The organism is Streptococcus sp. A11 (assembly GCF_043674225.1).
In the GTDB taxonomy this organism is placed as follows: domain Bacteria; phylum Bacillota; class Bacilli; order Lactobacillales; family Streptococcaceae; genus Streptococcus; species Streptococcus suis_V.
Genome location: NZ_JBIMJS010000005.1, coordinates 1 through 53,327 on the forward strand (window position 1 = coordinate 1; position 53,327 = coordinate 53,327).

Below are 53,327 nucleotides of genomic sequence, written 5' to 3' on the forward strand. Positions count from 1 at the left end.
TGATAGTCACTCCCCTGACTAAATGAACCGAACTGCGTTCGTTCTATTTCCAACCTCCGAAAGTCACTCCCCTGACTTTCGGAGCCATCCAACATCACCTCAGGAAAGTCTGAAAAGAGACTTTGTCTACAAACTGAGTTTGTTTTACTTTATGGAGAATCCTTTGGTTCTGAACTGAAGGATTCTTTCATCATTAAGGAGAATAGGATAGTATGAGAAGAACCTTTTATAGCTGGTTGATGACCCAGCGAAATCCCAAGTCCAACGAGCCTGTGGCTATTTTGGCTGATTTTGCCTTTGAAGAGTATGATTTCCCAAAGCAATCAACGGATTTTGATGAGGTCAGTCGCTTTTTGGAGGAGTCGGCCAGTTTTGCTTTTTCAATGTCTGATTTTGACGCCATTTGGGAGGACTATATGGCCCATTAGCCTGCACTGCATATAGGATTATTTCATATAATCATACCAATATAAAAGCAAAAATGTAAAAATATACATAAAAATAAAGTTCATTTAGTTGCAATTTATCACTAAATAGGATTATAATACAAGTGTAAGAATAATTTCTTACGAAAATCGTGGAGATCTACTTATTCCTTTATAACCTAATCCCTTTATATAATAAACACGGTCTCCATAGGAGCAGAGAGGTGATCTTCTCTGTTCTTTTTGTTTTCACAAGGCCAGTTTGAGAGATTTTTGGTATAATAATAGAAAAGCACAGGTAAAGGAGCAAGTCTTTGCAAGAACATTCTATTGATATTCAACTCAGCCATCCGGACGATAGTTTTAGTCTTTTTGGGTCCAATGAGCGCCATTTGCGTCTGATGGAGCAGGAGCTGGGCGTAGTCATTCATGCTCGGACAGAAAAGGTCCAGGTCATTGGTCAAGCTGACCATGTTGAGCAGGCCCGTCTGGTCATCCAGTCCCTCTTGGTCTTGGTCAATCGCGGGCTAACTGTGTCAACGCCAGATGTGGTGACGGCTATTTCCATGGCCAAAAATGATGAAATCGAAAAATTTGTCGCCCTCTATGAGGAAGAAATCATCAAGGACAATTCTGGCAAGCCCATTCGTGTCAAGACCTTGGGACAGAAGGTTTATGTGGATGCTGTTAAGCGACATGATATTGTCTTTGGTATCGGTCCAGCAGGGACGGGAAAAACCTTCCTGGCTGTGACCTTGGCTGTCACCGCCCTCAAGCGTGGTCAGGTCAAGCGGATTGTCCTGACTCGTCCTGCGGTTGAGGCTGGTGAAAGTCTGGGCTTTTTGCCGGGGGATTTGAAGGAGAAGGTTGATCCTTATCTGCGTCCCGTTTACGATGCCCTCTATCAGATTTTGGGTAAGGAGCAGACCACTCGTCTCATGGAGCGGGAGATTATCGAAATTGCACCTTTGGCTTATATGAGGGGGCGGACGCTGGAAGATGCCTTTGTCATTCTGGATGAGGCGCAAAACACTACTATCATGCAGATGAAGATGTTTTTGACCCGTCTCGGTTTTAATTCCAAGATGATTGTCAACGGGGATATTAGTCAGATTGACCTACCTCGTAAGGTCAAGTCTGGTTTAATTGATGCTACGGAAAAATTGAAAAATATTTCGCAGATTGATTTTGTCTATTTTTCTGCCAAGGACGTGGTCCGTCATCCGGTTGTTGCCCAGATCATCAATGCTTACGAACAAGATGCATTAGCAGCAGATAGCCGAGCAAGTTTTGAGGTGATTGGGGAGCCTAGTGGGAACGAAGAGGATGAAGATTAGTCAATTTTCAAATTATTATCAAGTCCGAAAGCTAACTGAAGCTGACTTAGAGCAGGTTTTGGTTCTTTACCAGACCAATCCCCTCTATTTTGAACATCATCCGCCTAGTCCGAGTTTGGAAGGTTTGCGGCAAGATTTAGTCGATTGTCCGCCTGGGAAGGACCTGTCAGATAAGTATTTTGTCGGTTACTGGTGGGACAATCAGTTGGTGGCAGTGCTGGATTTGATTGCCGGCTATCCTGATGAACAGATAGCTTACATTGGTCTCTTTATGGTGGACGGTAGCTGGGCTGGTCAGGGGATAGGCTCCAAAATCATGGCAGAGCTAGAAAGTCAGTTAGGACAGTATTTCCAAAAAGTCAGACTAGGCTATGTGGCGGCCAATCCACAGGCCAGTCGATTTTGGCAAAAGCAGGGCTTTGAAAGAGTTGCTGAGAAAACTGTAGAATCTATTCAGATATGTATAGCGGAAAAGAGTCTTTTATAGGCTTTTTTTCTTTCAAAAAATATTGACAAATTTCCAGAGTATGATATACTGATAAGGTACTGCTGGTTTAGCTCAGTCGGTAGAGCGCATCCATGGTAAGGATGAGGTCGCCGGTTCAATCCCGGCAACTAGCATAAAATAACGTTAAAAACCCTTGAAACACAAGGGTTTTTGTTATGTCTGCCCCAAATCTGCCCCAAATTTTTCAAATATCTTTCTGACCTTATCGTTGCTTTTTTCTTTTAATGATTCAAGCTGGTGGGCATAGACTTTGAGTGTGATGTTTAAATTTTCATGTCCCAATAATTGGGAGATGGAAATCAATTCAACACCTTGGGTAATCAAGTATGAAGCATAAGTATGTCGTAGTGAGTGTATGTGGACATTTCGCCCAACAATTTTCTTAATAGTCTTATTGGCTGCTGCATTCGATACGGAAGCAAAAATTCTATTTTGATCATTCTCGATCCAATACTTTTCTTTGTACGCGATCAGCAAATTGATAGTCTGGTCATCAATAGGGACTTTTCTCATCGAGCTGCTATTTTTTGTTGGCGCAAAATCAAAAGTAGTATTGTAATTATACGTTTTATTGATGTCAATCAATCCATTTTCAAAATCTATATCATCCCAGGTTAATCCGACAGCTTCAGCAAAACGCATACCTGTGACAGCGATTAAGTAGATAATAGCATACGAATGATATTCTATCTTTTCTCTTGTCTGTCGGATTAGGTCGGTATACTCTTGCATTTCCAAAAACTTGGTTTCTTTTGCGAATGATTCTACCGATGAGCGTATAATAGCAAAATCGCAGAAGTTCCGCTCAATGATGCCTTCGTGCACAGCCATCTTAACCGCTGCCTTGACTTGATAATGAAATTTTTCAACCGTTTCTTGGGTGTGTGTGCTGGCGAATTGATTTAGTACCTGCTGATACATGCTATTTGTAATTTCGGTTAACTTTGTATCTTTAAAGTACAACTTGACTTTGCTTTCTGTATGCTGATATTTCTTCCAAGTCACAGGCGTGACATTTGGCTTCTTATGGATCTCGGCCCAGTTGTGATAATAGTCCAGAAATGTTTGTTTGTCATCAATAAATACATTATTGGTAAGCAATCTCTCCGCCTTGCTTGCAGCAGTTTGAGCCAATTTTTTTGTTGCAAACCCACCTTTTGATTTCTGCTTAAATGAGCCGTCTGGGGCTTTGTAGGAGATACGGTATTCCCATCCGTTATCTCTTTTTCTAAAATATGCCATTGCTTTACCCTTTCTATTTTGATAAAATGGGTATAAGAAAACTGCCCATTTAATGGCGGTTTCTTATACGGAATTACCCTACACTCAAGCTTTGGTCGGCGGAGAGTGTGGGGATTTTTGTTTAAGGTAATTTTCCTGCTTCTTTGATAAGATTTTTGTTTTGTTGTTTTACTTTGCGTTCTAACTTTTTCAAGTCTTCTGCTGGAGGGAGTTCTTCTGGTTTGATACCGCGTTGTCCAAGCATGTTTCGGATAGTTGTATTATTCAAAACGTGTTCATCTGTGATGGATTTTTCGCCATGGAGGTCGTTTTCTTCAACATTGTAATTTGTCATCTCGGTCGCTAGATTTTTTGCTGCGATGGTCAGAGTTGGTAAGAAGTCAGCTAGTGGACGGTTGCTTTTGACACCAAGACGTTCTTTCATTTCCTGCGTGCTATGTCCTCCAAATAGTGCCTTGTCACCCTTTGACCGAATACGTCCAAATCCTTTGTCGTCAACACCTCTTTCATAGATGTTTTGTGATAGGCGTTTTTCAGATTCTTTGAGTTTGCCTCGAGCTTCTGTTCGTTCAATATAGCGGAGTCGTTCCTCAATCAATTCTTGCTTTCTGGTTTGGACTGCAAAATAGGATTGAGCAAAGGCAATCTCTTCTTTGTTAGTGTCTCCGTTTATGGCAATAAGGTAACAAGCGTAACGAGTAAGCATATAGTCTTTAACGGGGCGTTCAGAACCACTGCCTAAAGGAACCATTTTCGTGACCTCACGAAAATGGTCTGACACCTTGGTGTCACTGGTTTCTACGGAGTTCATCGCTCTTTGGATAGCTTTATGAAAATTCTCCCAACGTTCGTAACCAAGTAGGGGCATAAGGTCACGGGCATACCAGTAATCAATGAATTCATTTTCGGTTTGATTGACTATGCTATCGAATTTTTCTTTGGTTCTATAAATTTTTGATTGTTCCATGTTTCCTCCTATCCCCTATACACCTCCACGACTTTACGATGATAGTGAAATGGCCGGGCGGTAGTGCGCTTTTTGTCTTAACCAATATGATGCGTATGTTTAGTAATCCATTGGTCAAGTTTGATATTTAACCAGAATGAGTAGATACCTAATGTAACGATGGTTAACAAAAGCCATTTAATCCAGTTTCCGAATAACTGCATTGCAGTTCCGTCAAAGTAGAGTCTTCGGCCATCGATTACTGTATGCTTAGTTTTCCAACTAATCATGATGCAAATTCCCCAAGGAGCGCAAATACCAAAGGTGCAGATAGTAATTAGTGCAGCAAGTAAACTGTGTCCAATATAACTTAATAATCCGCCGTCAAAATAACTCTCGTTTTGTGTGTATACATTTACTGTGACGTTATTTTCCATATAATTCTCCTGCCCGTTTTTCGTGCGGTGGGCGTACACGTATTTTTTAATTGAATAAGTTATTAAACTCCTCAATCACCATGGCCTCATTGACTGTGGTTTTTAAGTCGTATTTTTCCATAAAGCGAACGTAGTTAAAATCGCTAGTATCTTCCAGTAGAGCTATTTCTTCTTTGACCAGGTAGTGGATCATATTTCTATCTGCTTGTAGCTCATACTGTTCGCGTCTGCGGTCGTATTGGGATGGGTCGTGGTCTTCGTGGCCCATTTCGTGGTAGATGACTTTCTTTCTCTCGATATCGTCCAAGTAGACATCAACGGCAATCATGTTTGCTCGCTTGTTGTAAATGCCTTTCTTGTCCGTATCTCTACCGTCAAAATAGACCAAATCAATGCCACGCTCGGCGCAGACTGATTCTGGTGTCATCATAGGCAATTATTCCTTATTTCTACTCTTCATCCGTGTTTCTAGGATGGATGCGATGAGGTCGATATCCTCGTCATTGAGGGGCATACCGTCGTAAGACATGGACTCGGCTGCCATTTCCTTGAAGTCGATGGTAGGGGTTGGTTGGTTTGTGGGGGAGTTTTTGATTTCTCTTTCTCTCGGAACGTCATATCCCATAAGCCAAGTTTCGCTGACATCTAATGTTTTAGACAATAAAGAAAGTTTCTTATCATCAGGTTTAGATTTGCCAGTTACGTATTGAGAAAGCGCACTTCGCCCCATCTTTACGCCTAGTTCTCTCTGATAAGGTTTTGATTTTTCCAAGATATCAACTTGACGCAAATTTCTTTCAAGCATAATTTGCTTTAATCTCTGCGAGGTAGAACTCCGTTGCATAAGATGTACGTTCCTTTCAGTTTATACCTTATTATACTCCGTCTTGAACAAAAGTTCAAGAAATAAATTCAAAAAACTTGAATTTTTCTATTGACAAAGTTCAAGCAAAATTATACAATGTATTTGTTCAAGAAACTTGAGCAAGAAAATCAGGAAAGGAGAAATGAATGTCAAAAGACTTTTCAAAATTGTCTGGTCGTATTGTAGAAAAATTCGGGACACAGTATAACTTCGCAACTGCAATAGGCTTGTCAGAACGCTCTTTATCCCTAAAACTCAACGGTAAAGTAGGTTGGAAGGATGAGGAGATGGAAAAAGCATTTGAGTTGCTAGATTTAGATATCGCTGAAATACCGACATATTTTTTTACATACAATGTTCAAGAAATTTGAATTTCTGAAACCACCAAAACCGAACTAGGAAGGAGGAGCAAAAATGCAACTAGCAACATTTATTTTACTAATTGTACACATGATTATGAATATTACAATTCTAATCCGACTTAACAAAATGGACTGAAAAAATTTTAGTTTTTGACCATCTGTGGATTGGACGATCGGCAGTGACTTTTATCTTCATTTCTGGAGAAAACGGATAGAGGTAATACTTGAAAGAAGTGTCTGCGTTGGCCGGGATGATTTCTTCTCTGTCGAATGGGCTGTTTTGGTGGAACGGGTCGTAGTGGAGTGCTGCAGATAGAGGATTATTTCCAAAAGGGGATTTGTATTCATATTCCTTTAGGACGCTTGCAGGAGTGCCGTTGAGGTTTAGTAGCTCCACATTTGTCAGTCTAACTGCTGTAGATGAATTATTGAAAATTGTGAATCCTATGAAAAAGGGGTTTCCTTCTGGTGTTTCATACCAAGTATCAATGATTTCAAGAGTTGTCTTATCTCGTTGTCTGGTATACCAAATGCTGTAAAAGGCTGCCAGTAGAGCTAGAACAGCAATGACGAAGTTCCAGAAATCAAGTGTTTGCCAGAATGGAGTGGTTTCAATTTGCGGTGTCATGACAGTACCTCACGTTTTTATTTTTATTATATCAAACTTACCAACAAACTAGAAAGGAAGACAATGATGTCAGGAATTGAACTCATAAGAAAACGCAATAAAACAACAAATTCTCTGAAAGAGAAAGGTTATCTAACAGTCTACGACTGCAACGAAAAAAGAACGCTCATCTTAAAAGAAGTGATGCGGTTTCCTAGAGTTAACCCACGATGTGGTTATGCAAACAGCCATACAGTAGTCGGTTACTTGGACAAACAAGGTAATGCGGTGTTTACTGCGTAGAAAGGAGAAGGGGATGGATTACGAAAAGTTATTTTCGGTTCGTACAGTCATGAATGATGAGTTGCAATAACTGATTCAACAAAAACTGCCTTTCACAAAAAATATGACAAAAGACCAGCGGATAAAATTTGTTGTAGATTATTTGTATTTTTCAAACATGAATCTTGATAAGCGCATCGTACTTAGTGTTTTAAAAGATATTGAACGAGTAGCCTACAGCTAAGAAGCTCTGCTATTTACAGAAAGGAGAATGACATGAGACCAAAACGGTATCCGTATAGCGGACAAATGAAAAAGCAACCCCATGATGAGATTGCTAAGTTGAGATGTGAGGTTGCAGTTAATAAAAGCACAATAAATTATTTAGAGCATACAATGATGCAACAGAGAACGGACTATGATTATCGAATTTCCAAAATTGAGCCAGACTCAGTCAGAGTAACCAGCAGAATATAGTGGTTTTGAAGATGTGGGAGAAAATCGAAGAACTCGCTAATATCCGAGGAATGACTATCTACGCTTTAGCAAAGAAAGCGGGTATCAATTATACGATGTTGGCAGAACTAAAATCTGGGAAGAAGAAGGATATGATGTTTAGTAATGTTGTTAAAATCGCTGACGCTTTGGATGTCAGCCTGGATGAATTTAGAAAGGGATGAGGGTTTATGAAAATTGCTGAAAAAGTGGTCCGTATCGAATCGGACGCGTATGAATATGTTGTTGATTTCGCCAATGAGCATGACTTGAAAATTGGCGAGGCTGTGAGCATCTTGATTCGCTACTGTGCTTCTAAAGATTTGATAGTCAAGCAGGCCCATGTAGAGGTTGTGGAAGTGCAGAATGTGGTGGAAGAAGATGACTAGTAAGCTGATCCAGAACTGGCAAAAGAAAAACTACCAGCTCAGTCAACTGATAGTTGATAGCCTTGAGGGGCTAGATGTGTGGGAGACTGTGTTGGCACTTGGAGAGATAAGGAGGGGAATGACATGACAGCATCAAGGGAAATGAATGACTTGGAAACCAAAGTTCTCAATGCTATCAAAAACAATGCCAGCTACGACTTGCCAATCCAAGCCAGTGAGTTACGGCTAACATTCAACATTTCAAAGCGTAGCTTGGAAGAAGTGGTTGAAAGTTTGCGGGTTAATTTCAATCACCCGATAGTAGCAAAGAAGACTAAGCCAAATGGATATTACCTGCCGAAGTCAGAACAGGAAAGATTGGACGGGTTGGCGCCGTATAGGCGACAGATTGAAACAGAGAAGAAAAACCTAGCAGCAATCTTGTCGGTTAACTTGGAAACCTACTGGAATACAACACAAAAAGCCTGACGGCAATCAGGCTCAAATCTAAAGATACAAGAGGATTATATCATGAAATCAAATGAAATATCAAATGAAATATTAATAACAACAGACTATGGCATTTTTAGTAAATTGAGTAATCGAAAAATCACAGAGAATAGTAAGTTAGAGGATGAACTTCTTTCACAGGGACAACGTCAACCAATTTTGGTAAATGAAAAGTTACAAGTAATTGATGGCCAACATCGCTTGTATTATCTCAAAAAACATCGTAAGCCAGTTCGCTACATCATTGATCCGACCGCAGACTTCAAGACGGTTATTTCAATGAATACCTCCGCAGTGAATTGGGGGTTACGTGATTATGTCTATTCTTACTCATTAGAGGGTGATACCGAATTCATAAAACTAATGAATTTTTTAGAAGAAAATGATTTATTGAGCGATAAGATGGTAATTACTGCGGGTGCTGGTCGTAGAGACGGAACAGGTACTCAAGTTATTACAAGATTAAAAGATGGGGACTACATTTTTTCAAATGAGAAACAGCTAAGAAGTTTTTGCAAATTTTACGAAAGGGTATTATCTGAAACAAAATTACCAAATAAACCATTTCTACAATCTGTGCTTTGGACTCTTTATACAACTTCAGTATTTTCTGAAGATAGAATGCTATCCCAACTAAAAAAATCAAATGTGAATAGTGAAACTATTGAGGGATATTCTAAAAAACGACTCTTATTACTCTTTTTAGAAACATATAACGGTCGATGGAGCGATGATCATCCTTCTGTTATTCAATATTTCATTAATCGAAAGGGTGCACTAGTGATTCCAAGTTTGCCTAAACAAGATTAGTTTGGAGGACTTTATGAATGATCTAATGATTCAAATGTTGGACCAGTTTGAAGCTGGGCTAATGGATAGAGCGTTAAAGGTCATGCACGTTGTCATGGACGAAAAACGACGATATCCAATGGAACTCAATAAGTCACAATGTTCTGAGATGCTCTTAGGAACAAAGGATACAGGAAGTTTCGATGCAAGATTTAATTGTCACAAAGATTTTCCACGGATCCAAAACGCTCGTGAGAAGTACCCTCGCGATGCTGTAATCGAATGGTACCACAATAATTGGCAAAGGACAGTGATATGACAGAAGAATTGTTACTAACAACCGAGCAGGCTCTGGCAGTCATTGCTATTTTGACCCCAAGCTTAATATGGCTGATCCGTAAGCCTATTGAGATTGAAATAGAGGTCAAAGAGCCTGTGATTGAAGAAAAGCAACCAGAGCGGAATTTGAGGTACTTACAAATCCACAGATATTACGGAGGATGATATGAAATTTTGGAACATGATGAAGAGGTTTTTGAGCATTGAGGAAGAAGACTATATCCCTCAAAGCCAACATGAACTTGAACGGGAGCTTGCATATGAAAGATACAGGTTCAAGGAATTTAAGAAGTTGACAGACCTGAAAAAAGAGGAATGTATCGGTAAAGCTAGGATAATCCAAGAGTTAAATAGACGGATTGAACATTTAGAAAAAGTTAACAGGTGCCAAGCTGAGCTGTTGGCAGGTAGAGAGGTCTAGCTATGGTTTGGATTGTGGCAAAAATAAATAAAAAGAGCCGTGGCCGGAAGTACCACTACAAGAAATGCTTTGATAGCTGGCAGGTAGCCAGGATTTATCAACAGGACCTGTGGAATAAGGGTATCAATGCTGAGATGTGGGAGGAGAGAGATGGTTCGTAGACATGCATTTCCTAAGAAGGTTTCTCGCAGAGAGCCAGACTTGAAAACGAATACTGGGATTGATTATGCTATTTGGGTTCAAAATTCTGATATCGAGGATGAGGAATTGGCTGGATTACTTGGAATTGATGCCAAGTATGTCAAGAGGATGAGAAGGTTGGATTGGATACCTGAAAAGTCTGTCAGGGATAGGATTGATAATTTGATTTTAACAAGGAGGGAATGATGGCTAGTGCAATTAAATGGATTAAGATTGTAACGGATATTTTCGACGACGAGAAAATTCTGCTGATTGAGTCATTACCTGAAGCTGACACGATTATTGTGGTATGGTTTAAGCTGCTGACACTGGCTGGCAAGCAGAATTATAGTGGTGTCTTGATGATGAATGACCGTGTGCATTATACAGATGAGATGCTATCAACCTTGTTCCGCAGGCCTTTGAATACTGTTAGGGCTGCACTTCAAACGTTTGAACAGTTTGGGATGATTGAAATCATCAATAATGCAATTACCATTCCAAACTGGGAGAAGCATCAGAGTGTCGAAAGCATGGAAAAGGCTAGGGAACAAGCTCGGAAGCGTGTTGCTAAGTATCGGGAAAAGCAAAAGCAACTAGCAAATAGTAACGTTACATGTAACGTTACAGTAACGCATGGTAACGCTCTAGATATAGATAAAGAAATAGATAAAGAAGAAGATATATATAATATATGTCCGATTCAAGAAATTATCGAATATCTAAATTCTGCAACTGGGAAGTCTTATCGGTATCAGTCAAATAGCAACAAGAAAATTATTCAGGCTAGGTGGAACGAGGGTTACAAGTTGGATGATTTTAAAAAGGTCATTGACAACATGGTAGCCAACTGGACTGGTACTGAATGGGAGAAGTACCTACAGCCGTCAACTTTGTTCAGAGAATCGAACTTTGACAAGTATCTGAATATGGTGCCAAGGGCTCCTCAATCAGCCAAGACAAATGTTCCTGTTTGGGCAAATGAAGAAGTTAGGAATGAGCACACTGTAGAAGGTCAGGCTAGATTGGCTGACTTATATGCTGAGCTGGAGGAATTGGAAAATGGTGAAACGGGTCATACTGAAACACGGTCTTAAGCAAGATAACCCTTTTGTCCGTGATGTGAGGCATTTGACAACTGGTCTGGAAATTTTCTACGGCAATGAGCGTCAGGCCTTTCGGTACGCAAATTGGCAGGTTGGTGTCGTAATGACAAAGCAGTTGTATCTGCATGGTAATTTTAAAATCATAGAGGTGGAGGATTAATGGACGGAATAGCAAAATTAGATAAACTGTTGGATTGGCAAGTAGCCAACTATCCGCTCAGGATGTCTGAAAAGGCACGGTTAATGGCTATGTCTGATGAGGATTTTGAAGTTGAGTTGGATCAAATGGCAGTTGAATATCACAGGACTCGCTATGGAGGATATTGATTCATGGGCTCAAGATGGACAGCAGAAGAGATTGAATATCTCGAAAAGAATTGTGACAGAATGCCTCTCAGGAATATTGCTAAGAAGCTGAAACGTTCAGTGTTTGCTGTTCGTTGTAAGATGCAACGGCTGGGCTTGACTGTTCAGAGCACAGAGGATTTTATCAATCTGTCGGAATTCTGTCGGGAATCTGGGATATCAAAATACCAGGTTCGCTATTGGATTCGGGCCAAGGGTTTCCCTGCCCGAAAACGTGGCAAGGAAATGAAATTAAAGATTGAAGATTTCTGGAAATGGGCCGAGCAGAACAAGAAGTACATCGACTGGAACAGGTTTCCAAGATATGCGTTTCTGCCAGAGCCAGCTTGGTTTGATACTCAGAAGAGTTTGCAAAGTAGATACCGCGAATGGACAAAAGCTGAACACGCTCGATTGGTTGAGTGTTTGCAAAAGCGGTACACATACAATGAATTAGAAAAAGAGCTCGGCAGAAGCAAGAGTGCGATTCGAAGACGAATCTATGACTTTTATCTGCCGAAACCGAGGAGGAAGAATGCGAAAAGGGAAAATGTTAATCATCGTGCTTAGTACTGTGTTGGTAACATTGTTACTAGAGGTGCACAGTCTACGAAGCACGATTAAGGATCTAAAGTCAAGGGACCCCATCATCATCTACCAGGTCGACAACGCTGGCACAGAGATGATTGGCAAGGTCACAGCCAAGGATGTCATCGACGGTCACTACTATGTCGAAGTGGGGCCGTATGGTAAGTTCCTGGTGACCAAGGAGCAGTATGATGAGATTGAAATTGGAGATGAGATGCCTGAGTATTTGAAAGGACGGGGGAGTTGAGAGAAGCTATTTTAGAAATATGTGGGGTCAAAGAGTTTTTTGAAGTTCCGCAGACACTAATGACCAAACTGTTTAGCCCTGAACAGTCTGACCTACTCGCTCGCATTGCTGCCATCTATAGCGATAAGCAACTGGACCAGTTCCGTGATTTCTTTCAGGAAGAAGGGGCTGACCGTAAAAAGTTGAAACAGGACTACACGCCTGATGGTGTGGCAGAATTACTGGCGAGGGTGTCCAGGGGTGGCAAGAGCCTAGCGGACATCTGTGCAGGGACAGGCAGTCTGACCATCCAATATCTGAACTATCATCCAGATGTGGAGTTTGTGAGGTGCGAGGAATTTTCTACTAAGGTTATCCCGTTTCTACTGATTAACTTAGCCATTCGCAAGATTGACGCTGAAGTTATCCACGGCGATAGCCTGACACGGGAATGTTTCAATGTCTATGCTATCCAAAACGGTGTTATCAGTCAGATAGATAGTCCAAGTGACAGGAAAGTTGAAGTAGTCATCTCAAATCCACCTTACTCGATGGCATGGACGCCAATCAGTGATGAGCGGTTTGACCTCTTTGGACTAGCACCCAAAACCAAGGCAGATTTTGCCTTTCTCTTGCACGGTTTCCATCAACTGGAAGACGGTGGCAGTATGTCGCTCATCCTTCCGCATGGTGTGCTCTTTCGTGCAAATAGCGAGGGCACTATTCGCCAGCAGTTGCTGGAACATGGGGCAATTGAAACGATTATCGGTCTAGCACCCAACCTGTTTCTGAATACAGGCATCCCAGTTGCGATTTTGCTCTTGAGAAAGGGGCGAAGCCAGAAAGATGTGTTCTTTGTTGATGCCAAGGATGAATTTACCAAGGGCAAGGCACAGAACAGTTTGGACCTGGAGCATATCAAGAAGGTCGCTTCGGTGGTGTCCTTGAGAATGACAACGGAGAGATTTTCTTACCTAGCTGACTGGGAGGAGATTGTCGAGAATGGTTTCAATCTGAACATTCCCCGCTATGTCGACACCTTTATCCCAGAAGAAGTCCAACCCTTAGGGGTCATCTTGAGGGAGTTGATTGAGATTGATAGGGAAATCGCTGAAACGGAGCGAGAGTTTGCCAGATTGTTTGGGCAACTGGTGGCGACAGATCCAACCGAGCAGGAAGAACTGGAAAACGACCAGCAGTTAATGTCTAAGTATGTGGACAAGCCAAGTCTTTCCGAGTTAATCAAAGAAGAAAGCGAGCAATTAACATTATGGTGATGAAATTAACCAAAATTACAGAACTAGCAAACATAGAACGGTCAAGTGGCAAGGTCTATCCAGCTGGCTGTACCTTGATACAAATTAGTGCGACCAATGGACAAGTGCTTTACCACGCTGAAGAGGAGGAAGTGCCTGCAAAATATGCAGTCGTCACTGCAAATGACAAGGTGTTACCTAAGTATCTCTATCACATGATTTCTTTCCAAGCTGATGGCTTCTTCCGCGCTATCCAGACGGGGCTGAATATCCAGATGGATGCCCTGGACGAGATGAAGCTGAAAATCCATACGGACTTGGAAAAACAGGCGGAAGTTGTAAGGTATCTGGATGTGATTGAGAAGATGGAAGCCAAGGAAGAGGCGACCATAGAATTATTAAAACAAGCAAAACAGGCACATCTGAGTAAGATGTTTGCGGGGTAGGAGGAAACAGATGAATAAGCATGAAGTAATTAAAGAATTAATGAGCAAATCTCGAGAAATAATTTTCGGAGATGATGAAAATGTGTATTTGAGCCGTAAACGAACTATTGAGCTGGTCTCCCAAATCCACGAACCGCAGAAGGTTGTGGTGCCGAAGGTTGTGGCAACGTGGATTGAATACTGCAAACAAAGTAATCTAGATTTAGATCATTCTATGAGATACACAAGGGTAAACAATGCAGAAACAGGCGTGGAAGAATGGATTTATGAGAACCAAGAAACCTTTGCTAAAGCTTGGATTCTCGGCTATGAGGTCGAGAAGGAGCGGTTATACGAAGTCATCGTGCCAGGTACCAGCAATTACAAAAACCAAAAGCAGTATTTGGTAAAACAAGGAAAAAATTGGTTCTTTTGTGGAAATGATGTCAATAGATTTAAATATCGTTTCACCAAAGGTCAAATTGAAGCAGCAGGATTTGGTTGGGTGTTTGATTGTGACGGTGTGAAGGTTGTAGAGGTGGAGTGATGAAAAAGTATCATGTTATTTTCCCAAATCCAAACGGGGAAGGGAATAGGATTTACGGACTAGTAAGAACGGAGACCATGGGTCTTAGAATGACCCGAATGGGCAGAAAAGCATACTATTTTTCGGATTTAACAAAACTCACCGAATCCGAAATCAAAGAGGATTTTGATTGGGCATGGCAGTTTAGGAAAGAAGTAGATTAAGGAGATGGACAAATGGCAACATCGCATACTTATTTTTATGTTTTTAATCAGAATAATTCTGGTGGGTACTATGTAACGGATGAAAATGTAGCGTCTGAAATCATTATTGAGGCTACAGAAGAAGTAAAAGCTGTGGCACGATTAGATGAAATTCTGAGCCAAAAACCTGAATATACGGACTTTTGTTCTTGTTGTGGTATGCGTTGGTATCCAGAATATCCCGATGTTTACACACGTTATTGGGTTAGCGATGAACAGTATGAAGATTTTGAAGAAGAAAGAGTTGGGCATGAAGCTATGTTTTACCCTTTAGAGGGAGAGCATAGATTTATACCATGGTCGAGGTACGGTATGTACAACTATCTACCTAAAAAAGAGGTGGAGTGATGGAGTGGCCGATATTAGACTTTTTATTTAATCTCATCATCCTATCTGGGCTAATAGCGTTTTTAACCTGTATTTGGTTACTTATTATCAGCATGATAGGTATGTTTTTCGAAAAATAGGAGGCAGAAAATGACGACCAACGTTGTCCAATTCATACCGAAACATGATATATGCCATGAATGCTACAAGAGAAGAGCAACAAAGTTGTGTGATTTTATACTTGGTCAGACAGGAATAACATTCTATCGAAGTTTCAATTTATTTAAAAATCAGCAACCAAGGTTTCTTACTTGCGACAAGCTACTCTGTGACAGATGTTCCAACAGATTTCACGGCATGGACTTATGCAGAAACCACAATAAAAAAATTACAGGAGGAATTAAATGAGTTTTAATGGAATTAGATTATTACCAGACTATGGATGCAAGGTTGAAATAGATGTAGTCCAGTTACTCAAGGAACGGGCAAACAAAAGAAAATGGAAAAGTAAATAGTAACGGAGGAATAAAACAATGTACGAAAATGAATATCAAGTAACAAAACGTCAGGTAGCAGTGGGTGCTACAATTATTGGACTTATTATTTTTGCAGTATTTTTTAGATTGACTGCGGTTGTAAAAATTCCAGCTAATACAGTCGGTGTCAAAGTCTCTGCTTTTAATGGTGTACAAGAAAAGACTTTACAAACTGGATACCATCTAAAAGTCCCATTTGCTGATAAGGTGTATAAATTACCGACATCAGTTCAGACCAAGACCATGGAAGCTATTACGACACAGACCAAGGATGGTCAGTGGTTGAATACCAATATTGATGTTAAATACAAGGTCAACAAGGCAGAGGCTATGACTGTATTTACCAACTACACAGATCTAGAAAACGTGAGTAACAGCGTTGTCGCTCCAGCTGTACAACGGGCCATTGAATCCGTGACAGGTGAGTATGATATTTACGAAGTACTAGGGTCTAAGCGTACAGAAGTTTATGGCAAGATTGACCAGAAGCTAAAAGAACGGTTCGCAGCTGACAACTTGGAGTTTGTGTCTTTCACTATCACTGACCAAGATGCAGGCGATGAAATAGAAAAAGCTATCAAGGATGAATCCGTTAAGCAGAAACAAGTAGATTCAGCTAAGCAGGATCAAGAGAAAGTTAAAATCGAAGCAGAAACTAAGAAAATCCAAGCTCAAGCTGATGCAGATGCTGAAGTCATTAAGGCTCAAGGGCAAGCAAAAGCCAATGCTGAATTGAATAACTCTATTTCGGATAATTTGATTCGGATGAAAGAAGCTGAAGCACGCTTGGAGCATGGGTGGGTCGAAGTTATTACCCAAGGCGATGTGATTACGAATAAGGAGTAATGTTTATGATTTTACTTGAAATTATTAAATTTTTAGCAGCAATGATTGTGATTGCATTTCTACTTGTCGTGCTAATCGCTATCATCATGGGAGCATGGGAGACTTACCAGAAACATGAACAAAAGAATCAAGAAGAAAAAAGCTAAGCAGGCACGACAGCGGGAACTGGAACAGTTAGAACAGGAACTGGCCAAATTAAGTCCCGAACAACTAGATGGTGCGATAGATTTTATCAACCAGTGTATCACAAATATGGCTGAGATAATCGCTCCAGTCATAATAAAAGCCGTGGATGAGATTAATTCTGTTTTGAGTATGATAATGGAGGAACGACTTGACAAAGAAGACAGCAATCAAGACTAGACGTGATTTTCTTGAGTTTGAACTTGAAGCCAAGTATCTTAAGATTGATAAACTTATCGGACAGCGTCGTCACGAATTAGAAAGGCTATATGCGGTTAAGAACTTAACAATACCAGACATAGACGATTCAGGAGCAAGTAGAAGTGGGACTTCATGCAATACATCCGAGAACCTAGCCATTGCTTACGCTAGTGATCCAATGATTCTAAGGCTTGAAGAATTTCAGAGAGTTATTTCAAAATTATTGGACGTGCTGGAACCTGATGATAAGAAAATATTCCACTTGAGGTGGGGAGAGCATACAGGATATGACTGGATTCAAATTTGGCACATCATGCAGAATGGAGAGACTGGTTATTTATATAGACACAGCAAGCAAATCTACAGAAGACGAGAAGTCATTCTTGACACTCTTGCGAAACTATTATTCATGTAACTTGTCAAAAAAATATATAGAATTGACAGAAACAATCTGATAGATTGATAGTGTCGCTAAGCACCGAGAAATCCTTGGTGCTTTATTTTTTTACGAAAGGAGCAAAGCGATGAATATTGTTGAACCGCTGAGAGATAAAGAAGATATCCAAGCTATGAAAGATTACCTCTTATCTTGGAATGAAAAGTATTACATGCTATTTCTTTTGGGAATCAACACTGGCTTCCGTGTTGGAGATATTCTGAAATTGAAGGTTAAAGATGTTCAAGGCTGGCATATTAAAATTAGGGAACAGAAGACTGGAAAATATAAGAGCATCAAGATGACAAGGCCACTCAAAAATGAATTAAGGGAATTCGTAAAAGATAGAGCCCTGCATGAGTATCTATTTCAAAGTCGAGTTGGTAAGAATAAAGCCCTCAGTTACAAGACAGTATATTGGTTTTTGAAAACAGCAGCTGAAGACTTAGGCATTGATAATGTCGGCACTCATACCATGCGAAAAACATTTGGCTATCATTACTACAAGAAGTACAAAAATGTTGCCGACTTGATGTCATTGTTCAATCATTCTAGCCCAGCAGTTACGCTAATTTATATCTGTGTAAGACAAGATGAACTTGACACTAAGATGAGTAATTTTAGTCTCTAATATTTTTTTGCCTTATTTCAACTATCTATAACGAGGAAGTTTCTAGTTTATTTTTAGGAGGTTGTCCAAAGCCTTGTTTTGATTGATTTTTTGGCATGAAACATAATTGGATAAAATATAAGATATAGATAGTTCAGCAAGGTTACTTTACATAATTTGAAAGGACAGACAATGATAAAAGAATATCGTGATAAATACCTTAATGAAGATGCAGTAGCACAATTAAACCTAGATATTTTAAATAACCCGTATGTGCCATTTGAAATATTAGGTTATTCTCGTGTCACTATTGATAGACCGATTGATTGCATATCTACTGGTATTCTAGTTAAGTGGGGACAGGGATTTAAGGAAAACAGTTCATCTTGTCAAAAAAACATATAGAATTGACAAAGCGAACCTGATATATTGGTAACATGAGTAAGAGGGACAGGTCGTTGACTTGTCCTTTTTGCATTGACAAGGAGGAACGTATGGCACAATATTACAAGCCAGTCAGACAATCCTTGAAGACAAAGAAGTGGGAAAAGTTTCGAGACAAGATGATGAGGAAGTCTGACTACCTGTGTCAAGAAAGTTTGAGATACGGTTTGTCGGTGCCAGCTGAAATGATTCATCACATCTTTCCTGTGTCTGAATATCCTGAGCTTGAGTTTGTAGAATGGAATTGTTTAGCGTTGACCAATCGAAAACATAATACATTTCATGATAGAGTTAATGACAGAGTTGTCGGTCAGGGAATTTATTGGCAAAAAAAGAGAAAGAAGGAATTTCAAAAATTTTATGGATACCCCCCCACTTTTTGAAATATTCTTGAGCGTCCTGGGAACCGGTGAAGGGAACTTTTTCCAAGTCGGGAGCCGTCAGACAAAAAGGGGGTAAAAACTCAGCGATTTTGTAGAAAGGGGGTTAGTTTTTGGCTAAACCAATTACAGTGAAATCAATCAAGTCAAAAGTGGTCAAGCAGATGAAAGACTTGGGCACCTATCGAAAAGAATTTGAAATGATCATTGATATATTTGCTGGAATGTTGTTTCAGTACCAGAAACTAGCTCAAGACTATGCTGATATGGGCTATCCTGTCACAGATGTCTATGTTAACAAGGCTGGTGCTGAGAATGAGAGGAAAGTTCCAATCTTGACTGCAATGGAAATACTCAGGAAAGACATCTTGAGCTATTCGAATCAACTTATGCTTAACCCAAAATCACTGGGTGAGGTGGTCGAGCAGGACAAAGGCTCACCACTCACAGAGGTTATGAAGTTCAAGAATGAATTGAAAAAGAAGCGGGTGAAAGATGGATAAAGACTTTGAAAAACGTTTTTCCGATTTTCGCCACGCTACAACCAATCTTGGAAAAGCTAAAGCCTATGTTGATTATGTCCTGAGCTATCAAGAGGAACATAACGAAGAACGGATTTTGGCTGCTGAACGCTTTTTGAGGGATTTGGAAAATCCAGCCTATGAACTTGATGAGGATATCGTGGATTTTGCTGTTCACTTCATCGAGAACTCAATTGTTCATCAGCAAGGAGATGATATGTTTGCCATGTCTATCCGTAACAAGCCTTTGATTTTGCAACCGTGGCAACATTTCACGGTTGTTAATCTCTTTGGGTTCTATCACGCTGGGACAAATGAGCGTAGGTTCAAGGAAGCGTTGATAATGCTGGCACGGAAAAACGGTAAGACCAGTTTTACTGCTGCTATTGCTCTGCTTTATCAGATTTTGGATGCTGATAGTGGTTCAAAATGCTACATTGTGGCAAATTCAGTCAAGCAGGCACTTGAAGCTTTCAACTTCATCAAGTTCAATGTGGAACGTTGGAATGATAAGTCTATCCGTATCAAGGACAACAACCAGGAACACTCTATCACAGCAAATTTTGGAGATGATGGTTCGTTTTATATACAGGCATTGGCCAATGATGAGAGCCGTTTAGACTCTCTGAATGGGAATGTTACTGTTATTGACGAAGCTCATACCATGCGAAACTCCAAAAAGTATGGTCTCATGAAGAAAACAATGTCGGCATACCGTAACAGTATGCTTTTTGTTATCTCTACGGCTGGGGATATTCCAACAGGATTCCTTGCTAACAGGCTGAAATACTGTCAGAAGGTCCTCAAGCAGTTAATCAGCGATGAATCGTTGTTCATTTTCATCTGCAAAGCTAATCAGACGACTGATGGCGATGTTGGAGACTATCTGGATGACAATGTTTTGAAGATGGCCAATCCGTCCTGGGGTGTCACGGTGTCCATGCCTGCTTTGAGAGCTGAGGCTGAACAAGCCATGAATGATCCACAGACAAGGAATGAGTTTTTCAACAAGACTTTGAATGTCTTTACTAACTCTATGAATGCTTATTTCAATCCTGATGAGTTCATTGCTAGTGACGATTGTTATGATTGGAGCTTGGAAGAGCTGGCACGCTTGCCGATTAAGTGGTACGGTGGGGCGGACTTGTCCCGCTTGCATGACTTGACCGCTGCTGCACTCTACGGCATCTACAATGACGGTGAGAAAGACATTGACATCTGTATTACTCACGCTTTCTTCCCTCGTGTCAACGCTCAGAAGAAAGCCAATGATGACGGCATACCGCTTTTTGGTTGGCAGTCGGACGGTTGGTTGACAATGAGCAACACTCCAACGGTGCTTTATGATGATATCGTCAAATGGTTTATCGAGATGAGACAGAAAGGCTTCAAGATTGCTGCTGTCGGTATGGATAGAAAGTTTGGTCGTGAGTTTTTGAGCAAAATGAAAAAGGCTAAATTCAAGATGATTGACCAGCCACAGCTTTTCTATCTGAAATCAGAAGGGTTCAGACGGATTGAGTTTAAGGTCAAGAACAAGGAGTTTTATTATCTGCATTCTGAGGCCTATGAATACTGTGTCAGCAATGTCAGAGCGATTGAGAAGGTGGACGATGCGGTGCAATACGAAAAATTAGACGGTGACGGTGGTACGGCAAGGATTGACTTGTTTGATGCAAGCGTCTTTGCTTGCATTCAGGCTCTTGCTAATCTTGGCAAGAACCAGAATGTGATGCAATTCTTTGATTAGGTTAGAAAGGAGGTGAGAAAGAATGGGTTTCTTTGATAGGTTACGTAAGAGGAGTAAGCCGCAGTCAACTGTGAGTATGCTTAGTCATTCGGATTTTGGAATCATCTTTGAGGGTGATGGTTATGTGCCTTTGGCTAGGAATCCTGATGTGATATTAGCTGTAAATAAGATTGCTGATATGGTGTCGAATATGACCATACATCTGATGGAAAACACAGACAAGGGTGATATTCGTATCAAGGACGGATTGGCTCGGAAGATTGACATCAATCCTTGTGCTCACATGACCAGGAAGACTTGGATTTTCAAGATTGTGCGTGACTTGTTGTTATATGGTGACGGTAATTCTGTCCTTCATGTTGAATATGATCCTGTGACAGACTATATTTTGAACTTGAGGCCCTTCCCGATGGATGAGGTCTCTTTTAAGTCCAATGATTTAGACTATGTAATTTGCTACAAGGGTAGGGAATACGAGCCTGATGATGTTGTCCACTTTGCAATCAACCCTGATCCAGATAGCCCTTATGTCGGAACAGGGTATCGATTGGCTTTGAAGGACATTGTTGGCAACTTGAATTTGGCTACTCAGACCAAAAAAGGTTTCATGAATGGCAAGAATATCCCAAGTCTGATTGTGAAAGTTGATTCATCCGATGCAGAACTTTCAAGTGAGGAAGGACGAGACAGAATTGCTAAGAAGTATCTTTCTACTAGCCAGGCAGGAGCTCCTTGGATAATTCCTGAAGCTTTGATTGATGTGCAACAGGTCAAGCCATTAAGCTTGAAAGACATTGCTTTGAATGAATCGGTTGAGATTGACAAGAAGACAGTGGCTGGGCTTTTGGGAGTGCCAGCTTTTATCCTTGGTGTTGGAGACTTCAACAAGGAAGAATACAACAACTTTGTCAATACCACGGTCATGAGCATTGCTACGACGATCACTCAGACATTGACAAGAGATTTGTTGGTATCTAGCAATCGTTATTTCAAGTTCAATCCCCGGTCGCTCTATTCTTACGACATTACAGAGTTGTCAACTGTTGCTCAACAGATGACAAACAGTGCCGCTATGCGTCGGAACGAGTGGAGAGATTGGGTTGGCATGACTCCTGATCCTGAAATGGATGACATCATTGTTCTTGAAAACTATCTGCCACAGGGTGAGTTAGGCAATCAGAGCAAATTAAACAAGGAAGGAGGAAATACCGATGCAGAAACGTAAGGCTTACATAGCCACACAATTTCAAACTCGTGAGGAACAAGAGTCTGGCGATTTGATTTTGAGTGGCTACTTTATCAAGTTTGATGAAGAGACTGAACTTTGGCCTGGTTATTTTGAAGTGATTAAGCGTGAGGGTGTTGAGAAGGCTATTAAAGATGCCGACATCCGTGCTTTATTTAACCATGACCATAATTTGGTGCTTGGTCGGACTGGAAATGACACAGTGCGGCTCGGTGTTGATGATGTTGGTCTGTTTGGCGATATTATCATCAACAAGGATGACCCACAAGCGGTCGGTGCTTATGCTCGTGTTAAACGTAGGGATGTGATTGGTTGTAGTTTCGGCTTTTTCCCAATCAAAATCAACACAGAAGAGCGTGATGACGGTTCTTACCTGGACACTATCTTGGATCTTGAAATCTTTGAAGTTAGTCTTTGTACTTTCCCAGCATATCCACAGACGGAAATCGCTGCACGTCAGAAGGACTTTGAATGTCTACTACGTGCAAATCGTGAAATGCTTGATAAGCGTAAAAAAGAAATAAAGGAGAAATTTAAGCTATGAATAAAGCTCTAATTTTTGGTGCTCGTATGCGAGCTAAAGCTACGAAAGTAGTTGAACTTGAAGAGTCCATCAAGGACTTGCAGAAACGTACTGCTCTTGAAGCAGATAAGTTGGAACGTGCTGAGACTGAGGAAGAAGTGTCAGCTGTTGAGAAAACTCTTGAAGAACTTCAAGCAGAACTGGAATCTAAAGAAGCTGAAAAAGCTGAATTGGAGAAGGAAATTGAGGACCTTCAAAAGCAAATCGATGAACAAAACCGCAAAACCCCTACTTATGAAGGAGGCGAAGACCGTGGAGGTAAGAAGAAAATGGAAAAACGTGAAGCAGTTGTCGCTTATGTCCGCTCTATTGGGCAGAAGCGTGAGGGAGTTAAGACAACAGATGTAGGTGCTATCATTCCTAAAGAAGTCTTGCAACCACAAAAAGAACCTGAGCGTCAGAATCCGTTGCTTAATCTCATCCATGTGGTGAAGGTGTCAAGCGGCTCGGGGTCATATCCTGTTCTCAAAAAGTCTAATCGTAAGATGGTTGAAGTTGGGGAACTTGAAGAAAACCCAGAACTTGGTAAAACTAAGATCACTGAAGTTGATTACAAAATCAAGACTTATCGTGGCGAACTACCACTCTCTCGTGAAGCTATTGAGGACGCTCAATATGACCTTATCGGTATCATGCAGGAAGATATCCAAGATCAAGATGAGCAAACAAAATTGGCCCTTGTTGCAGACATCTTGAAAACTGCTACCGTTGTCAACGCTTCTGGATATGACGGCCTTAAAGACATTTTGAATGTCAAAATCAAATCAGTCTACAACAAGGTCCTTGTCGTTACAGACTCAATGTTCAATGCTTTGGATAAAGTCAAAGACAAAGAAGGTCGCTATATGCTGCAACCAGACATCACATCACCTACAGGCTACTCATTCTCAGGCAAGCCTATCTATCCTATCGCTGACGAGCTGTTCGGTTCAGAAGGCGATATGAAATATTTTATCGGGGATATTCATTACTTCTTGACATTGTTTGATCGTATGGAGCTCTCAGTTCAGTGGGAAGATAATCATCGTTTCGGCAAGAACCTTGCTTCATACCTACGTTTTGATGTTAAGAAGACTGATGCTGATGCAGGTGTGTTTGGTACTTACACCGATGCCGTTCAGTAAGGAGGTAGTCAATGGCTTACAAAGTTATCCGTCCTTTCAAGGACTTGACAGACCCAAATAAACATGATTACGCTTTGGATGAAACCTACCCTCGTGCTGGTCACAAACCTTCGGATGATTTCATCCAAGGTTTGCTGACTGGCTCAAATTCAGCTGGGTCAATCTTTTTGACTACAGTTGATGAGGTTCCAGAAGTGGATGGAACTGCCAATGATGAAGTAGAGCTTCCAGAAGGTGACAAGCCTGCTGATGAACCAGTAGATAAACCAAAGCGGAAACGTACCACTAAGAAAGCAGAGGAATAGTCATGGACACTGATCAGCTATTAGAACTGCTTAAACTGAAGCTAGGCATTTCAACCAATCACAGGGATAAGCCGTTGGAGAAAATTCTTGATGCCGTCATTTCTGAATTGTCGCAGACTTTCGGTATTGAATTGGATTCTAAAAGAGCTGATCATGAGATGTTTGTGGTTGATTTTGCTGCTTATCGCTACGAGGGTGGGGTGGATATGCCACGTCACCTTCAATGGCGATTACATAATCTGCAAGTTTCGTCAAAAGGAGTGACAAGCAATGTGGAATCATGAAATCACTCTGATAGCAAAGAGCATCACTAGGAAAGACAAGTTGAAACAGAACATCACTGAGGAAGTAAAGACTCTTCTACTGTGTCGCAAGAAGTCAATTACCAGGTCAGAGTTTTACCAAGCCAATCAGGCAGGTATTCGTCCAAGTCTAGTAGTTGATATTCGCAGTTTTGAATACGACAATCAAGAATTGGCCGAATTCGAAGGGAAGAGATACCGCATCATCAAGACCTATCCTGTTGACCTTGAAATCCTTGAATTAACCTTGACGGAGAAGCTATCATGAGTAAGGACTTAGCCAATGAGATTGCTAAAGCTTTAGCTGAGTATTCGTCTGAGATAGAAGATGAAGTTGACCTTATTGCTGAAGATGTGGCCAGTGAAGCTGTGGACGAACTGAAAGTGACTAGTCCTAAAAGGTATGGAAAGTATGCTAGGAATTGGCGGTTTAAAAAGAACGCCAAAGGGTCGTATGTGGTCCATAACGCTGCACCAACTTACCGACTTACTCACTTACTAGAAAACAGTCATTTGTTACGGAATGGCGGTCGTAGTAAAGCACAACCTCATATCAAACCTGTCGAGGAAAAGGTCAAAGAAAACTTTGAAAAACGGATTAAGGAGCTTGGTCGATGAAGCTATCAGAATTTGCAGATATTTTGGAACAGGCGGGGTTGCCTGTAACCTATCGAGCATATCAAGAGGGGAATGTCCCTGATATGCCTTACCTTGTGTATTTTGAATCTAATCCTATTGTCAATTCTGCTGACAATACAAGGAACCATGAGATTAAGTCAGTGGTTGTTGAGTTGGCATTTGAGAGAAAGGATGAGGATTTGGAGGAGCGTTTGGAAGAGCTATGGTCTAACCATGAGCTCTTTTTTGAAGCTCAAGAAGAAACTTTTATTGAGACTGAAAGGCTTTATGTCAAGCCTTATACAGTCTATCTCTACTAGAGGAGGAATGACATGGAAAATAAAGTGACCTATGGTCTGAAAAATGTACACGTTGCCCCAATTACTAGCATCAGTGCTGAGACAGGGGTGATAACTTACGGAGAGATTTTCCGTTTCCCTGGTGCAATGGAAATCACCCTTGAACCGAAAGGGGAATCAGGTGCTATTCAAGCAGATGATATTGATTATCACTTCATGAATGCCAATGAAGGGTATGAGGGTAAATGGAAAGTACCTCACATCATTGATCAATTTGCCACAAAAATTCTCGGTGAGATTAAAGATACCGAGACAGGTGTATTGACAGAAAAGGGCGATGCCGAGCCAACACCGTTTGCCTTGATGTTTGAATTTTCAGGGGACAAGAACAAGACCCGACATGTGTTCTACTACTGTTCTGCTAGCCGTCCAGCAACTGGCTCTAAGACAAAGAGCGGTACAAGTGTCAATGAGCGAGAATTGACTTTCAATGCTAGCCCACGTCCGCTTGATACTGTAGTGAAACGCTCGGTCACTTCGGCAGACAAAAAAGAAGTCTATGACAATTGGTTCAAGAAAGTTTATGAGCCAGATGCTGTTGGTGGATAAGGAGGTCTTGCATGCGTAAAATCATTCCGATTGGTGATCAGGAGTATGAATTGGCCACAAATGGCTACACTCCGATTGCTTACAAGGAAGAGTTTGGTAAGGACTATTTCCAGGATCTATTTTCAATGCTGAATAGTCAAGCACTCTTGTCTAAACTTGATAAGTTGGAACCTGGTCAGGAATTACAAGCAAGTGACATTGATATGTCGGCCCTTGCTGACTTTGATATGACTTTCTTCAACCGTCTTTTCTGGACCTTTGCCAAGTCTGCCAACCCTCGTATCAAGCCTTATGCTCAATTCTTCATGGAAATGGAAGAGTTCCCTGTCCAAGAAATCGGACAAGACCTGATGGAAATGTTGAATGCGAGTATGCAAACAAAAAAGAAACAGACTCGTCAGAATCTGCAAGCGATGAAATCTTTACAGTAGAATCCTATCTCTCTTGTTGCAAGGAGACAGGTTTATCCATTGATGACTTGAAGCATATTTCAATCGGAATGGCTCTTGATTATCAGACGGATTATGTGAATTTACGCAGTAAAGACAAGGGTGGCGAAAGAAAAGCTACTCAAGAAGATTTTGACAACTTTTAGGAAATTAGCAGTGCTGAGAGAGTGATTCTAAGGTCAAGTTCCCTGTAATAAGTGGACTTTCGGTCATAGATGAGCTTGTAAGCTCTGCTATTTTTCGTTTGAGGTGGGTGGGGCGGCAATCTTCAAAAGAAAGGAGGAAATAAATGGCAAGTAACATCAAAGGGATTAAGATTGAAATCGATGGCGACACGCAACCCTTGCAGAAGGCTCTGAAAGATGTCAACAAAAATGCTACTGAAGCAACCAAGGAACTGAGACAGATTGATAAGGCCTTGAAGTTTGATACTGGCAATGTAACCTTGCTGACCCAGAAACAGGAAGTCTTACAACAGCAGGTATCAAATACTAAGGAGAAGCTTGAAACTCTGAGACAAGCTCAAGCACAGGTTGAGAAGCAATTCCAGAATGGAGATATTGGAGCTGATCAGTACCGTGCTTTCCAACGTGAACTGGAAACTACTCAAAATGTCCTCAAGGGTTATGAGAATAAGCTTGAAAATGTCAATAGAGCTCTGGGCAATAATGGTCAAGCTGTAGAAACTAATGTCAGCCAACTGAACAACCTACAGAGTGAGCAAAGTCAGTTAGCATCCGAAATGGATAAAGTGACTAGTGCTTTCAAACTACAAGAGAGTGAGCTCGGTCAAAACGCTTCCGAGTCTGAAAAAGTCGCCCTGGCTCAGAAGAAGATTGCTGCTCAATCCGAAATTGTGGAAAAACAAATCTCGAATCTTGAGAAACAACTGTCCTTGACCAAAAAAGAGTATGGTGAAAACTCAACGGAAGCTAACAAGATGGAAGCTGAGTTAAACCAGGCTAAGACAGCTCTCAATAATCTCAATGATGAGATGAATGAAACTAAGTCGGCTGCAAACGGTGCTCAGGACGGACTTGAGGGAATGACAAAAATTGCAAGAGCGGAAGCCTTGCAAAACGTCAGCGAAAAACTAAGCGCTGTTTCAGATAAGTTGCTTGAAGTTGGCACAGATGCCATGGAGGCAGCTGCTCAGGTTCAGGCAAGCAATGCTCAATTTCGTACCGTATTTGGCGATATGGAAAGTCAGGCAAGACAGTCTCTAAACGCTATTGGCGATGAGATGGACATTGTTCCTGAACGACTGCAAGGCTCATTTACTCAAATGGCATCCTTTGCTAAGACATCAGGAATGGAAACTGCTGACGCTCTTGATTTGACTACTCGAGCAACAAGAGCAGCTGCAGACGGGGCAGCCTTCTATGATAAGTCAATAGAGGAAGTCACAGAAAACCTTCAGTCTTTTTTGAAAGGCAATTATGAGAATGATGCTGCATTAGGCATTTCAGCAACAGAGACTACTCGTAATGCTGCTGCTAACAAACTCTATGGAAAATCCTTCAATGAACTATCTGAAGCTCAGAAACAGCTGACACTTCTTCAAATGGTGGAAGACGGGAATGCACTTTCGGGGGCACTTGGTCAGGCTGCAAGGGAATCAGACGGGCTTGAGAACGTTTTGGGGAACTTGAAACAGTCAGGCACCAATGCCCTTGCTGCAATCGGTCAGCCAATCCTTGAAATGCTCATTCCAGTGTTTCAGTCATTAGCAGATATTGTTAATAATGTAGCAACTTGGTTTACCAATTTATCCCCGACAATTAAGAATGTTGTTGTATTTATTGGAATGCTTGTCGTGGCTGTAGGTACTCTACTGCCAATTATTTTAGCCGTAGTTTCTGGATTCCAGTTACTTATGGGAGGTTTAGCAGGACTATCCGTGGGGATCCTGCCACTGATAGGGATTATTGCCGGTGTAATAGCCGGCATAGTTCTCTTAGTAGTAGCAATCAAGGAGCTATGGCAAAACAATGAAGGTTTCAGGAATGCTGTTACAGAGATTTGGACAAGTATCCAAGATTTCATCTCCAATGCTATCCAAGCTATCACTACTGTTATTCAGACAGTTTGGGGGGCTTTGACAGAATGGTGGACTACTAACCAGGATACCATTTATCAAACAGCCAGCACTATCTGGAATGCCATCTCCACAGTGATAGGTACAATCATTCAAACCGTCAGTACAATAGTTCAGACAGTTTGGGGCATTCTGACAGAGTGGTGGGCAACCAATCAAGATACCATTTTGACAACTGCTAGTAGTGTTTGGACCATGCTATCAGAATTAGTCACTATGGTGGTTAATGCTGTTAATACAGTTGTTCAAACAGTATTCGGAGGATTGGTAGCCTGGTGGGACACCAATCATGCTTGGATCATGGACATTGTGAATACGGTATGGACAACAGTTCAAACTTCAATCAGTACAGCTATCCAAACTGTCACAGACTTTGTCATGTCAATCTTTGGAGGATTGGTAGCCTGGTGGAATGAGAATCAAGCCCTTATCCAGAGTACAGCTGAAATAATCTGGACAGGCATATCGGCAATCATTGGAACAGTGATCAATGTCATCACAAGTGTTATCCAAACAGCAATGGAGTATCTTGGTCCGTACATTCAAGCTGCATGGACTAACATTCAGACTATCATTTCAACAGTCTGGAACGTTATTACGACTGTTGTCCAAACGGCAATTGCTGTAGTTCAAGGAATTATCACAGCTGTTATGCAAGCTATCAATGGCGATTGGTCTGGTGTCTGGACGACAATTCAGAACACAATGTCTACTGTTTGGAATGCCATGCAGTCCATAGTGTCTTCAATCATATCAGCGATATCAAGCGTCATTTCATCAACGTGGCAAGGTATCTCAGGAACCGTCAGCAATATCTTGAACGGGATATCAAGTACAGTTTCTAACATCTGGAATGGTATCAAGAATAGTATTTCCAATGCCATCAACGGTGCAAGAGATGCTGTCTCAAATGCCATCAACGCTATCAAGGGTTTGTTCAACTTTCAAATCCGTTGGCCACACATTCCTTTGCCACATTTTAGTATCTCTGGCTCAGCTAACCCTTTGGATTGGTTGAAAGGTGGAGTGCCGAAAATCGGTATTGAATGGTATGCCAAGGGTGGTATTTTGACCAAGCCAACGGCATTTGGCATGAACGGTAATAATCTTATGGTTGGTGGTGAGGCAGGCAACGAAGCTATCTTACCGCTTAATGATAAGACGCTCGGAGCCATTGGTCGTGGTATCGCTCAGACAATGGGAGGTAGCACACCAACCATCAACATCACTATCACAGGCAATGTTGTCCGTGAAGAAGCTGATATCACGAAGATTGCCAATCAAGTTGCTCAGCTTATTGCCGATGAGCTGCAGCGTAAAACACAATTGAGAGGAGGTTAAACATGATTAGACATAATGAATTGGTGATTGACGGTGTGAAGACATCGTCTTTTCCTTTCAAAGTGATTGTGCATGAGTCCCCTTCTGTCACGTTGGGAGAAAGCAAGACTAACCTGTTGGAGCATGACGGTATAAGTGGAGCGATTGTGCAGACCAACAAGCACCGCAGGTTGATTGAAAAATCTTACACAATCTATCTTGTTAAGCCAACAGAGGAACAATTAAATAAGTTTATGAGCTTGTTCATCCGCGAGAAGTTTTGGTTTGAGAATGAGCGTGTGAAGACTACAAAGCTTTGGTGCTACAAGGTCAGTGTCACGGATGTCGAACAAGAGAAACCTGGTCTTTATGTGACCAAGGCGACTTTTACTTGTCACCCTACTAAGTTTTTTAAGACCACAGATACCCAGATTTTGACCGGGAATGGGGTGTTGAGGGTGCAAGGGTCAGCTTTGGCATTTCCTAAGATAACAGTAGTCGGTCAGAGCGCTGCTGAGACATCGTTTACGATTGGCAGTCAAGTCATTAAGCTTGAAAAGCTCTCAGAATCGCTTGTGATGATCAATGATCCTGACAATCCTAGCTTTAAGACGGTTACTGGCAAGCTCATCAAGTGGTCTGGCGATTTCATCACAATTGACACAGCTAATGGACAGAATGTTGGTGTGGTTTTAGGACCAGGCATAACGTCATTAAAATTTGAAACAGTTTGGGGGTGGGCATAGTTGCTTCATTTACTTGATAAGAATGTCAAGACAGTCAAATGGAATGGTATTCCATTGCATGAAGCGAGCTCTGCTATTGTCAAAGAAGAAGTCAACGGTGATTTTATTTTGACTGTCCGCTATCCTATCACGGACATAGGTATCTATCAACTTATCAAAGAGGATATGCTGATAAAGGCTCCAACCCCTGTCCTCGGTCCACAGCTTTTTAGGATTAAAAAGCCTGTAGAAAATGATGATAGTCTGGACATTACAGCCTATCATATCACTGATGATATTATGCAGCGGTCAATCAGGTCTGTGAGTGTGGTTGGGCAAGGCTGTGCTTTGGCTCTCTCTCAAATGGTCCAAAATGCCAAGACGGATCTTGGGACTTTTTCGTTTACAAGCGACATCATGGACAGTCGGACCTTTAATACGACCGAGACGGAGACTCTTTACTCAGTCTTACTGGACGGCAAGCACAGCATTGTTGGTACGTGGGAAGGTGAACTTGTTCGTGATAACTTTGCCATGTCAATTAAGCGTAGCCGTGGTGCTGATCGTGGAGTAGTTATCACAACGCATAAAAACCTCAAGTCTTATCAACGGACCAAGAACTCTCAAAGCGTGGTCACTAGGATACACGCTAAGTCAACTTTTAAGGCTGAAGGTGCTGAGGAAGAAACAACCATCACCGTGACAGTTGATAGTCCACTTATCGGAAATTATCCATACATCAACGAAAAAGATTATGAGAATAATAACGCTAAGACAGTGGATGAGCTGAGGAAATGGGCTGAAGCTAAGTTTAAGAACGAGGGTATTGATAAGATATCCGATGCCATTGAGATTGAGGCTTATGAGCTAGATGGTCAAGTTATCCATCTGGGCGATACAGTCAACATCAAGAGCAAGAAGCACAGCGTTGATATTTACAAGAAGGCTATCGCTTATGAATTCAACGCTTTGACAGAAGAGTACATCTCTATCACGTTTGATGATAAGCCTGGGGTTGGAGGCTCTGGTGTATCTAGTGGTGTGTCTAATGCTGCTGATGTGATTTTAGGAGTAAATGCAAACGCTCAAGAAGTAGCCATTGAACGAGCTGTCAGAAATGCCAACCAAGCTTTTGATGCTGAATTTGATAAACGGGTCGAGTCAATACACGACGGAATCGAGCAGGCGAAGGCTGATGCGGAGCTGTATGCTGACACTATTAAACAGAATATTGATGCGGAAATCGCCCAAGTCAACCAATCCATGCAAGCTCAATCCGAGGAGCATGACAGACAGGTAGCGGATATTTTGTCCAGGACTCAGTCTGTCGAAGAGCTCGCGAATCAAGCCCAAACGGATGCAGCAAGTGCTATTACGCAAGCGTTGCAGTCAAAAGACGAAGCTATCGCAGATGCAAGAGCGCAGGTTGCGACGGTTAACCAGGCACTAAACACTGTAAGGGCTGACTTGCAAAACCAAGCTAAAGCTCAAAGCAATTTAACGAATCGTGTGACGACTGTTGAGAATATTGCCAATGGTACTAAAACGACCGTTTCAGAACTATCCAAGACGGTTGATAAAACTACGAATGATATCGCTAGCGTTACCGATAGAACCAAAGTCGTTGAAGATGGTTTGGCGGGAACGAAGGTTGATTTATCTTTAGTTAAAATCAACGCAGAGGAGACACAGCAGAATCTTGCAACATACAAGACCACTGTTGATAGAAAACTGGAGGAATTGACTACAAGCACGCAATCGCTTGATGGAAAAATCAGCACGGCTAGCGCTAAAGTTGATACCGTGGCTGGTCAAATTCGGACGGAATTAACTCGAGTTGAGGGTAAAATTCCGACTGCCTTAGGTGGGCGGAACTATATTCTTAAGAGTGATGTCTATGCGACATCAGGCAGTAGGTATTTTGATACCTCTCCAGAGTTCATTGACTACGCATATTCAGGGAAATATGTGACCATTAGCTTGGACATCAAGGGCGAGAATCTTGTACCTGATTCAAGAGGACTATCCCGTATTGGGTGCGAGTTGCGACTAAATCTGTCAGACGGTAAAGTCTTGTATCTCCAGTGCCAAAAAATCGTATCAGGAACGCAACCGAGGGAACGAATTTCGGTTACGCGAAAAATTCCTGAGGGAGTTTCAGTTGTAAGTGCGAACAAAGTGAACATGTATGTCCAAGTTGGTGGTACTGCATTAGCTGGTCGTCCAAAATTCGAACTGTCGTCTATCCCCACTGACTGGTCACCAGCTCCAGAGGATATCAATTCGGAGTTAAGCTCTACTAAGACCTTAATTACTCAGACCGCCGAAGGGCAGACTCAACTATCCAATCGCTTGACAACGACCCAGGATAAGGTCTCTACTGCCGAAACTAAAATCAATCAATTGATTAGGGACGTATCCAGCAAAGTATCTCAGACCGATTACAACACGCTGACTGGTCGTGTAGATAGTGCAGAGACAGCGATTACGCAAAATGCGACTGAGATTAGCAAGCGATTGACAAGCTCGCAGGTTGAATCTGCTATCACCGGAAAAGGCTACCAGACGAAGGCACAGGTGGATAATAATATCACAGGTCGTGGTTATATTACAAGTAGTGCATTGCAACCTTATGCCTTGGCTACAACAGTCCAAAACCTCGTCAGAGAGACTGCGGATAGTTTTAGCCGGACGATAAGTGAGACTAAAGCGCTGATTCCGACTGAAGTTGGTGGGAGAAACTACCTACTTAATTCCAAAACAGAAATAAGTGGGGGAGGGGCCGGTAAAGTAATCTCACTTTCTCCAGAACTGCTTGACAATTTGAATAAAATAAAATCAGTTACAATATCATGTGATGTCGAGGGTACCAATGTTGCCACCAAGAATTCACGAAAAAGGTTCGGACTGGCTTGCTCAGTTGAGATAAACGGCATAGTTAATTATTGGGAAGTTTGGCAAGCTGAAGATACAATCAAGAAGCGAATTAGTCAGACATTCACTGTCCCTGAAGGTAAAAGTATTACAAAATTTTATTCTCCAGTATTATGGATACAGGCAGATGGTGATATCAAAGTAAGTAATCCTAAAATCGAATTTGGTGTTTTGCCAACAGACTGGTCTCCAGCTCCTGAAGACCTGGCCACCGTCACAGCCTTACATAATGTCACAGACACGGTCGATAGTCACACTCGTACTATCGGTGCTGTCGGCACAGCGGGAAGTATCTTAGACAATGTCAGCAAGGTTACTCAGACTGCAGCAGGATTGGTCCAGGAGGTTTCTGGCACTAATGGGCTTAAGACACAGGTCAGTCAACTAGCAGGCTCTTGGGCTGTAAAAAACCTGACTAGCTCAGGCACTGTGCTCAATCAGCTCAACCTAAACAAAGATGGGTCGGTCAAGATTGATGGTAAGTTAGTGCAGATCACTGGTACAACTTACATCCAAGACGGTGTGATTACATCTGCTAAGATTGCTGGCTTAGACGCTGGCAAGATTACTACTGGTACGCTGGATGCTGCACGGATAGCGGTTAATAGTATCGATGGTAGTAAGATGGTCTTTGACCAAGCCTTTGTCAATAAAATGACCGCAAATGAGGCCTATTTGGAACAGATATTTGCTAAGGACGCTTTTATCACGCAGGTGCAGGCTGTGACCTTGTCGGCTAGTAAGATTGCTGGTGGAGTTTTGACAGCGACGAATGAAGCGATGCAGATGGATTTGAATAATGCTAACATCTCATTTAATACAAATGCTGCAATTAATTTTAATTCGGCTAATAATGCACTAGTACGCAGACGCGGAACACACACAGCGTTTTTGCACTTTAACGATGTGGCATCTTCCTCTGACGCAAATGCTGGCGGTGTGTATGCAGGGCTAGGCGTGACTTCGTCTGGTGATGGTATTAACTCAGAATCTTCTGGTCGCTTCTCGGGCATCCGAATTTTTCGGAGTGCTATCGGGTATAATCATAATCCTACACTCGACCACGTTGAGATTTATGGAGACACGATATATTTTAAAGATGCTTTTAACGAAAGCAGGGGATATGTGTTCAAAACATTTAAAACGGTCAACCAAACAATCGACATGAATCTGTACATTAATGCGATCAAAGCTATTGCACACTGCTTAAACCATTTGAGGTCAAATAACTGGGATTGGAAATTGCCAAACTTACGAAATGCTATATCAGGCCTGATGGACAGTTATATTAACAAAACTGATTTTTACAACAAATTACAAGTCTAGGAGGAAAATATGCACGAAAATATCAAATCAAAACTAGCCATACAGATTGCTCAATTGTCCTTGGATAAAGCAACGGTGGAAGCGCAATTAGAAGAAAGCCAGCAGACCATTGCTAGTCTGCAGGCGCAGGTTGCTGACTTAACCCAGCAACTGGACGAGGCTACTAAACCAGAGGAGGTATCTGAATGAGAGCCTGGAAAGTGATAGGGAAGTATCCGTTTTTATCCGACGGAGAAATCACACATACAGAAATCGCTATTGCATCAACAACAGGAAGTTACGCAACCTATACCGAGAAAGTAGTCGGCAATCATATGGACAAGACCGAAAATGAATTGGTCGAATTGGCCCGTGAAGCTCACTTTAAGTCTGAGTACGCTGACCGTGCTATGGCTGAATCGGTGCAGAAGATTGAAGAGATGGAAGCTGTTGTAAAATCAGCTAAGCGTTTTATGACTGAATCCGCTGAGAAATTTGAGGCCATGCAGTCTGTCCAGGAAGACCTAATTGAGCGCCTGAGCAAGGCTGAGGAAGAGCGGAACAGCCGATTCCAAGCGGTTGAGGATAAATTTAGGATTCTGAATGGTTCTGTAATGGAAATGCTGACAGAGTTCTATGCTAGCTTTGAAGAAGGCGAGGTCCCAGAAGATGAAAGTATTGAAAACCTTGATACAGTCGACGGTAGCGACAATCCTACCGATAACACAAATACAGAAACGGAGTAATAAAATGATGGTAATGTTAATGGCGATGAATATTGTAGATGAGCACTTTGATTTTGCATTTAAGGATGTTCCACGCATCTTTAAGAAGAAAGTCAAGGCCCAGTTGGAATTGATGGGACACCCTGAACTTGCAGATGAGAATGTGGTGAACTATATTCCGAAAGGAGAGTAGTGAATGCACATTAAACCAGAGCATGTATATGCTTTGGTCGGATTTGTGTCCACAGTCGTCGGATTGTGGACCAATTTTTCGGCCAAAATCACAAAGCAGGAAAACCGCATCACAATCCTAGAAAAAGACATCGAAAACCTCAAGGAATTTAAAGAGAGCGCTAATCGCCGACTTGATAATCATGACGAGCAGAACAAGGCTATCTTGGTCCTTGCGGAGCAGGTCAAAAGTCTGGGTGACGATGTGCGGGAACTAAAACGCATTATACTGAAGGAGAATTGATATGCATAAAATAAATTGGGGCGTTCGATTACGAAACGCGACATTTTGGTGGACCTTGGTGCCATTGATTGTACTATTGGCACAGCAATTAGGTTTTAGCTGGGTTCCGAAAGATTGGGAGACCACTTTTGGCACAATCATGTCCATTTTGACTGTGGTCGGTGTCATCAATGACCCAACGACAAACGGGATTGCTGATAGCAAACAGGCCCTAGGCTACTACGAGCCGAAGGTGGAGCGATGAAAGTAGTCAAGGCAATATTTGTAGTAGTGGCGCTAGTTGTTTTAGCACCTATTGCCTTTGTGATTTATCCGTTTTTGGAGGAGGAAGAAGATGACAACAGTAAATGATGTAGTAAGCTATTCCCTTTCTTTAGTCGGCCGTAAGGTCACTGTGCCAACTAATCCCTACGGTGGACAGTGTGTGGCTCTTATTGACCATATCATGCAACATTTGACGGGTGGTAAGTTGAATATGGCCTATACCAACGCCAAGGATTGCCTGGTCAGGGCTAAGAAGCTGGGATTGCCTGTGGTTTATAATGACACAAGCAAGCCTGATTTAATCCCGCAGGCTGGTGATTTCTTTGTCATGCAGTTTGGGGCTAATGACCCTTTTGGCCATATCGGTGTGTGTATCTCTGCTAATGTGAATGGTATGACTACTGTTGAGCAGAATATCGACGGCTATTCTGACCACAATCGAAACGGTATCAATGACCAGTTGGAGATTGGTGGCGGTGGTATTACTCGCAAGCATCAGCGAGACTATAGCAATGTTATTGGTTGGTTTAGATTAAATTATTCTAGTCAATCTACAGCGCCGAAACCTGCCACAGGGAGCAAACGCTATAAAGAAACTGGTGTGTTTACGGTAACGGTTGATTCTATCAATGTCCGTCGTGCGCCAAACACATCTGGACAGATTGTGGCAACCTACAAAAAAGGTCAATCAATCAAGTATGATGAAGTTGTTGTAGATTTTGACGGCTTTGTATGGATTTCATACATTGGCGGTAGTGGAATACGCAATTATGTGGCCACTGGAGAAACTAAAGACGCTAAACGTTTCGGCCCTGCTTGGGGTACATTTAAATAGATTTTTAGCCCAGCGTTTGCTGGGCTTTTTTTGTTTGCCGAAATACAGTAAAATACAGTAACGAGGTAGCTAAGGCTACCGCCCCAAATCTGCCCCAAATTATTTTCAAAGTTTGCCGAATTTAACTTGACGGAAAAACAAAAAGCCTAATTTTACGGGCTTTGCATTCGGTTAATTCTTTCTAATTCAGGCGCTAAAAGGTGGCAACTAGCATATAGTTGACAAACGGTCCGGATGGGTCGTTTTTTTACCTAAAATACCTTGACAAGTCAATATATTTTGATAAAATAAGTGGTAGAATAAGGAAAGGAGTACTACAATGAACAATACAGTATTTATCACAAAACAAACTGTTTTTCATAAACCACTCCTTTTTAAGCAACTATAATAGTCTATTTGAACGGACTTGAGGGAGCCTAGGCGGAGTGTGTCGTCTAGGCTTTTTTGCGTGCTTAGAAAGGTTTTAAGATAAGGGAGATATATGTTCAGCTTAATTTTTGATTATGTCAAGCGGCACAAGTGGCTCTACTTGCTGATCGCTGTGACCTTGATTATTTACGACGCCACGCTCTTGGTGCCGACCCAGATTATCCAAAGAATGGTCGACACCCTGGCGTCTAATGGCTTGACCGAGAAAATGTTGGTCCAGGATATGACCCTGCTCTTCCTGGTGACCCTGGTCAACTATGCTACAGCCTTCATTTGGCATCTCAAGCTTTTTCAGTCTTCTATCAATTTCAAATTTGACATGCAGCAGCGAGCCTTCCGAAAAATGGTTGTCATGCGGACGCCCTTCTATGAGAAGTTTCGCTCTGGGGATATCATGACCCGCTTTTCAACGGACGTGGACGGGCTGATGGAAATGGTTGGCTACGGGATCATGATTGTGGTCTATGCAGGAGGCATGTTTGCCTTTGTCATTCCATATATGTTTATCATCGACTGGAAGACTTCTCTGGTGGCTCTGCTTCCTATGCTGGCTATGACTGCGGCTATCTTTTTCATCGGTCGCAAGCAGGATGAGGCCATTGAGGCCAACCGGGAGGCCGTCGCCCAGCTCAATAATGAGGTTCTGGAAGTCGTAGAAGGTATTCGGGTCACACGCGCCTACAGCAAGAAGGCCACTCAGAAGGTCAAGTTTCAGGAGCGGACACGGGAGCTTGCCAAGGGTGGAGACCGGATTACCTCCCTCCAGTCCCTCTACAATCCCTTGGCTACTGTGGCTTTGGGCTTGTCCACTATTTTGGTCCTGGTCATGGGGACAGTAGCTGTCAAGTCCGGTCAACTGTCTATCGGCCAGGTCATCGCCCTCCAGCTCTACGTTGGTTCACTTCTCGAGCCTTTCTGGATACTGTCGGATTTCATCTTAGTCTACCAGACCGGCAAGACCTCATTTGAAAAGCTGCAGGAGCTGATTGATACAGGGGATGATTTGGAAGTTGATGGTTTTGGGGAAATAGCAGAGCTGTCCAGTCTGGCTTTTGAAGGGTACAGCTTTAGCTATCCACAGGCAGACCGGCCGAGTTTGCAGGACATCCATTGGACCCTGAAAAGAGGGCAGACAGTCGGTATCGTTGGTAAAACAGGGTCAGGCAAGACCACTCTGGTCCGCCAATTCCTCCGTCAATATCCAGTCGGTCAAGGCAGTTTTACAATAAATGGCCAATCAGTTCAGGACTTTAAACGCGCATCGATTGAGGAAAAAATTGGCTACGTTCCCCAAGAACATATCCTCTTTTCCAAATCAGTTGGCGAAAACATTGCTTTAGGCAAGCTAGATAGCAGTCCTGAGGACATTCAGAGAGCCATTGCCACAGCAGCCTTTACCAAGGACTTGGAGCGGATGAGTGACGGTCTGGACACCATGATTGGTGAGCGGGGCGTGTCCATTTCTGGCGGCCAGAAGCAACGGATTTCCATTGCGCGGGCCTTTCTGCGAAAACCAGACCTGCTGATCCTGGATGATTCCCTGTCGGCAGTAGATGCTCGTACAGAACGCCAGATTATTGAAAATATCCAAAAAGAACGGGTGGGTAAAACCAATGTCATCGTTACCCATCGCCTGTCGGCTGTTAACCATGCAGACTGGGTGCTGGTTCTGGATGAGGGCCGCATCGTTGAAGAGGGCCGTCCAGCAGATTTGCTGGCGCAAGGTGGCTGGTACTTTGAGCAATATCAGCGACAACAAAGCCAGGAAGGAGGAGAGGAATGAAGATTTTAGGATTTTTATTGCGACAAATCAAGCAGGTCAAATGGCTATTTGCCATTGCGGTAGCCTTCTATCTCCTTGCTTCTACCATGGTGCGTTTGGCACCGCTCATTATTCAGCAGGCTATTGACGGTCCCTTGACGGATTTGAGCAAGGGGCTGCCCTTTGATCAGGCTGCTTTTTTGACCAAGGCTAGTCAGTATATGGGGATGACGGTCATCGGTGGTCTGGGCTTTTATCTATCCATGCGCCTGCTTATGCACTGTGCCAATCGGATTGCGGAGCTTTTGCGAAATCAGGCCTACGATGTCATGCAGCGCCTGCCTATTTCCTACTTTGATGACAAACCAGCAGGTAAGATTGCGACTCGGATTGTCAATGATACCGAGACCCTGCGCAACCAGTTCTATGGGACCCTGGTCTACGCCTTTAATAACCTCATCCGTCTGGCATTTACCTACGGTGTCCTCTTTTACATGAATGCCACCCTGGGCTGGCTCATGCTGGTCTTGATTCCACTCTATATCGCTATCCAGTATGCCTATAAGCGGATGACAGACAAACCCATGAAGGACTTTTATGATGCCAGGAGTGATGTCAATACCCAGGTCAATGAAACCATGAACGGGGCTAGTCTGATCCAGCTTTTCGGTCAGGAAGAGGCAGTCATGGAAGAGTTTGAGGCAACGGCAGACAAGATGCGACGGGCCGATAACCGAATTATCTGGGCCCAATCCTTGGCGACCTGGAACCTGAGTGGTTTCCTGCAAAACTTGGTGGTCACTGGTATTCTTACGGTGGTTGGCTATCAGTTTCTCAAGGGCCAGCCGGGGGTTAGTCCAGGCAAGCTCTTTGTCTATGTCAACTATATTGAGGGAATTTTTATTGCCCTGGGTTCCTTGGTACAGCAATTTCCAAATATGCTGCGGTCCTTTGAAACGGGCAAGCGTTTGAAGGCCCTCTTGGAAGAAGAGACGGAGCCAGATAGAGAAGAGGTCTTGCAGGTGACTGATGGTCAAGTCATATTTGATCATGTCCAGTTTGCCTATGAAGAAGGCAAGGCAATCTTGAAGGATATCTCTATCCAGGCGGACAAGGGACAGACAGTAGCTCTGGTGGGCCATACTGGTTCGGGTAAGACGTCGATTATGAACCTACTCTATCGCTTTTACGATCCCCAGGTTGGGCGGGTCTTGATTGATGGTCAGGATATTCGAGACTATTCTCGCGAAAGCCTGCGCAGCCATATGGGGATTGTCCTGCAAGATCCTTATCTCTTTACGGGAACCATTGCCAGCAATGTGGCCATGGATGTGGACCAAATGGACCGGGAGCGCGTGCGCCAGGCTCTGGAAAAGGTTGGAGCTGGGCCGATGTTGGATCGTCTGGAAAAGGGAATCGATGAGCCTGTTGTCGAAAAAGGTTCGGCCTTCTCCAGTGGAGAACGGCAGTTGATTGCCTTTGCCCGGACCCTTTATTCTGACCCTAAGATTCTGATCCTGGATGAGGCGACTTCTCACATTGATACGGAGACTGAGGAAATCATCCAGCATGCCATGGAAGTGGTCAAGGAGGGACGGACAACCTTTATCATCGCCCACCGCCTGTCGACCATTCAAAATGCAGACCAGATTCTGGTCCTGGACCAAGGTCGCATCATTGAACAAGGCCGTCATGATGACTTGGTCGCTCTAGGTGGTGTCTATGCCCAGATGCAGGCTATTCAGTCTAAAGTCTAGTGTTTATAAATCTCTTGAATCTCAGTCTACGGGCTGGGATTTTCTTTGTTTCTATCTATAATACTCAATGAAAATGTCCATGGTTGAACTCTGTCGTGCCCTTCTTTCAAGGCGATAGGCTGAAAATTTCCCCCGAAACTCTTCACTCACCAAGGCTGTTGACAATGGATAGATTTGATTTTTCAAGAGTAAAGATAGATAATGATAGAACAAGGAGGTCTCACTATGAAATTTGATTTGAAGAATATCTATATCCGCATCGCTTTGGCCTTGTTCTATGTCCTAGTGGCCAGCCTTGGCAAGTATCTGCTCCATATGGAGGTCAAATGGTGGATTTCGGTCGGAATTGTGCTCCCCTTTGTGCTCTTTTATGAGAAGAAGTAGCTTAAGTTTTCTCATTTGAGTAAGTCGTTGGATATTCAACGGCTTTTTCTTTTGTTCAGAAAAAAGTGACAACTTATAAATTAAAAAAGCTAGTCAATGCGGTTTCTTTTGAAGTGAAAACCGAAAAAACGTGTTATTTTTTCCTCTTATTCTCCTCATTATCTGACATTTTAGGTTAGAAACTGGCTCCTTCTGAAAAGAAATATCAAAAAAATAGCACCTAAAAATCGCATAAAATAGGCATTTTTAAGAATATCACCAACTTATTTTGAAAAAATAAGAAAAAAGACTTGCCAAGTCTCCAAATTGATGATATACTGACGACATAAAGATAAATAAAAGTTGTCACTTATAAAGTGACATTGCTATTATTCATCTTTATAACCCAAAAATCGATTTTTACTATTTTTTATCTAAAAGGAGAATTTATATGATTTGGTCACTTATTGTTGGTGGATTTATTGGAGCTATCGCTGGTGCGATTACGAAAAAGGGTGGTTCAATGGGTTGGATCGCGAACATTATCGCTGGTCTAGTCGGATCATCTATTGGTCAAAGTTTGTTTGGTCACGGCGGTCCGAGTCTTGCAGGTATGGCCTTGTTCCCATCTATCCTTGGTGCAGTTATCGTTGTAGCAGTTGTATCCTTCTTCTTTGGCCGTAAGGGTTAATGAAACTAGAAAGAGGCCTCAATGTCTAAAGTAAAAAAAATACTGACTGCTAGCCTCTTATTGCTGGTCTTGCTCTTCCTCTTGCTGACTTCTTTGAAGTTTGCAGGAGGGGGCCATCTCCCAGCGGAGCTAGTAGCATGGATTCCTCAATGGCCTGTCCATCAGGTTGTCGCTCCCTTTCTCAATCCCCTTGCATTTTGGGGCTTGATAGGACTGGCAATTCTGACTGCGGTCCTGCTCCTGGTAGTCCTTTTCTACCCTAAGCGCTATGCAGAGATTAACCTCATCCAGGAAAATGGTGGCAGTCTTCTAATGAAAAAATCTGCTCTCGAGTCCTATGTAGCGATCCTAGCAGAAGAATCTGGCTATATGAAATCTGCAAGTGCAACAGTTATTCCCTATAAGAAGCGTCTTAAAGTCAAGCTTGCGGGTGATCTTGCTAAAGCTGGCTCCCTTGGTGAGCAGACTAGTCTTTTGGAGAAAAGCATTCAACATGGTTTGCGTCAATTCTTTGGAATGGAGCAGCCAATCAACTTTACTGTTCTTGTCAAAGATGTTGCAAGCAGTAAACAGTCGCGTCCTTCTCGCGTAGAATAGAGGTGTACATGAAATCAGTCAATAAATGGACTCTTCCTCTAGTGGGAGGTGCCGTCGGTCTTGTATTATCTATCTTATTTCTGAGTCTTGGATTTTTCAAAACTCTCTTAGTCTTAGTTTTGGTTGCAATCGGAGTAGGTGTAGGCTTCGGCCTCCAGGAGACAGGTCTCTTGGAAAACTATTTCAATAAGCGCTATTAAGTTTAAATAGAATTTTATATTTTCGGAGGTCATTATGACAGAACAAAATACACAGGTAATCAATGGTGAATTGACCTATGCGGACAAGGTCATTGAAAAAATTGTTGGCTTAGCTTTGGAATCAGTAGACGGCTTATTGGCTGTGGATGGCGGATTTTTAGCTAACTTGAAGGATAAATTGGTCAACACTGAAAATGTCCGTTCAGGTGTGAATGTAGAAGTTGGGAAAAAACAGGTTGCAGTCGATTTGTCGATTGTAGCTGAATACCAAAAACATTTGCCGACTATCTACAAGGCTATCCAGACAGTTGTTGAGTCAGAAGTCAAGCGTATGACGGACTTGGAAGTTGTTGAAATCAACGTTGAAGTATCTGACATCAAGACGCGGGCTCAATTTGAAGCTGATTCTGTTAGCTTGCAGGACCGTGTTTCAGATGCAACCCAATCAGTAGCAGATTTTACAGGTAGTCAGGTCAAGAAAACTTCAAGAGGTATTGAAGAATTGACTGCTAAAGAACCCCGTGTCATTTAAGAAATAAAAGAAAGAGGAAATCCTATGTCGGAAGAAAAAGTAAATGCAAAAGCAGAAGAACTTGTTGGTGGTGCTAAAAACCTTGTCGGTAAGGCAACGGGCAACAAGGAAGTAGAAGCAGAAGGTAAGGTAGAGCAATTGGCTGGTAAGGCTAAGGCTGCTATTGCTGACGCTAAAGATGCCGTTAAAGGCGCTGTTGAAGGTTTGAAAAAATAAGTTTTATCTATAGAAAGAGAGATTAGGAAATGAAAGAAACGAAGAATACACAAGTTGAAGCTGTAAAAGGTACTGTAGAATACGCAGACCAAGTGATTGAAAAAATGATTGGCTATGCCTTGAAAACTGTTCCAGGTCTTTTGTCAGTCAGCGGTGGTTTCTTGACGGATTTCAAGAACAAGCTGGTCAATAGTGACAATGTGAGAGAAGGCATCAACGTCGAAGTTGGTACTAAACAAGTTGCAACAGACCTGAAGATTGTGGTAGAATATGGTAAAGATATTCCAGCTATCGTTGAACAAATGAAAGCTGTCATCAGCAAAGAAGTTGCGGCTATGACTCACTTGCAAGTAGTAGAAGTGAACGTAGAAGTTGTAGATGTACAAACGCGTGAAGAGTTTGAAGCGGCATCTGTTACCTTGCAAGATCGTGTAACTGAAGCAGGTCAAGCTACAGGTCAGGCTATCGCTTCTCAAGCAAACAAGGCTGGTGAATTTGTCTCAGAAAAAACAGGACAAGTGAAGGAACAAATCCAATCATCTCGCGTAGAGTAGACTCAGTCTAATCAGTTCATCAATTAAATAGGGTTCAGGGCATGATTCTTGCCTAGGACCAATTAAAGGAGTGAGTTTCGGGATCATGGAAGGTGATACGGTACCGCTCCTTTTGTCTATGGAAAGAAGGAAGATTTATGCCAAATCGAAAAATTGTAAAGGCGTCCAAGTACCAGCAGATAGCGGTCGGAGTGGCGCAACGGATTGTCTCAGGTGAATATGAAGTAGGTGAGCGAATCAAGTCTCGTTCGACCCTGGCTAGTATGTTTGGGGTCTCGCCGGAGACCACTCGTAAGGCCTTAAATATTCTGGCCGACCTCCATATCGTGTCGGTCAAGCATGGTAGTGGGGCCATCGTCCTGTCCAAGGAAAAGGCCCACGATTTCATTGATAATTTTGAAATGACCAGCTCCCTAAATTCGCAAAAAGACCGGATTTTGGAAAAGATGGACCAGCAGGAAAATATGCTCAAGGAATTGCGTGGCTTGGTTTCTGTCTACTTGGATCAGACCAAGCGCGTGCAAAAGAAATACCCTTTGGAGCCCTACGGTTTAAAGTTGACAGCTGACTGTGAGTTGCTGGGCAAGCAGTTGGTGGATGCACGTATCTGGCACCACACAGGAGCCATCATTGTCGGTATTGAGCGCAATGAAGAGCTCTTGATTTCTCCTAGTCCCTACCAAACTTTGGAGAAAAATGACCTGGTGTATTTTGTCGGAGAAGAGCAGAGCTATCTGCGGATGAAAAATCTCTTCGGTTTATAAGAGGTAAGTAATGACAATAAAGGCACTTGTATTTGACTTAGACGATACCTTATATGACCAGATTCAGCCCTTTGAACGGGCCTTGAAACGACATTTGTCGGTGCCTGAGGAGCAATTGGTTCACCTGTATCTGGCCTTTCGCCACTATGCGGATCAGGTTTTTGAAGCAGCTGCGACTGGCAAGATCAGCCTCAAGGACAGTCATGTTTATCGGATGAAGGCGGCCTTAGCTGATTTTGGTTACCAGGTGTCCGATGGGCTGGCCTTGACCATTCAAATCGACTATGACTATTATCAAGGGCAATTGGAACTCAGTCCGATTTATCCAGCTATTTTTGAGGCTTGCAAGCAGCGGGATATCACTCTTGGCATCATTACCAACGGTCCCCATCGGCATCAATTGCGGAAAATCCGAACCTTGGGCCTACAAGATTGGATAGAGCAGGAGAAGATGGTTATCTCGGGGCAGGTTGGGATGACCAAGCCCAATCCAGCTATTTTCAAACTGATGGAAGAGCGCCTGGGAATGGCGGGTCAAGAAATCTGTTATGTCGGTGATTCATTTGAAAATGATATCATCGGTGCCAAATCAGCTGGCTGGCAGGCCATCTGGTTCAACCACAGAAAACGGCAGCAGCCGGAGACAAGTGTGGAACCGGATAAGGTTGTGACCGAATGGCTTGACTTAGAAACAGCTATTATAGAGATGGGAAACTAGCTTAGGCTGGTTTTTTATTTTGGAGCTAATCGAAAGTAATTTCACAATTTATAAAATTTATCTATAATCTTAAAACTACTTTCTAAACAAGTTCAGATGGTTGAAATTCCTAAAAACTATGCTTATAATGTTTTTGTAAACGTTAACATTTTATGAAAGAGCGATGATGTCGCTCCATGCTTTAGAAAGGAGTTTCTGATGAACTTCAAGAAGTTTTCTCAGTTGGGGCAGGCTTTCATGCTGCCCATATCTATCTTACCGGTTGCTGGTTTGCTCCTTGGTATTGGGGGTGCCTTGTCCAACAGCAATGCGGTTTCTCAATTTCCTGTATTAGACCAGGCTTGGTTACAGGCAACTTTCACCATTATGAGTACAGCTGGTAGTGCTGTATTTGCAAATCTTGCCCTTATTTTTGCGGTCGGAGTGGCAGTTGGTCTGGCAGATGCCGACAAGGGAACAGCTGGTTTATCAGCGGCGGTGTCCTATTTGGTGTATACAGCTACGATTAGTGGTTTTCTACAGTTATTTGCAGAAGAAGGTGCTAGTATTGACACAGGAGTGGTTGGTGCTTTGGCTATTGGTATCACAGTAGCAAATCTCCACAATAAATATAGGAAAATTGAGTTACCAGCCTTCCTAGGTTTCTTTGGTGGTTCGCGCTTTATTCCAATAGTGTCATCTTTTGTAGCCATTGCCTTTGGTGGGATTTTTTATTTGATTTGGCCACCGATTCAGGGGCTTTTGGTGACATTCGGTGAAACAATATCAGAAATGGGAAGTCTAGGAACCTTCCTTTATGGATTTGGCTTACGGTTAACCGGAGCTTTTGGTTTACACCATACTATCTATCCGATGTTCTGGTATACTTCACTGGGTGGAAGTGAAGTAGTTGCCGGTGAAACGATTCAAGGTGCTCAGAATATTTTCTTTGCTCAATTGGCTGATCCCAACCATACTGGATTATTTACATACGGGACTCGTTTCTTTGCTGGACGCTTTGCGACTATGATTTTTGGTTTGCCAGCTTCTTGTTTGGCGATGTATCATGCCATTCCAAAGGAAAATCGTAAAAAAGTTGGCAGTTTCTATTCAAGTAGTGCCCTTACGTCCTTGTTGACAGGTATTACAGAACCAATTGAATTCTCCTTCCTATTTGTTGCTCCATGGTTGTACGTCGTCCATGCTTTCCTAGATGGTGTCTCCTTCTTGGTAGCTGACTTGCTACAAATTCGTATCGGGAATTCCTTCTCTGGTGGTTTGATTGACTATCTTATCTTTGGTGTTTTCCAAGGCAATGACAAAACCAACTGGCTCTTGGTGCTTCCAGTCGGTTTGGTCTGGGCAGCTATGTATTATGTTGTTTTCAAATTCCTAGTGACCAAGTTCCATGTCCTTGTACCTGGTATGGAAACGGGTGATAGCTCTGCAAATTCTGAAAAGGTATTGAAAAACGGCTCAACCCTCTATGATAGTGCCATTTCAATCATTGATGCCTTGGGTGGCGAAACCAATATTGAACACGTGACAGCCTGTGCGACTCGCCTCAGAGTATCCTTGAAGGACAGTCAAATGGTTGACAAGGATGTCCTGAAAGCGATTGGAGCTACAGCTGTACTCGATGTGAAAGATGGAATTCAAGCCATCTATGGCGGACGGGCTATTCTCTATAGCCAAGAAATCAATCAGATTTTGGGCAGAGAAGAATAGCAAGGACAATCGACCAGCTTCGGCTGGTTTTTTCTTTTTGAAATTTTCTGACTTCTAAAAGTAGTTTTAGGAATATGTTAGATTTTACAATTTTTGAAACTGAAACCTATTATATGGCAATATATTGAATTATTGTATCCGAGACGTTATAATAACAATGTAAGCGCTAACTCGGATCCGTCATTGAAAGGAGAATTCATGGCTAAATTGAGTAAGGAGGCCTTGATTGAACAAATAAAACCAGGAATCATCATTTCTTGCCAAGCCCTACCAGGTGAGCCTCTGTATAGGGAAGAAGGCGGGATAATGCCCCTCATGGTTAAGGCAGCCCAGGAAGCAGGAGCTGTTGGTATTCGGGCCAACAGTGTTCGAGATATTAAAGAAATTAAAGAAGTGACCAACCTACCTATTATCGGTATTATCAAGCGGGATTACCCACCACAGGAGCCTTTTATCACAGCGACCATGAAGGAGGTCGATGAGCTGGCAGCCCTGGACATTGAGGTCATTGCACTAGATTGTACCAAGCGGGAGCGGTACGACGGTTTGACTATCGTCGAGTTTATCAAGCAAATCAAGGAAAAATACCCAGACCAGCTCTTCATGGCAGATGTTTCCACCTATGAAGAAGGTCTGACAGCCTACGAGGCAGGTATTGACTTTGTCGGTACAACCCTTTCAGGCTATACCTCTTATAGCCGTCAGGGAGAAGGACCGGACATCGAACTTGTGGACCGTTTGGTCAAGGCCGGTATCGATGTCATTGCTGAAGGGAAAATCCACTATCCAGACCAGGTCAAGACCATTCACGACCTTGGTGTAGCAGGAATTGTGGTCGGCGGGGCCATTACCCGTCCAAAAGAAATCGCAGAGCGTTTTATCAAGGCTTTGCAGGCTTAAATTGTCATCAAACTCCCCACAGGGGAAAATTAAAAAAATAAAAGGAGTAGAATGATGAAAAAAATCATGCATTCATTGTTAGCAGGTGCAGCTATTTTGTCACTTGCAGCTTGTGCCAATAAGGCAAGTGACACTACCGCATCATCTGCAGCAGAGTCAGGCAGCTCTGACAAGACAGAAATCACTTGGTGGGCCTTCCCAGTCTTCACGCAAGAAAAAACAGAAGATGGTGTGGGTACCTATGAGCAAAAAATTATTGCTGCTTTTGAGGAAGCAAACCCGGATATCGATGTGAAATTGGAAACCATCGACTTCACATCTGGACCTGAAAAAATCACAACAGCTATTGAAGCGGGCACTGCGCCAGATGTGCTCTTTGACGCACCAGGTCGTATCATTACCTACGGGAAAAATGGTAAATTGGCTGATTTGAACGACCTCTTTACAGATGATTTTGTTAAGGATGTCAACAACGATAACATCATCCAAGCGTCTAAAGCTGGTGATACAGCCTACATGTATCCAATCAGCTCTGCTCCATTCTACATGGCCTTTAACAAAGCGATGTTGAAAGATGCTGGTGTTCTTGATCTTGTCAAAGATGGCTGGACAACAGATGACTTTGAAAAAGTCATCAAGGCTTTGAAAGACAAAGGCTACAACCCAGGTTCCCTCTTCTCGAATGGTCAAGGTGGTGACCAAGGTACTCGTGCCTTCCTTGCGAACCTTTACAGCGGAAGCATCACAGACCCTGAAGTAACCAAGTACACAACTGACTCAGAACAAATGATTAAAGCCCTTGATAAGGCAGCTGGCTGGATCAAAGATGGCTACATGATGAACGGTTCTCAATATGCTGGTGGTGACGATATCCAAAACTTTGCAAATGGTCAAACATCTTACACCATCCTTTGGGCACCATCTCAAAATGGTATCCAACAACAATTGTTGGAAGCATCAGGCGTAGAAGTGCTTGAAGTTCTCTTCCCATCAGAAGATGGTAAACCAGACCTTGAATACCTTGTAAACGGCTTTGCAGTCTTCAACAATGGCGACGAAGCGCGTGTAGCAGCATCTAAGAAATTCCTTCAATTCATCGCAGATGATGCTGAGTGGGGACCTAAGAACGTTGTTCGTACAGGTGCCTTCCCAGTTCGTACATCCTTTGGAGCACTCTATGATGATGAACGCATGGCAATGATTGACGAGTGGACTCAATACTACTCTCCATACTACAACACCATTGACGGTTTTGCTGAAATGAGAACACTTTGGTTCCCAATGTTGCAAGCAGTATCAAATGGCGAACAAGACGCGGAAACAGCTTTGAAAGACTTCACTGAAAAAGCGAACGCAACCATTAAATAATATTTGAAAGTTGGCTCCTTTTCTAATCCCATTTCTATCGAGGTCTAGAAAGGGAGCTCTTGCTTTCTAATTTGAAAGAATTGAGGTGTTTGCATTGCAAATCAACAAAATACGAATGCGGGAAACCATTGTTTCTTACACGTTCTTGGCCCCAGTTTTGGTATTCTTTACCGTCTTTGTCTTGGCACCTATGGTCATGGGATTTGTGACTAGTTTCTTCAACTACACCATGACGGACTTTACCTTTGTCGGCTTAGATAACTATGTGCGGATGTTCAACGATCCTATCTTCATCAAATCCTTGATTAACACCTTGGTTATCGTTGTGGGATCAGTGCCAGTCGTGATTTTTTTCTCGCTCTTTGTAGCGGCCAATACCTACCAGAAAAATGTCATCGCTCGTTCCTTCTATCGAGCAGTCTTCTTCCTACCGGTGGTTACTGGTTCGGTAGCCGTAACGGTTGTCTGGAAATGGATTTACGATCCTCTGTCGGGTATTCTTAACTTTGTTTTGAAATCAGGTGGTATTATTGAACAAAATATCTCTTGGCTTGGGGACAAACAGTGGGCCCTCTGGGCAATTGTCATTATTCTCCTGACTACATCTGTCGGTCAGCCCATTATCCTCTATATCGCTGCTCTGGGAAATATTGATAATTCCTTGGTAGAAGCAGCACGGGTAGACGGTGCCAATGAAACCCAGGTTTTCTGGCAAATCAAGTGGCCTAGCCTCTTGCCTACAACCCTTTACATTACAGTTATTACAACCATTAACTCCTTCCAGATTTTCGCGCTTATCCAGCTCTTGACATCTGGTGGACCAAACTATTCAACATCGACCCTCATGTACTATCTCTACGAAAAAGCCTTCAAGCTTTCTGAGTATGGCTATGCCAATACCATGGGTGTCTTCCTTGCAGTCTTGATTGCTATCATTTCCTTTATCCAATTCAAGGTTCTTGGAAATGATGTGGAATATTAGAAAGGAGGTCAAGATGAAAAAGAAAACCATTACCCCATTTTCAATCCTATCTTCAGTGATTTTGTTGACCTTGACTGTCCTCTTTATCTTTCCTTTCTACTGGATTATGACAGGGGCCTTCAAGTCTCAACCCCATACCATTGTCATTCCGCCCCAGTGGTGGCCAACTGAGCCAACCCTGGAAAACTTTGTCAAGTTGACTGTGCAAAACCCAGCCCTGCAATGGTTGTGGAACTCAGTCTTTATTTCCTTAGCTACCATGATTTTGGTCTGTGCGACCTCATCCTTGGCAGGCTATGTTCTGGCCAAGAAACGCTTCTACGGTCAGAAAATTCTTTTCTCTATCTTCATCGCGGCCATGGCCCTGCCTAAGCAGGTAGTCTTGGTGCCGCTGGTACGGATTGTCAATTTCATGGGTATCCACGATACGCTGGCAGCGGTTATTTTGCCACTGGTTGGCTGGCCATTCGGTGTCTTCCTCATGAAGCAATTCTCAGAAAATATCCCGACCGAGCTTTTGGAATCAGCTAAGATTGACGGTTGTGGCGAGCTATCTACCTTTTGGAATGTGGCCTTCCCAATCGTAAAACCTGGCTTTGCGGCCCTGGCAATCTTTACCTTTATCAATTCTTGGAACGACTACTTCATGCAATTGGTTATGTTGACATCTCGTCAGAACCTGACCATTTCCCTGGGGGTTGCGACCATGCAGGCCGAGATGGCGACCAACTACGGTCTCATCATGGCGGGTGCTGCCATGGCGGCCGTACCGATCGTAACCGTCTTCCTTGTCTTCCAGAAATCATTTACACAGGGGATTACCATGGGTGCTGTGAAAGGCTGATGCTCGACGAAAATGGCTTTGTCTCGTCGTTATGTCGTCTCGGTAAACTTTAGTTTAACCCTCGACTTCCTTGCCTAGATACCAATTCAGCTAGGCTAAAAGAAATTTACATTGCCAAATCCCGTTGGGTTGGTTGTTCAGTCTTCGTGGGAAATAGTACGAGACTTGGTCGATTTGGTTTGATGAGTGAAAACCTCCACCGTAGCTTTCCACTCACCAAGGCTCTTGACAACGGATGATTTTGATTTTCACAGAGTATTAAAGCAAATATAGATTAGAGGTTGTATATGATTTACGATCTGATTGAAAATATTGCAACATATAAGGGGCTGGATCCGCATCTGGATCTGGCCATCGATAGTATTTTGAGTGGTGACTTCAAGACACAAGATCCTGGCAGGTACGAGTTGGCTGGGGACAAGGTTTTCTGCTTTGTTCAGGACAATCAGCTGGCGGAGCCAGGGCAGCGTTTTGAATACCATAGAAATTATGCAGATCTGCATTTTCTTCTAGCTGGTCAAGAAATGATTTCCTACGGATATGACGGTCTGGAGGACTTAGAACCTTATCAAGCCCAGTCAGATGTTGGCTTTGTGACGGCATCCAGTCAGCTTGATTTGACCATCAATGACCAGTATTTTGCCTTTTTCCTGCCAGGAGAGTCTCATTTGCCCAACCAAAAAGCGGGTGAAGGAGAACAGGTCCGCAAACTTGTGTACAAAATTTTGATAGAATAGGAGATTTCCATGAAAAAGACAGGTGGTCAGTTATTACAATCTTTATTCGATGTCAATCACCCATTTTGGCAATCGGTGGAAAAGGTCTTCACCATTTTCCTTCTGAATATTTGCTTTGTGGTGACCAGTTTGCCTGTCTTGACCTTTGGAATTGCCCGCCTAGCTCTCTTTGCCAGTTTGGACATCCTTAGAAAGGAAGGAAAAGTAGCTGTTCTTGCGACCTATCCTGTCATGGTGAAGCGGTATTGGAAACAGGGCTTGACCTTGGGTCTGCTGGAAGGTCTCTTGGTGGGAGTCTGCATCCTGAACTTATTCTTGACTTCGGGTGTGACCTCGCTGCCCATACAAATTCTGCGCCTGGTCTGCTTTGCGACTCTTATCTTTAGTCAGTTGATGATTCCCTACCTCTATCAAGTGGCCAGTCAAGTAGAATTGCCCTTGGTTCAGCTGGGCCTGACTGCCCTGATGCAGTCGGCTCGAAACCTTTGGTTGACCTTGGCTATTGTCGTGGTACTTCTGGTCCTAGTCTTTGTAGCTTTCTTCAATGGTCTGACCTTTTTGGTCGTCCTCTCATTGCTGGCTACTTTCGGCTACGCGGGCCTGGTCTATCTCTTCCTTCTTTACTATAAATCCTGAAATCTTGAAATCCTGAAAAACTGATAAATTTGAAAGGAATCTTATGTCTCATTTAGAAAAATACAAAGGAATTATCCCTGCCTTTTATGCCTGTTACGGGCCAGATGGGGAAATTGATTCGCAACGTGTCAAAGAACTGACCCGCTATTTTATTGAAAAAGGAGTAAAAGGACTGTATGTCAATGGTTCTTCTGGTGAATGCATTTATCAGAGTGTGGCGGATCGTAAGTTAGTCCTTGAAGCAGTTATGGAAGAGGCGCGTGGTAAATTGA

Annotated in this window: 77 protein-coding genes, 1 tRNA gene and 2 pseudogenes (1 of these 80 running past the window's edge); 74 read left to right on the top strand and 6 right to left on the bottom strand. The window is 42.6% G+C overall.

The window, feature by feature from the left end:
* Positions 1-212: 212 nt before the first annotated feature.
* From ACHBIF_RS03990 to ACHBIF_RS04005, 4 genes are all read left to right on the top strand, one after another.
* Positions 213-428: a YozE family protein gene (locus tag ACHBIF_RS03990; protein WP_125265733.1), complete on the top strand. Its 216-nt coding sequence runs from the start codon at positions 213-215 to the stop codon at positions 426-428.
* 311 nt (positions 429-739) lie between these two features.
* Entirely contained in the window at positions 740-1,762 is a 1,023-nt protein-coding gene (locus ACHBIF_RS03995) for a PhoH family protein (RefSeq protein WP_257117983.1), read from the top strand.
* Positions 1,752-2,249, top strand: coding sequence for a GNAT family N-acetyltransferase (locus tag ACHBIF_RS04000; RefSeq protein ID WP_394718820.1), 498 nt, complete (start codon positions 1,752-1,754; stop codon positions 2,247-2,249). Before ACHBIF_RS03995 ends, ACHBIF_RS04000 begins: the two co-directional genes overlap by 11 nt.
* Positions 2,250-2,310: 61 nt before the next feature.
* Positions 2,311-2,383: transfer RNA gene (locus ACHBIF_RS04005), tRNA-Thr, on the top strand.
* Between the two features lie 40 nt (positions 2,384-2,423).
* On the opposite strand, the gene ACHBIF_RS04010 is transcribed toward ACHBIF_RS04005, so the two are convergent.
* The 5 genes from ACHBIF_RS04010 to ACHBIF_RS04030 form a co-directional block, all read right to left on the bottom strand.
* Positions 2,424-3,512 carry a site-specific integrase gene (locus ACHBIF_RS04010; RefSeq protein WP_394718822.1) on the bottom strand — a complete coding sequence of 363 codons (1,089 nt, stop codon included), beginning with the start codon at positions 3,510-3,512 and terminating at the stop codon, positions 2,424-2,426.
* 121 nt (positions 3,513-3,633) lie between these two features.
* A complete protein-coding gene (dinD, locus tag ACHBIF_RS04015) occupies positions 3,634-4,479 on the bottom strand; it encodes a DNA damage-inducible protein D (protein ID WP_105138097.1) in 846 nt (281 codons plus the stop codon).
* A 77-nt stretch (positions 4,480-4,556) separates the two neighbouring features.
* Positions 4,557-4,895 (bottom strand): DUF898 family protein, encoded by a 339-nt coding sequence (locus tag ACHBIF_RS04020; protein ID WP_044759802.1) that lies wholly within the window; start codon positions 4,893-4,895, stop codon positions 4,557-4,559.
* A 46-nt stretch (positions 4,896-4,941) separates the two neighbouring features.
* Positions 4,942-5,325, bottom strand: coding sequence for an ImmA/IrrE family metallo-endopeptidase (locus ACHBIF_RS04025; protein ID WP_394718825.1), 384 nt, complete (start codon positions 5,323-5,325; stop codon positions 4,942-4,944).
* A 6-nt stretch (positions 5,326-5,331) separates the two neighbouring features.
* Positions 5,332-5,700 (bottom strand): helix-turn-helix domain-containing protein, encoded by a 369-nt coding sequence (locus ACHBIF_RS04030; protein ID WP_394718827.1) that lies wholly within the window; start codon positions 5,698-5,700, stop codon positions 5,332-5,334.
* Between the two features lie 206 nt (positions 5,701-5,906).
* On the opposite strand from ACHBIF_RS04030, the gene ACHBIF_RS04035 reads away from it, so the two are divergent.
* Complete coding sequence (locus tag ACHBIF_RS04035) at positions 5,907-6,131, top strand: DUF739 family protein (protein ID WP_208582389.1); 225 nt, start codon at positions 5,907-5,909, stop codon at positions 6,129-6,131.
* A 100-nt stretch (positions 6,132-6,231) separates the two neighbouring features.
* Here ACHBIF_RS04035 and ACHBIF_RS04040 read toward each other — a convergent pair whose 3' ends face one another.
* The gene (locus tag ACHBIF_RS04040) at positions 6,232-6,750 is read right to left on the bottom strand and encodes a hypothetical protein (RefSeq protein WP_394718829.1); all 519 of its coding nucleotides are present in this window, start codon (positions 6,748-6,750) and stop codon (positions 6,232-6,234) included.
* Between the two features lie 66 nt (positions 6,751-6,816).
* Here ACHBIF_RS04040 and ACHBIF_RS04045 point away from each other — a divergent pair, with 66 nt between their 5' ends.
* The 69 genes and pseudogenes from ACHBIF_RS04045 to ACHBIF_RS04385 all read left to right on the top strand — a co-directional run.
* Positions 6,817-7,032: a hypothetical protein gene (locus ACHBIF_RS04045; RefSeq protein ID WP_394718831.1), complete on the top strand. Its 216-nt coding sequence runs from the start codon at positions 6,817-6,819 to the stop codon at positions 7,030-7,032.
* A 467-nt stretch (positions 7,033-7,499) separates the two neighbouring features.
* Complete coding sequence (locus ACHBIF_RS04050; RefSeq protein WP_394718833.1) at positions 7,500-7,691, top strand: helix-turn-helix domain-containing protein; 192 nt, start codon at positions 7,500-7,502, stop codon at positions 7,689-7,691.
* 6 nt (positions 7,692-7,697) lie between these two features.
* Entirely contained in the window at positions 7,698-7,895 is a 198-nt protein-coding gene (locus ACHBIF_RS04055; protein WP_024412305.1) for a hypothetical protein, read from the top strand.
* A complete protein-coding gene (locus tag ACHBIF_RS04060; protein WP_394718836.1) occupies positions 7,888-8,022 on the top strand; it encodes a hypothetical protein in 135 nt (44 codons plus the stop codon). The genes ACHBIF_RS04055 and ACHBIF_RS04060 overlap by 8 nt, the downstream gene beginning before the upstream one ends.
* Positions 8,019-8,363: a hypothetical protein gene (locus ACHBIF_RS04065; RefSeq protein ID WP_394718838.1), complete on the top strand. Its 345-nt coding sequence runs from the start codon at positions 8,019-8,021 to the stop codon at positions 8,361-8,363. The genes ACHBIF_RS04060 and ACHBIF_RS04065 overlap by 4 nt, the downstream gene beginning before the upstream one ends.
* Before the next feature lie 42 nt (positions 8,364-8,405).
* Positions 8,406-9,194, top strand: coding sequence for a ParB N-terminal domain-containing protein (locus ACHBIF_RS04070; protein ID WP_394718840.1), 789 nt, complete (start codon positions 8,406-8,408; stop codon positions 9,192-9,194).
* A gap of 13 nt (positions 9,195-9,207) precedes the next feature.
* Positions 9,208-9,492, top strand: coding sequence for a DNA-binding protein (locus ACHBIF_RS04075; protein WP_394718842.1), 285 nt, complete (start codon positions 9,208-9,210; stop codon positions 9,490-9,492).
* Entirely contained in the window at positions 9,489-9,677 is a 189-nt protein-coding gene (locus tag ACHBIF_RS04080) for a hypothetical protein (protein ID WP_394718844.1), read from the top strand. Before ACHBIF_RS04075 ends, ACHBIF_RS04080 begins: the two co-directional genes overlap by 4 nt.
* A 1-nt stretch (position 9,678) precedes the next feature.
* Positions 9,679-9,933, top strand: coding sequence for a hypothetical protein (locus ACHBIF_RS04085; RefSeq protein ID WP_394718845.1), 255 nt, complete (start codon positions 9,679-9,681; stop codon positions 9,931-9,933).
* A gap of 2 nt (positions 9,934-9,935) precedes the next feature.
* Positions 9,936-10,094, top strand: a complete 159-nt coding sequence (locus tag ACHBIF_RS04090; RefSeq protein WP_394718846.1) for a hypothetical protein — start codon at positions 9,936-9,938, stop codon at positions 10,092-10,094.
* A complete protein-coding gene (locus ACHBIF_RS04095; protein WP_394718848.1) occupies positions 10,084-10,320 on the top strand; it encodes a hypothetical protein in 237 nt (78 codons plus the stop codon). Before ACHBIF_RS04090 ends, ACHBIF_RS04095 begins: the two co-directional genes overlap by 11 nt.
* Entirely contained in the window at positions 10,320-11,210 is an 891-nt protein-coding gene (locus ACHBIF_RS04100; RefSeq protein ID WP_394718850.1) for a phage replisome organizer N-terminal domain-containing protein, read from the top strand. The genes ACHBIF_RS04095 and ACHBIF_RS04100 overlap by 1 nt, the downstream gene beginning before the upstream one ends.
* On the top strand, positions 11,176-11,379 hold the full coding sequence (locus ACHBIF_RS04105) for a hypothetical protein (RefSeq protein WP_394718852.1): 204 nt from the start codon (positions 11,176-11,178) through the stop codon (positions 11,377-11,379). Before ACHBIF_RS04100 ends, ACHBIF_RS04105 begins: the two co-directional genes overlap by 35 nt.
* Positions 11,379-11,546, top strand: a complete 168-nt coding sequence (locus ACHBIF_RS04110; protein ID WP_394718854.1) for a hypothetical protein — start codon at positions 11,379-11,381, stop codon at positions 11,544-11,546. Before ACHBIF_RS04105 ends, ACHBIF_RS04110 begins: the two co-directional genes overlap by 1 nt.
* Positions 11,547-11,549: 3 nt before the next feature.
* A complete protein-coding gene (locus ACHBIF_RS04115; RefSeq protein WP_394718856.1) occupies positions 11,550-12,134 on the top strand; it encodes a hypothetical protein in 585 nt (194 codons plus the stop codon).
* A complete protein-coding gene (locus ACHBIF_RS04120) occupies positions 12,100-12,399 on the top strand; it encodes a DUF1372 family protein (protein WP_394718858.1) in 300 nt (99 codons plus the stop codon). The genes ACHBIF_RS04115 and ACHBIF_RS04120 overlap by 35 nt, the downstream gene beginning before the upstream one ends.
* The gene (locus ACHBIF_RS04125; RefSeq protein WP_394718860.1) at positions 12,396-13,655 is read left to right on the top strand and encodes an N-6 DNA methylase; all 1,260 of its coding nucleotides are present in this window, start codon (positions 12,396-12,398) and stop codon (positions 13,653-13,655) included. Before ACHBIF_RS04120 ends, ACHBIF_RS04125 begins: the two co-directional genes overlap by 4 nt.
* On the top strand, positions 13,655-14,080 hold the full coding sequence (locus ACHBIF_RS04130; protein WP_105160777.1) for a restriction endonuclease subunit S: 426 nt from the start codon (positions 13,655-13,657) through the stop codon (positions 14,078-14,080). The genes ACHBIF_RS04125 and ACHBIF_RS04130 overlap by 1 nt, the downstream gene beginning before the upstream one ends.
* 10 nt (positions 14,081-14,090) lie before the next feature.
* Positions 14,091-14,606: a DUF1642 domain-containing protein gene (locus ACHBIF_RS04135; RefSeq protein ID WP_394718862.1), complete on the top strand. Its 516-nt coding sequence runs from the start codon at positions 14,091-14,093 to the stop codon at positions 14,604-14,606.
* The gene (locus ACHBIF_RS04140) at positions 14,606-14,809 is read left to right on the top strand and encodes a DUF1642 domain-containing protein (RefSeq protein WP_394718864.1); all 204 of its coding nucleotides are present in this window, start codon (positions 14,606-14,608) and stop codon (positions 14,807-14,809) included. The genes ACHBIF_RS04135 and ACHBIF_RS04140 overlap by 1 nt, the downstream gene beginning before the upstream one ends.
* A gap of 12 nt (positions 14,810-14,821) precedes the next feature.
* Positions 14,822-15,196 carry a hypothetical protein gene (locus ACHBIF_RS04145; protein WP_394718866.1) on the top strand — a complete coding sequence of 125 codons (375 nt, stop codon included), beginning with the start codon at positions 14,822-14,824 and terminating at the stop codon, positions 15,194-15,196.
* Positions 15,197-15,708: 512 nt separating this feature from the next.
* Positions 15,709-16,557 (top strand): SPFH domain-containing protein, encoded by an 849-nt coding sequence (locus ACHBIF_RS04150; protein ID WP_394718868.1) that lies wholly within the window; start codon positions 15,709-15,711, stop codon positions 16,555-16,557.
* 5 nt (positions 16,558-16,562) lie between these two features.
* Positions 16,563-16,703 (top strand): hypothetical protein, encoded by a 141-nt coding sequence (locus tag ACHBIF_RS04155; protein ID WP_394718870.1) that lies wholly within the window; start codon positions 16,563-16,565, stop codon positions 16,701-16,703.
* Positions 16,672-16,920 carry a hypothetical protein gene (locus ACHBIF_RS04160; protein ID WP_394718872.1) on the top strand — a complete coding sequence of 83 codons (249 nt, stop codon included), beginning with the start codon at positions 16,672-16,674 and terminating at the stop codon, positions 16,918-16,920. Before ACHBIF_RS04155 ends, ACHBIF_RS04160 begins: the two co-directional genes overlap by 32 nt.
* Positions 16,892-17,356 carry a hypothetical protein gene (locus ACHBIF_RS04165; RefSeq protein ID WP_394718874.1) on the top strand — a complete coding sequence of 155 codons (465 nt, stop codon included), beginning with the start codon at positions 16,892-16,894 and terminating at the stop codon, positions 17,354-17,356. Before ACHBIF_RS04160 ends, ACHBIF_RS04165 begins: the two co-directional genes overlap by 29 nt.
* Before the next feature lie 109 nt (positions 17,357-17,465).
* Positions 17,466-18,008, top strand: a complete 543-nt coding sequence (locus tag ACHBIF_RS04170; RefSeq protein WP_394718876.1) for a site-specific integrase — start codon at positions 17,466-17,468, stop codon at positions 18,006-18,008.
* Between the two features lie 171 nt (positions 18,009-18,179).
* Complete coding sequence (locus ACHBIF_RS04175; protein ID WP_394718878.1) at positions 18,180-18,392, top strand: hypothetical protein; 213 nt, start codon at positions 18,180-18,182, stop codon at positions 18,390-18,392.
* 89 nt (positions 18,393-18,481) lie between these two features.
* Positions 18,482-18,814, top strand: coding sequence for an HNH endonuclease (locus tag ACHBIF_RS04180; protein ID WP_394718880.1), 333 nt, complete (start codon positions 18,482-18,484; stop codon positions 18,812-18,814).
* Positions 18,815-18,924: 110 nt separating this feature from the next.
* Positions 18,925-19,314, top strand: a complete 390-nt coding sequence (locus ACHBIF_RS04185; protein WP_044675115.1) for a P27 family phage terminase small subunit — start codon at positions 18,925-18,927, stop codon at positions 19,312-19,314.
* Positions 19,307-21,082: a terminase large subunit gene (locus ACHBIF_RS04190; RefSeq protein WP_394718882.1), complete on the top strand. Its 1,776-nt coding sequence runs from the start codon at positions 19,307-19,309 to the stop codon at positions 21,080-21,082. The genes ACHBIF_RS04185 and ACHBIF_RS04190 overlap by 8 nt, the downstream gene beginning before the upstream one ends.
* A gap of 22 nt (positions 21,083-21,104) precedes the next feature.
* Entirely contained in the window at positions 21,105-22,307 is a 1,203-nt protein-coding gene (locus ACHBIF_RS04195; protein WP_394718884.1) for a phage portal protein, read from the top strand.
* A complete protein-coding gene (locus ACHBIF_RS04200) occupies positions 22,294-22,872 on the top strand; it encodes an HK97 family phage prohead protease (protein ID WP_394718886.1) in 579 nt (192 codons plus the stop codon). The genes ACHBIF_RS04195 and ACHBIF_RS04200 overlap by 14 nt, the downstream gene beginning before the upstream one ends.
* Complete coding sequence (locus ACHBIF_RS04205; protein WP_394718888.1) at positions 22,869-24,035, top strand: phage major capsid protein; 1,167 nt, start codon at positions 22,869-22,871, stop codon at positions 24,033-24,035. The genes ACHBIF_RS04200 and ACHBIF_RS04205 overlap by 4 nt, the downstream gene beginning before the upstream one ends.
* Before the next feature lie 11 nt (positions 24,036-24,046).
* The gene (locus ACHBIF_RS04210) at positions 24,047-24,340 is read left to right on the top strand and encodes a hypothetical protein (protein ID WP_394718890.1); all 294 of its coding nucleotides are present in this window, start codon (positions 24,047-24,049) and stop codon (positions 24,338-24,340) included.
* A 2-nt stretch (positions 24,341-24,342) separates the two neighbouring features.
* Positions 24,343-24,624, top strand: coding sequence for a hypothetical protein (locus tag ACHBIF_RS04215; RefSeq protein ID WP_394718892.1), 282 nt, complete (start codon positions 24,343-24,345; stop codon positions 24,622-24,624).
* Positions 24,611-24,910, top strand: coding sequence for a phage head closure protein (locus tag ACHBIF_RS04220; RefSeq protein ID WP_394718894.1), 300 nt, complete (start codon positions 24,611-24,613; stop codon positions 24,908-24,910). Before ACHBIF_RS04215 ends, ACHBIF_RS04220 begins: the two co-directional genes overlap by 14 nt.
* Positions 24,907-25,260 carry an HK97 gp10 family phage protein gene (locus tag ACHBIF_RS04225; protein WP_024390627.1) on the top strand — a complete coding sequence of 118 codons (354 nt, stop codon included), beginning with the start codon at positions 24,907-24,909 and terminating at the stop codon, positions 25,258-25,260. Before ACHBIF_RS04220 ends, ACHBIF_RS04225 begins: the two co-directional genes overlap by 4 nt.
* Positions 25,257-25,580 (top strand): hypothetical protein, encoded by a 324-nt coding sequence (locus tag ACHBIF_RS04230; protein WP_024402334.1) that lies wholly within the window; start codon positions 25,257-25,259, stop codon positions 25,578-25,580. Before ACHBIF_RS04225 ends, ACHBIF_RS04230 begins: the two co-directional genes overlap by 4 nt.
* A 12-nt stretch (positions 25,581-25,592) precedes the next feature.
* The gene (locus ACHBIF_RS04235) at positions 25,593-26,168 is read left to right on the top strand and encodes a major tail protein (protein ID WP_394718897.1); all 576 of its coding nucleotides are present in this window, start codon (positions 25,593-25,595) and stop codon (positions 26,166-26,168) included.
* A gap of 11 nt (positions 26,169-26,179) precedes the next feature.
* Entirely contained in the window at positions 26,180-26,599 is a 420-nt protein-coding gene (locus ACHBIF_RS04240; RefSeq protein WP_024402336.1) for a hypothetical protein, read from the top strand.
* 307 nt (positions 26,600-26,906) lie between these two features.
* A pseudogene (locus tag ACHBIF_RS04245) lies at positions 26,907-27,624 on the top strand (phage tail tape measure protein); the annotation flags it as partial.
* A 1,445-nt stretch (positions 27,625-29,069) separates the two neighbouring features.
* Positions 29,070-30,056, top strand: a pseudogene (locus tag ACHBIF_RS04250) (phage tail tape measure protein); the annotation flags it as partial.
* Between the two features lie 2 nt (positions 30,057-30,058).
* The gene (locus tag ACHBIF_RS04255; protein WP_394718900.1) at positions 30,059-30,781 is read left to right on the top strand and encodes a phage tail protein; all 723 of its coding nucleotides are present in this window, start codon (positions 30,059-30,061) and stop codon (positions 30,779-30,781) included.
* Entirely contained in the window at positions 30,782-35,020 is a 4,239-nt protein-coding gene (locus tag ACHBIF_RS04260; protein ID WP_394718902.1) for a phage tail spike protein, read from the top strand.
* A gap of 9 nt (positions 35,021-35,029) precedes the next feature.
* Entirely contained in the window at positions 35,030-35,209 is a 180-nt protein-coding gene (locus ACHBIF_RS04265; RefSeq protein WP_394718904.1) for a hypothetical protein, read from the top strand.
* Complete coding sequence (locus tag ACHBIF_RS04270; protein ID WP_394718906.1) at positions 35,206-35,745, top strand: hypothetical protein; 540 nt, start codon at positions 35,206-35,208, stop codon at positions 35,743-35,745. The genes ACHBIF_RS04265 and ACHBIF_RS04270 overlap by 4 nt, the downstream gene beginning before the upstream one ends.
* 4 nt (positions 35,746-35,749) lie before the next feature.
* Positions 35,750-35,917: a hypothetical protein gene (locus ACHBIF_RS04275; RefSeq protein ID WP_170243851.1), complete on the top strand. Its 168-nt coding sequence runs from the start codon at positions 35,750-35,752 to the stop codon at positions 35,915-35,917.
* Between the two features lie 3 nt (positions 35,918-35,920).
* Positions 35,921-36,199 carry a hypothetical protein gene (locus tag ACHBIF_RS04280; protein WP_172023618.1) on the top strand — a complete coding sequence of 93 codons (279 nt, stop codon included), beginning with the start codon at positions 35,921-35,923 and terminating at the stop codon, positions 36,197-36,199.
* Between the two features lies 1 nt (position 36,200).
* Entirely contained in the window at positions 36,201-36,443 is a 243-nt protein-coding gene (locus tag ACHBIF_RS04285) for a phage holin (RefSeq protein ID WP_318830662.1), read from the top strand.
* A 90-nt stretch (positions 36,444-36,533) separates the two neighbouring features.
* The gene (locus tag ACHBIF_RS04290) at positions 36,534-37,298 is read left to right on the top strand and encodes an SH3 domain-containing protein (protein WP_394718909.1); all 765 of its coding nucleotides are present in this window, start codon (positions 36,534-36,536) and stop codon (positions 37,296-37,298) included.
* 481 nt (positions 37,299-37,779) lie between these two features.
* On the top strand, positions 37,780-39,510 hold the full coding sequence (locus tag ACHBIF_RS04295; protein WP_394718911.1) for an ABC transporter ATP-binding protein: 1,731 nt from the start codon (positions 37,780-37,782) through the stop codon (positions 39,508-39,510).
* A complete protein-coding gene (locus ACHBIF_RS04300) occupies positions 39,507-41,246 on the top strand; it encodes an ABC transporter ATP-binding protein (protein WP_394718913.1) in 1,740 nt (579 codons plus the stop codon). The genes ACHBIF_RS04295 and ACHBIF_RS04300 overlap by 4 nt, the downstream gene beginning before the upstream one ends.
* A 225-nt stretch (positions 41,247-41,471) precedes the next feature.
* Positions 41,472-41,630: a hypothetical protein gene (locus tag ACHBIF_RS04305; RefSeq protein WP_172009310.1), complete on the top strand. Its 159-nt coding sequence runs from the start codon at positions 41,472-41,474 to the stop codon at positions 41,628-41,630.
* 430 nt (positions 41,631-42,060) lie between these two features.
* On the top strand, positions 42,061-42,300 hold the full coding sequence (locus ACHBIF_RS04310) for a GlsB/YeaQ/YmgE family stress response membrane protein (protein ID WP_105123187.1): 240 nt from the start codon (positions 42,061-42,063) through the stop codon (positions 42,298-42,300).
* Positions 42,301-42,321: 21 nt separating this feature from the next.
* Positions 42,322-42,897 (top strand): alkaline shock response membrane anchor protein AmaP, encoded by a 576-nt coding sequence (gene amaP / locus ACHBIF_RS04315; RefSeq protein WP_105160625.1) that lies wholly within the window; start codon positions 42,322-42,324, stop codon positions 42,895-42,897.
* 8 nt (positions 42,898-42,905) lie between these two features.
* Positions 42,906-43,097 carry a DUF2273 domain-containing protein gene (locus ACHBIF_RS04320; RefSeq protein WP_105123189.1) on the top strand — a complete coding sequence of 64 codons (192 nt, stop codon included), beginning with the start codon at positions 42,906-42,908 and terminating at the stop codon, positions 43,095-43,097.
* 34 nt (positions 43,098-43,131) lie between these two features.
* Positions 43,132-43,629 carry an Asp23/Gls24 family envelope stress response protein gene (locus ACHBIF_RS04325; protein ID WP_105137761.1) on the top strand — a complete coding sequence of 166 codons (498 nt, stop codon included), beginning with the start codon at positions 43,132-43,134 and terminating at the stop codon, positions 43,627-43,629.
* 24 nt (positions 43,630-43,653) lie between these two features.
* Positions 43,654-43,845 (top strand): CsbD family protein, encoded by a 192-nt coding sequence (locus ACHBIF_RS04330; protein WP_105101041.1) that lies wholly within the window; start codon positions 43,654-43,656, stop codon positions 43,843-43,845.
* Between the two features lie 29 nt (positions 43,846-43,874).
* Positions 43,875-44,399, top strand: coding sequence for an Asp23/Gls24 family envelope stress response protein (locus ACHBIF_RS04335; protein WP_105110349.1), 525 nt, complete (start codon positions 43,875-43,877; stop codon positions 44,397-44,399).
* A 137-nt stretch (positions 44,400-44,536) separates the two neighbouring features.
* The gene (locus ACHBIF_RS04340) at positions 44,537-45,163 is read left to right on the top strand and encodes a TrkA C-terminal domain-containing protein (protein ID WP_105110348.1); all 627 of its coding nucleotides are present in this window, start codon (positions 44,537-44,539) and stop codon (positions 45,161-45,163) included.
* A 16-nt stretch (positions 45,164-45,179) separates the two neighbouring features.
* Positions 45,180-45,881 carry an HAD family hydrolase gene (locus ACHBIF_RS04345; protein WP_172079600.1) on the top strand — a complete coding sequence of 234 codons (702 nt, stop codon included), beginning with the start codon at positions 45,180-45,182 and terminating at the stop codon, positions 45,879-45,881.
* Between the two features lie 198 nt (positions 45,882-46,079).
* Positions 46,080-47,588 (top strand): PTS transporter subunit EIIC, encoded by a 1,509-nt coding sequence (locus ACHBIF_RS04350; RefSeq protein WP_394718918.1) that lies wholly within the window; start codon positions 46,080-46,082, stop codon positions 47,586-47,588.
* Between the two features lie 198 nt (positions 47,589-47,786).
* A complete protein-coding gene (locus tag ACHBIF_RS04355) occupies positions 47,787-48,488 on the top strand; it encodes an N-acetylmannosamine-6-phosphate 2-epimerase (protein ID WP_105123191.1) in 702 nt (233 codons plus the stop codon).
* A gap of 54 nt (positions 48,489-48,542) precedes the next feature.
* Positions 48,543-49,856, top strand: coding sequence for an ABC transporter substrate-binding protein (locus ACHBIF_RS04360; protein ID WP_105160630.1), 1,314 nt, complete (start codon positions 48,543-48,545; stop codon positions 49,854-49,856).
* A 94-nt stretch (positions 49,857-49,950) separates the two neighbouring features.
* A complete protein-coding gene (locus tag ACHBIF_RS04365) occupies positions 49,951-50,838 on the top strand; it encodes a carbohydrate ABC transporter permease (RefSeq protein WP_161943016.1) in 888 nt (295 codons plus the stop codon).
* A 13-nt stretch (positions 50,839-50,851) separates the two neighbouring features.
* The gene (locus tag ACHBIF_RS04370) at positions 50,852-51,682 is read left to right on the top strand and encodes a carbohydrate ABC transporter permease (protein ID WP_105110344.1); all 831 of its coding nucleotides are present in this window, start codon (positions 50,852-50,854) and stop codon (positions 51,680-51,682) included.
* A gap of 287 nt (positions 51,683-51,969) precedes the next feature.
* Entirely contained in the window at positions 51,970-52,419 is a 450-nt protein-coding gene (locus ACHBIF_RS04375; protein WP_125265687.1) for a YhcH/YjgK/YiaL family protein, read from the top strand.
* Positions 52,420-52,428: 9 nt separating this feature from the next.
* On the top strand, positions 52,429-53,055 hold the full coding sequence (locus ACHBIF_RS04380; RefSeq protein ID WP_257104222.1) for a DUF624 domain-containing protein: 627 nt from the start codon (positions 52,429-52,431) through the stop codon (positions 53,053-53,055).
* Positions 53,056-53,098: 43 nt separating this feature from the next.
* Positions 53,099-53,327 carry the 5' portion of a dihydrodipicolinate synthase family protein gene (locus ACHBIF_RS04385; RefSeq protein WP_394718922.1) on the top strand. The gene runs 692 nt beyond the window's last position, so only the first 229 of its 921 coding nucleotides appear in the window; it begins with the start codon at positions 53,099-53,101; the stop codon falls past the right edge of the window.

Bases quoted from the DNA above. Each gene is read 5' to 3' on its own strand.
- ACHBIF_RS03990 (WP_125265733.1), top strand. From the start codon at position 213: ATGAGAAGAACCTTTTATAGCTGGTTGATGACCCAGCGAAATCCCAAG.
- ACHBIF_RS04000 (WP_394718820.1), top strand. From the start codon at position 1,752: ATGAAGATTAGTCAATTTTCAAATTATTATCAAGTCCGAAAGCTAACT.
- ACHBIF_RS04010 (WP_394718822.1), bottom strand. From the start codon at position 3,512: ATGGCATATTTTAGAAAAAGAGATAACGGATGGGAATACCGTATCTCC.
- dinD (WP_105138097.1), bottom strand. From the start codon at position 4,479: ATGGAACAATCAAAAATTTATAGAACCAAAGAAAAATTCGATAGCATA.
- ACHBIF_RS04020 (WP_044759802.1), bottom strand. From the start codon at position 4,895: ATGGAAAATAACGTCACAGTAAATGTATACACACAAAACGAGAGTTAT.
- ACHBIF_RS04025 (WP_394718825.1), bottom strand. From the start codon at position 5,325: ATGATGACACCAGAATCAGTCTGCGCCGAGCGTGGCATTGATTTGGTC.
- ACHBIF_RS04030 (WP_394718827.1), bottom strand. From the start codon at position 5,700: ATGCTTGAAAGAAATTTGCGTCAAGTTGATATCTTGGAAAAATCAAAA.
- ACHBIF_RS04035 (WP_208582389.1), top strand. From the start codon at position 5,907: ATGTCAAAAGACTTTTCAAAATTGTCTGGTCGTATTGTAGAAAAATTC.
- ACHBIF_RS04040 (WP_394718829.1), bottom strand. From the start codon at position 6,750: ATGACACCGCAAATTGAAACCACTCCATTCTGGCAAACACTTGATTTC.
- ACHBIF_RS04045 (WP_394718831.1), top strand. From the start codon at position 6,817: ATGTCAGGAATTGAACTCATAAGAAAACGCAATAAAACAACAAATTCT.
- ACHBIF_RS04050 (WP_394718833.1), top strand. From the start codon at position 7,500: ATGTGGGAGAAAATCGAAGAACTCGCTAATATCCGAGGAATGACTATC.
- ACHBIF_RS04055 (WP_024412305.1), top strand. From the start codon at position 7,698: ATGAAAATTGCTGAAAAAGTGGTCCGTATCGAATCGGACGCGTATGAA.
- ACHBIF_RS04060 (WP_394718836.1), top strand. From the start codon at position 7,888: ATGACTAGTAAGCTGATCCAGAACTGGCAAAAGAAAAACTACCAGCTC.
- ACHBIF_RS04065 (WP_394718838.1), top strand. From the start codon at position 8,019: ATGACAGCATCAAGGGAAATGAATGACTTGGAAACCAAAGTTCTCAAT.
- ACHBIF_RS04070 (WP_394718840.1), top strand. From the start codon at position 8,406: ATGAAATCAAATGAAATATCAAATGAAATATTAATAACAACAGACTAT.
- ACHBIF_RS04075 (WP_394718842.1), top strand. From the start codon at position 9,208: ATGAATGATCTAATGATTCAAATGTTGGACCAGTTTGAAGCTGGGCTA.
- ACHBIF_RS04080 (WP_394718844.1), top strand. From the start codon at position 9,489: ATGACAGAAGAATTGTTACTAACAACCGAGCAGGCTCTGGCAGTCATT.
- ACHBIF_RS04085 (WP_394718845.1), top strand. From the start codon at position 9,679: ATGAAATTTTGGAACATGATGAAGAGGTTTTTGAGCATTGAGGAAGAA.
- ACHBIF_RS04090 (WP_394718846.1), top strand. From the start codon at position 9,936: ATGGTTTGGATTGTGGCAAAAATAAATAAAAAGAGCCGTGGCCGGAAG.
- ACHBIF_RS04095 (WP_394718848.1), top strand. From the start codon at position 10,084: ATGGTTCGTAGACATGCATTTCCTAAGAAGGTTTCTCGCAGAGAGCCA.
- ACHBIF_RS04100 (WP_394718850.1), top strand. From the start codon at position 10,320: ATGGCTAGTGCAATTAAATGGATTAAGATTGTAACGGATATTTTCGAC.
- ACHBIF_RS04105 (WP_394718852.1), top strand. From the start codon at position 11,176: ATGGTGAAACGGGTCATACTGAAACACGGTCTTAAGCAAGATAACCCT.
- ACHBIF_RS04110 (WP_394718854.1), top strand. From the start codon at position 11,379: ATGGACGGAATAGCAAAATTAGATAAACTGTTGGATTGGCAAGTAGCC.
- ACHBIF_RS04115 (WP_394718856.1), top strand. From the start codon at position 11,550: ATGGGCTCAAGATGGACAGCAGAAGAGATTGAATATCTCGAAAAGAAT.
- ACHBIF_RS04120 (WP_394718858.1), top strand. From the start codon at position 12,100: ATGCGAAAAGGGAAAATGTTAATCATCGTGCTTAGTACTGTGTTGGTA.
- ACHBIF_RS04130 (WP_105160777.1), top strand. From the start codon at position 13,655: ATGAAATTAACCAAAATTACAGAACTAGCAAACATAGAACGGTCAAGT.
- ACHBIF_RS04135 (WP_394718862.1), top strand. From the start codon at position 14,091: ATGAATAAGCATGAAGTAATTAAAGAATTAATGAGCAAATCTCGAGAA.
- ACHBIF_RS04140 (WP_394718864.1), top strand. From the start codon at position 14,606: ATGAAAAAGTATCATGTTATTTTCCCAAATCCAAACGGGGAAGGGAAT.
- ACHBIF_RS04145 (WP_394718866.1), top strand. From the start codon at position 14,822: ATGGCAACATCGCATACTTATTTTTATGTTTTTAATCAGAATAATTCT.
- ACHBIF_RS04150 (WP_394718868.1), top strand. From the start codon at position 15,709: ATGTACGAAAATGAATATCAAGTAACAAAACGTCAGGTAGCAGTGGGT.
- ACHBIF_RS04155 (WP_394718870.1), top strand. From the start codon at position 16,563: ATGATTTTACTTGAAATTATTAAATTTTTAGCAGCAATGATTGTGATT.
- ACHBIF_RS04160 (WP_394718872.1), top strand. From the start codon at position 16,672: ATGAACAAAAGAATCAAGAAGAAAAAAGCTAAGCAGGCACGACAGCGG.
- ACHBIF_RS04170 (WP_394718876.1), top strand. From the start codon at position 17,466: ATGAATATTGTTGAACCGCTGAGAGATAAAGAAGATATCCAAGCTATG.
- ACHBIF_RS04175 (WP_394718878.1), top strand. From the start codon at position 18,180: ATGATAAAAGAATATCGTGATAAATACCTTAATGAAGATGCAGTAGCA.
- ACHBIF_RS04180 (WP_394718880.1), top strand. From the start codon at position 18,482: ATGGCACAATATTACAAGCCAGTCAGACAATCCTTGAAGACAAAGAAG.
- ACHBIF_RS04190 (WP_394718882.1), top strand. From the start codon at position 19,307: ATGGATAAAGACTTTGAAAAACGTTTTTCCGATTTTCGCCACGCTACA.
- ACHBIF_RS04195 (WP_394718884.1), top strand. From the start codon at position 21,105: ATGGGTTTCTTTGATAGGTTACGTAAGAGGAGTAAGCCGCAGTCAACT.
- ACHBIF_RS04200 (WP_394718886.1), top strand. From the start codon at position 22,294: ATGCAGAAACGTAAGGCTTACATAGCCACACAATTTCAAACTCGTGAG.
- ACHBIF_RS04205 (WP_394718888.1), top strand. From the start codon at position 22,869: ATGAATAAAGCTCTAATTTTTGGTGCTCGTATGCGAGCTAAAGCTACG.
- ACHBIF_RS04210 (WP_394718890.1), top strand. From the start codon at position 24,047: ATGGCTTACAAAGTTATCCGTCCTTTCAAGGACTTGACAGACCCAAAT.
- ACHBIF_RS04215 (WP_394718892.1), top strand. From the start codon at position 24,343: ATGGACACTGATCAGCTATTAGAACTGCTTAAACTGAAGCTAGGCATT.
- ACHBIF_RS04220 (WP_394718894.1), top strand. From the start codon at position 24,611: ATGTGGAATCATGAAATCACTCTGATAGCAAAGAGCATCACTAGGAAA.
- ACHBIF_RS04225 (WP_024390627.1), top strand. From the start codon at position 24,907: ATGAGTAAGGACTTAGCCAATGAGATTGCTAAAGCTTTAGCTGAGTAT.
- ACHBIF_RS04230 (WP_024402334.1), top strand. From the start codon at position 25,257: ATGAAGCTATCAGAATTTGCAGATATTTTGGAACAGGCGGGGTTGCCT.
- ACHBIF_RS04235 (WP_394718897.1), top strand. From the start codon at position 25,593: ATGGAAAATAAAGTGACCTATGGTCTGAAAAATGTACACGTTGCCCCA.
- ACHBIF_RS04240 (WP_024402336.1), top strand. From the start codon at position 26,180: ATGCGTAAAATCATTCCGATTGGTGATCAGGAGTATGAATTGGCCACA.
- ACHBIF_RS04255 (WP_394718900.1), top strand. From the start codon at position 30,059: ATGATTAGACATAATGAATTGGTGATTGACGGTGTGAAGACATCGTCT.
- ACHBIF_RS04265 (WP_394718904.1), top strand. From the start codon at position 35,030: ATGCACGAAAATATCAAATCAAAACTAGCCATACAGATTGCTCAATTG.
- ACHBIF_RS04270 (WP_394718906.1), top strand. From the start codon at position 35,206: ATGAGAGCCTGGAAAGTGATAGGGAAGTATCCGTTTTTATCCGACGGA.
- ACHBIF_RS04275 (WP_170243851.1), top strand. From the start codon at position 35,750: ATGATGGTAATGTTAATGGCGATGAATATTGTAGATGAGCACTTTGAT.
- ACHBIF_RS04280 (WP_172023618.1), top strand. From the start codon at position 35,921: ATGCACATTAAACCAGAGCATGTATATGCTTTGGTCGGATTTGTGTCC.
- ACHBIF_RS04285 (WP_318830662.1), top strand. From the start codon at position 36,201: ATGCATAAAATAAATTGGGGCGTTCGATTACGAAACGCGACATTTTGG.
- ACHBIF_RS04290 (WP_394718909.1), top strand. From the start codon at position 36,534: ATGACAACAGTAAATGATGTAGTAAGCTATTCCCTTTCTTTAGTCGGC.
- ACHBIF_RS04295 (WP_394718911.1), top strand. From the start codon at position 37,780: ATGTTCAGCTTAATTTTTGATTATGTCAAGCGGCACAAGTGGCTCTAC.
- ACHBIF_RS04300 (WP_394718913.1), top strand. From the start codon at position 39,507: ATGAAGATTTTAGGATTTTTATTGCGACAAATCAAGCAGGTCAAATGG.
- ACHBIF_RS04305 (WP_172009310.1), top strand. From the start codon at position 41,472: ATGAAATTTGATTTGAAGAATATCTATATCCGCATCGCTTTGGCCTTG.
- ACHBIF_RS04310 (WP_105123187.1), top strand. From the start codon at position 42,061: ATGATTTGGTCACTTATTGTTGGTGGATTTATTGGAGCTATCGCTGGT.
- amaP (WP_105160625.1), top strand. From the start codon at position 42,322: ATGTCTAAAGTAAAAAAAATACTGACTGCTAGCCTCTTATTGCTGGTC.
- ACHBIF_RS04320 (WP_105123189.1), top strand. From the start codon at position 42,906: ATGAAATCAGTCAATAAATGGACTCTTCCTCTAGTGGGAGGTGCCGTC.
- ACHBIF_RS04325 (WP_105137761.1), top strand. From the start codon at position 43,132: ATGACAGAACAAAATACACAGGTAATCAATGGTGAATTGACCTATGCG.
- ACHBIF_RS04330 (WP_105101041.1), top strand. From the start codon at position 43,654: ATGTCGGAAGAAAAAGTAAATGCAAAAGCAGAAGAACTTGTTGGTGGT.
- ACHBIF_RS04335 (WP_105110349.1), top strand. From the start codon at position 43,875: ATGAAAGAAACGAAGAATACACAAGTTGAAGCTGTAAAAGGTACTGTA.
- ACHBIF_RS04340 (WP_105110348.1), top strand. From the start codon at position 44,537: ATGCCAAATCGAAAAATTGTAAAGGCGTCCAAGTACCAGCAGATAGCG.
- ACHBIF_RS04350 (WP_394718918.1), top strand. From the start codon at position 46,080: ATGAACTTCAAGAAGTTTTCTCAGTTGGGGCAGGCTTTCATGCTGCCC.
- ACHBIF_RS04355 (WP_105123191.1), top strand. From the start codon at position 47,787: ATGGCTAAATTGAGTAAGGAGGCCTTGATTGAACAAATAAAACCAGGA.
- ACHBIF_RS04360 (WP_105160630.1), top strand. From the start codon at position 48,543: ATGAAAAAAATCATGCATTCATTGTTAGCAGGTGCAGCTATTTTGTCA.
- ACHBIF_RS04370 (WP_105110344.1), top strand. From the start codon at position 50,852: ATGAAAAAGAAAACCATTACCCCATTTTCAATCCTATCTTCAGTGATT.
- ACHBIF_RS04375 (WP_125265687.1), top strand. From the start codon at position 51,970: ATGATTTACGATCTGATTGAAAATATTGCAACATATAAGGGGCTGGAT.
- ACHBIF_RS04380 (WP_257104222.1), top strand. From the start codon at position 52,429: ATGAAAAAGACAGGTGGTCAGTTATTACAATCTTTATTCGATGTCAAT.